Source organism: Hyphomicrobium sp. 01T421 (assembly GCF_056398805.1).
Genome location: NZ_JBFTQC010000002.1, coordinates 513,599 through 557,642, shown reverse-complemented (window position 1 = coordinate 557,642; position 44,044 = coordinate 513,599). Strand labels below are relative to the sequence as shown.

At 60.2% G+C, this 44,044-nt stretch carries 39 protein-coding genes and 1 tRNA gene (1 of these 40 only partly in view); 11 read left to right on the top strand and 29 right to left on the bottom strand.

The genetic code is table 11. From position 1 onward, the window contains the following. From AC1DK3_RS16930 to AC1DK3_RS16910, 5 genes are all read right to left on the bottom strand, one after another. A partial coding sequence (locus AC1DK3_RS16930; protein ID WP_477193412.1) for a formate--tetrahydrofolate ligase occupies nucleotides 1-309 on the bottom strand: 309 nt, incomplete at its 3' end. 525 nt (nucleotides 310-834) lie between these two features. Continuing rightward, nucleotides 835-1,002, bottom strand: a complete 168-nt coding sequence (locus AC1DK3_RS16925; protein WP_477193411.1) for a hypothetical protein — start codon at nucleotides 1,000-1,002, stop codon at nucleotides 835-837. A 225-nt stretch (nucleotides 1,003-1,227) separates the two neighbouring features. Further along, nucleotides 1,228-2,016: a PP2C family protein-serine/threonine phosphatase gene (locus AC1DK3_RS16920; RefSeq protein ID WP_477193410.1), complete on the bottom strand. Its 789-nt coding sequence runs from the start codon at nucleotides 2,014-2,016 to the stop codon at nucleotides 1,228-1,230. 7 nt (nucleotides 2,017-2,023) lie between these two features. Then, nucleotides 2,024-2,836 (bottom strand): FHA domain-containing protein, encoded by an 813-nt coding sequence (locus AC1DK3_RS16915; RefSeq protein ID WP_477193409.1) that lies wholly within the window; start codon nucleotides 2,834-2,836, stop codon nucleotides 2,024-2,026. A gap of 108 nt (nucleotides 2,837-2,944) precedes the next feature. Next, entirely contained in the window at nucleotides 2,945-3,526 is a 582-nt protein-coding gene (locus tag AC1DK3_RS16910; RefSeq protein ID WP_477193408.1) for an FHA domain-containing protein, read from the bottom strand. Between the two features lie 293 nt (nucleotides 3,527-3,819). Here AC1DK3_RS16910 and AC1DK3_RS16905 point away from each other — a divergent pair, with 293 nt between their 5' ends. From AC1DK3_RS16905 to prmB, 5 genes are all read left to right on the top strand, one after another. Next, on the top strand, nucleotides 3,820-6,159 hold the full coding sequence (locus AC1DK3_RS16905; protein ID WP_477193407.1) for a protein kinase domain-containing protein: 2,340 nt from the start codon (nucleotides 3,820-3,822) through the stop codon (nucleotides 6,157-6,159). Nucleotides 6,160-6,336: 177 nt separating this feature from the next. Further along, nucleotides 6,337-7,494: a thermonuclease family protein gene (locus tag AC1DK3_RS16900; RefSeq protein ID WP_477193406.1), complete on the top strand. Its 1,158-nt coding sequence runs from the start codon at nucleotides 6,337-6,339 to the stop codon at nucleotides 7,492-7,494. A 393-nt stretch (nucleotides 7,495-7,887) separates the two neighbouring features. Beyond that, a complete protein-coding gene (locus AC1DK3_RS16895) occupies nucleotides 7,888-9,177 on the top strand; it encodes a DUF2541 family protein (RefSeq protein WP_477193405.1) in 1,290 nt (429 codons plus the stop codon). A gap of 334 nt (nucleotides 9,178-9,511) precedes the next feature. Next, nucleotides 9,512-10,522: a fatty acid desaturase gene (locus AC1DK3_RS16890; protein ID WP_477193404.1), complete on the top strand. Its 1,011-nt coding sequence runs from the start codon at nucleotides 9,512-9,514 to the stop codon at nucleotides 10,520-10,522. Between the two features lie 22 nt (nucleotides 10,523-10,544). Then, entirely contained in the window at nucleotides 10,545-11,453 is a 909-nt protein-coding gene (gene prmB, locus AC1DK3_RS16885) for a 50S ribosomal protein L3 N(5)-glutamine methyltransferase (RefSeq protein WP_477193403.1), read from the top strand. A gap of 46 nt (nucleotides 11,454-11,499) precedes the next feature. On the opposite strand, the gene AC1DK3_RS16880 is transcribed toward prmB, so the two are convergent. The 7 genes from AC1DK3_RS16880 to AC1DK3_RS16850 form a co-directional block, all read right to left on the bottom strand. Continuing rightward, nucleotides 11,500-14,349, bottom strand: a complete 2,850-nt coding sequence (locus tag AC1DK3_RS16880) for a phosphoenolpyruvate carboxylase (protein ID WP_477193402.1) — start codon at nucleotides 14,347-14,349, stop codon at nucleotides 11,500-11,502. 107 nt (nucleotides 14,350-14,456) lie between these two features. Next, nucleotides 14,457-15,356, bottom strand: coding sequence for a succinate--CoA ligase subunit alpha (sucD, locus tag AC1DK3_RS16875; protein WP_477193401.1), 900 nt, complete (start codon nucleotides 15,354-15,356; stop codon nucleotides 14,457-14,459). An 18-nt stretch (nucleotides 15,357-15,374) separates the two neighbouring features. Beyond that, nucleotides 15,375-16,541, bottom strand: a complete 1,167-nt coding sequence (locus AC1DK3_RS16870; RefSeq protein ID WP_477193400.1) for a malate--CoA ligase subunit beta — start codon at nucleotides 16,539-16,541, stop codon at nucleotides 15,375-15,377. A 40-nt stretch (nucleotides 16,542-16,581) separates the two neighbouring features. Beyond that, nucleotides 16,582-17,538, bottom strand: a complete 957-nt coding sequence (locus AC1DK3_RS16865) for an HpcH/HpaI aldolase/citrate lyase family protein (protein WP_339086159.1) — start codon at nucleotides 17,536-17,538, stop codon at nucleotides 16,582-16,584. 100 nt (nucleotides 17,539-17,638) lie between these two features. After that, a complete protein-coding gene (locus AC1DK3_RS16860) occupies nucleotides 17,639-18,856 on the bottom strand; it encodes an aminotransferase class V-fold PLP-dependent enzyme (RefSeq protein WP_477193399.1) in 1,218 nt (405 codons plus the stop codon). Between the two features lie 238 nt (nucleotides 18,857-19,094). Further along, on the bottom strand, nucleotides 19,095-19,718 hold the full coding sequence (locus tag AC1DK3_RS16855) for a response regulator transcription factor (protein WP_477193398.1): 624 nt from the start codon (nucleotides 19,716-19,718) through the stop codon (nucleotides 19,095-19,097). Nucleotides 19,719-20,055: 337 nt separating this feature from the next. Next, nucleotides 20,056-21,063 carry a helix-turn-helix domain-containing protein gene (locus AC1DK3_RS16850; RefSeq protein ID WP_477193397.1) on the bottom strand — a complete coding sequence of 336 codons (1,008 nt, stop codon included), beginning with the start codon at nucleotides 21,061-21,063 and terminating at the stop codon, nucleotides 20,056-20,058. An 890-nt stretch (nucleotides 21,064-21,953) separates the two neighbouring features. Between AC1DK3_RS16850 and AC1DK3_RS16845 the strand changes: the two genes are divergently transcribed. Then, a complete protein-coding gene (locus AC1DK3_RS16845; RefSeq protein WP_477193396.1) occupies nucleotides 21,954-22,412 on the top strand; it encodes a hypothetical protein in 459 nt (152 codons plus the stop codon). A 31-nt stretch (nucleotides 22,413-22,443) separates the two neighbouring features. Here AC1DK3_RS16845 and AC1DK3_RS16840 read toward each other — a convergent pair whose 3' ends face one another. The 10 genes from AC1DK3_RS16840 to AC1DK3_RS16795 all read right to left on the bottom strand — a co-directional run bounded on the left by AC1DK3_RS16840 (nucleotide 22,444) and on the right by AC1DK3_RS16795 (nucleotide 30,726). Further along, nucleotides 22,444-23,034, bottom strand: coding sequence for a hypothetical protein (locus AC1DK3_RS16840; protein WP_477193395.1), 591 nt, complete (start codon nucleotides 23,032-23,034; stop codon nucleotides 22,444-22,446). A gap of 1 nt (nucleotide 23,035) precedes the next feature. Next, nucleotides 23,036-23,614 (bottom strand): type II secretion system protein GspM, encoded by a 579-nt coding sequence (gspM, locus tag AC1DK3_RS16835; RefSeq protein ID WP_477193394.1) that lies wholly within the window; start codon nucleotides 23,612-23,614, stop codon nucleotides 23,036-23,038. Then, nucleotides 23,611-24,705 carry a PilN domain-containing protein gene (locus tag AC1DK3_RS16830; protein ID WP_477193433.1) on the bottom strand — a complete coding sequence of 365 codons (1,095 nt, stop codon included), beginning with the start codon at nucleotides 24,703-24,705 and terminating at the stop codon, nucleotides 23,611-23,613. The genes gspM and AC1DK3_RS16830 overlap by 4 nt, the downstream gene beginning before the upstream one ends. A gap of 2 nt (nucleotides 24,706-24,707) precedes the next feature. Beyond that, on the bottom strand, nucleotides 24,708-25,637 hold the full coding sequence (locus AC1DK3_RS16825; protein ID WP_477193393.1) for a hypothetical protein: 930 nt from the start codon (nucleotides 25,635-25,637) through the stop codon (nucleotides 24,708-24,710). A gap of 3 nt (nucleotides 25,638-25,640) precedes the next feature. Continuing rightward, nucleotides 25,641-26,384 (bottom strand): prepilin-type N-terminal cleavage/methylation domain-containing protein, encoded by a 744-nt coding sequence (locus AC1DK3_RS16820; protein WP_477193392.1) that lies wholly within the window; start codon nucleotides 26,382-26,384, stop codon nucleotides 25,641-25,643. After that, entirely contained in the window at nucleotides 26,377-26,733 is a 357-nt protein-coding gene (locus AC1DK3_RS16815) for a type IV pilus modification PilV family protein (RefSeq protein WP_477193391.1), read from the bottom strand. Before AC1DK3_RS16815 ends, AC1DK3_RS16820 begins: the two co-directional genes overlap by 8 nt. 46 nt (nucleotides 26,734-26,779) lie before the next feature. Next, nucleotides 26,780-27,268 (bottom strand): prepilin-type N-terminal cleavage/methylation domain-containing protein, encoded by a 489-nt coding sequence (locus tag AC1DK3_RS16810; protein ID WP_477193390.1) that lies wholly within the window; start codon nucleotides 27,266-27,268, stop codon nucleotides 26,780-26,782. Further along, nucleotides 27,237-27,722: a type II secretion system major pseudopilin GspG gene (gene gspG / locus AC1DK3_RS16805; RefSeq protein ID WP_477193389.1), complete on the bottom strand. Its 486-nt coding sequence runs from the start codon at nucleotides 27,720-27,722 to the stop codon at nucleotides 27,237-27,239. Before gspG ends, AC1DK3_RS16810 begins: the two co-directional genes overlap by 32 nt. 17 nt (nucleotides 27,723-27,739) lie before the next feature. Then, entirely contained in the window at nucleotides 27,740-28,984 is a 1,245-nt protein-coding gene (locus AC1DK3_RS16800; protein WP_477193388.1) for a type II secretion system F family protein, read from the bottom strand. 77 nt (nucleotides 28,985-29,061) lie between these two features. Beyond that, entirely contained in the window at nucleotides 29,062-30,726 is a 1,665-nt protein-coding gene (locus AC1DK3_RS16795; protein WP_477193387.1) for a GspE/PulE family protein, read from the bottom strand. A gap of 521 nt (nucleotides 30,727-31,247) precedes the next feature. Here AC1DK3_RS16795 and gspD point away from each other — a divergent pair. Beyond that, on the top strand, nucleotides 31,248-33,464 hold the full coding sequence (gene gspD / locus AC1DK3_RS16790; protein WP_477193386.1) for a type II secretion system secretin GspD: 2,217 nt from the start codon (nucleotides 31,248-31,250) through the stop codon (nucleotides 33,462-33,464). Nucleotides 33,465-33,488: 24 nt separating this feature from the next. On the opposite strand, the gene AC1DK3_RS16785 is transcribed toward gspD, so the two are convergent. Further along, nucleotides 33,489-34,136: a prepilin peptidase gene (locus tag AC1DK3_RS16785; protein ID WP_477193385.1), complete on the bottom strand. Its 648-nt coding sequence runs from the start codon at nucleotides 34,134-34,136 to the stop codon at nucleotides 33,489-33,491. Nucleotides 34,137-34,406: 270 nt separating this feature from the next. On the opposite strand from AC1DK3_RS16785, the gene AC1DK3_RS16780 reads away from it, so the two are divergent. Both AC1DK3_RS16780 and AC1DK3_RS16775 read left to right on the top strand, forming a co-directional pair. Continuing rightward, nucleotides 34,407-35,390, top strand: a complete 984-nt coding sequence (locus AC1DK3_RS16780) for a helix-turn-helix domain-containing protein (RefSeq protein ID WP_477193384.1) — start codon at nucleotides 34,407-34,409, stop codon at nucleotides 35,388-35,390. Nucleotides 35,391-35,413: 23 nt separating this feature from the next. After that, nucleotides 35,414-36,406 carry an AraC family transcriptional regulator gene (locus AC1DK3_RS16775; protein ID WP_477193383.1) on the top strand — a complete coding sequence of 331 codons (993 nt, stop codon included), beginning with the start codon at nucleotides 35,414-35,416 and terminating at the stop codon, nucleotides 36,404-36,406. A gap of 67 nt (nucleotides 36,407-36,473) precedes the next feature. Here AC1DK3_RS16775 and AC1DK3_RS16770 read toward each other — a convergent pair whose 3' ends face one another. Beyond that, nucleotides 36,474-38,141 carry a carboxylesterase/lipase family protein gene (locus AC1DK3_RS16770; RefSeq protein ID WP_477193382.1) on the bottom strand — a complete coding sequence of 556 codons (1,668 nt, stop codon included), beginning with the start codon at nucleotides 38,139-38,141 and terminating at the stop codon, nucleotides 36,474-36,476. A gap of 289 nt (nucleotides 38,142-38,430) precedes the next feature. After that, a tRNA-Arg gene (locus AC1DK3_RS16765) sits at nucleotides 38,431-38,507 on the bottom strand. 566 nt (nucleotides 38,508-39,073) lie between these two features. On the opposite strand from AC1DK3_RS16765, the gene AC1DK3_RS16760 reads away from it, so the two are divergent. Then, the gene (locus AC1DK3_RS16760; protein ID WP_477193381.1) at nucleotides 39,074-39,775 is read left to right on the top strand and encodes an outer membrane protein; all 702 of its coding nucleotides are present in this window, start codon (nucleotides 39,074-39,076) and stop codon (nucleotides 39,773-39,775) included. 151 nt (nucleotides 39,776-39,926) lie between these two features. Then, nucleotides 39,927-40,766 carry a thermonuclease family protein gene (locus AC1DK3_RS16755; RefSeq protein ID WP_477193380.1) on the top strand — a complete coding sequence of 280 codons (840 nt, stop codon included), beginning with the start codon at nucleotides 39,927-39,929 and terminating at the stop codon, nucleotides 40,764-40,766. Nucleotides 40,767-40,854: 88 nt separating this feature from the next. On the opposite strand, the gene AC1DK3_RS16750 is transcribed toward AC1DK3_RS16755, so the two are convergent. From AC1DK3_RS16750 to AC1DK3_RS16735, 4 genes are all read right to left on the bottom strand, one after another. Next, nucleotides 40,855-41,868 (bottom strand): CarD family transcriptional regulator, encoded by a 1,014-nt coding sequence (locus tag AC1DK3_RS16750; protein WP_477193379.1) that lies wholly within the window; start codon nucleotides 41,866-41,868, stop codon nucleotides 40,855-40,857. A 467-nt stretch (nucleotides 41,869-42,335) separates the two neighbouring features. After that, nucleotides 42,336-42,674 carry a ferredoxin FdxA gene (fdxA, locus tag AC1DK3_RS16745; protein WP_477193378.1) on the bottom strand — a complete coding sequence of 113 codons (339 nt, stop codon included), beginning with the start codon at nucleotides 42,672-42,674 and terminating at the stop codon, nucleotides 42,336-42,338. Nucleotides 42,675-42,805: 131 nt separating this feature from the next. Further along, nucleotides 42,806-43,225 carry an RNA-binding S4 domain-containing protein gene (locus AC1DK3_RS16740; RefSeq protein WP_477193377.1) on the bottom strand — a complete coding sequence of 140 codons (420 nt, stop codon included), beginning with the start codon at nucleotides 43,223-43,225 and terminating at the stop codon, nucleotides 42,806-42,808. Between the two features lie 4 nt (nucleotides 43,226-43,229). Then, nucleotides 43,230-44,044 carry the final stretch of a helicase-related protein gene (locus tag AC1DK3_RS16735; protein WP_477193376.1) on the bottom strand. It continues 2,398 nt past the right edge of the window, so 815 of the gene's 3,213 nt are visible here — the last part of the coding sequence; its start codon lies beyond the right edge, outside the window; its stop codon occupies nucleotides 43,230-43,232.

Sequence of the window (44,044 nt, the reverse complement as noted above, 5' to 3'; positions counted from 1 at the left end):
GCACGGCCCGAGCGACGGCTCGCGCAGCGCCGCGATCGCCTTCTTGCCGATGTGGTTCAAGCCGTCGCTGAGGCCGACGGTCGTCGTCGTCTTGCCCTCGCCCGCCGGCGTCGGGCTGATGGCCGTCACCAGGATGACCTTGCCGTTCTTATTCGACTGGATCTGGTTGATGTAATCGGTGGAGACCTTCGCCTTCGTCCACCCATAAGGAATGAGCGCATTCGACGGCACGCCGATTTTGGCTGCGACTTCGGCGATCGGCTTAATCTTCGCTTCGCGCGCAATCTCTATGTCGGACTTGACAGACACGGCTTTCCTCCGAGAAATCTTTTTTTATTCGCAGTGCACAAATCTTGTGGGCGGGCCCCGATAGTGGACTGTCATGGCTGGTAAGCCAAGCACCGGCCGCCAAAATTTGCGATTTGGCGCGGTGCCCGGCGGGCGATCCGCTGATGCCTTAGTTAGCGGTATGGCGCAAGATCTCCCCGCGTCGCGGGGTACGGCGCTTCGAGGGACCGGGTGCTCGAGCGCTCGGCGAAGCCCGTGTCTTTCATTCTTGCTGGCATTCTTTCCGGCATTCTTTCCGGCCTTTCCGGCAAAAATCGAGACGCGGACCAATGACGGCGAGCGGACGTATCGCGCGGGAGACGTCTTCGCCGTTGCGGCGCTGTTTGACGAGAACACCGCGACGCGGTCACTACCTAATCGGAGTGCTTCTATCGTCTCGCATGAAGCGGCTACCTATCGTGACTGCACGTGCCGGCATGCGTAAGAAATAAAAAAGCAGCGGGTTCGAGAACCCACTGCTTTCTCTGAAAATCAAATTTTCGGAGTTTACTTCTTCACGGCGCAGGTTTTCGTCGCTTTATCCCACGTGCCCTTAGCCTTCTTGCAGTCGGCTTTGGTCTTCGGCGCTGCATCGTCAGCATAAGCGACGATCGGAGCCGAAACGGACAGCAGAAGACCTGCAAGTACGGCGCCGCTGAGAACCTTGGAAATCATTTGTCTCTCCTTCGCGTTTCTTTCGGCCATGGCGGCCGTAACGCAGCGCTCAATACGGGAGGTTCTTTGCCAGTTTCTGGCGGCCAGTATACATTTGCGTAAGGTTCGCGAGCGCGACGCGAATGCATTTCGATCAATAAGTTGCAGTCGTTCGGAAAATGGCGTCCGCGCTTCCGTGTACGCAAGAGGCGACATCGTGTTGAAATAAAAGTTCGCGACGCGCGTTCAGCCGACCGCTCTCACGACGAGCACGGTCGCGTTATCCTGATAAGGCTCGCGTAGTGCTTCGATCGCGCGGATTATGGCTTTGGCCACGGCGGACGCGCCGTCTTTCGCGTAACCCTGAATGACGCGGGCGATTTCACCGGTTTCAAGCGTCGCGATGCCATCACTCGCCAGAACGACGTAATCGCCCGGCTCCAATTTCAATGGCTGTTGCGAGACATCGAGAAGATCGATTTCTTCGCCCGTCACCGCCGATCGCAACATGTGGCGGCGTGGATCGTGGCGTGCTTCGGCGGCAGTCAATTTGCCTTCAGCCACCATCCGATCAAGCTCGGGCGCGAGAGAGTGATCCTCGTTCAAGAGGGCCATCTCGCCGCGACGGAAAAGAAAGAGCGGGCTATCGCCGACGCTAACCCATTCGACGCCGGCCGGTCCGAAGGCTGCGCCGATGAGCGTCGAACCCATTCCCGCCAGCAGAGGGTTCTCCGAGATTTTGCTCGCGACAGCGGCGTTCGCCGCGCCGAGGCCGGTGATGAGGCGCTCGCCCACGTCGCCCTTGGCGGACGCGACGTATTCCAGAAAATTCTCGCAGACGGTCTTGCTCGCGAGAGCGCCCCCGGCGTGGCCACCCATGCCGTCGGCCAGAACGGCGAAGCCGCTCCGATCAAAGCCCGGCCCTTCACTCGACATGGCTACCGGCTCGCTGCCGTCAGACATGAAGGCAGCGGTGTCTTCCTGATAGTCCCGGGCTCCGCGCGTCGCGGCGATTGCGTGCTCGAACGGCGGCATTCGATCCTTAAGCTTCGGATATCTCGGACCAGTCGAAATCACTTCCGCAGAACGGAAGAAATGCGACTTGGGTGCGTCCGAATGTTATTACGTCCATCGGCTGCAGCGGCACGGGGCCTGCCGGTCGCTTATCATTCACAGAGACGACATTCGTCTTAGCAAGGTTTGGCACGAAGAGGAAAGACCGATCGCTCGAATCGTAGCGAACGTACGCCTGCGCTTCGTTCGAGATGGCATCGTCGCCAAAGTCGAGCGGAATGCGATTCTCGGTGGACCTGCCGACCGTATTGTTGCCTTCGAAGATCGGCCGGTATGAGCCGAGGCCCGGGCCGCCGACCACGATGAAGAAGCCGACGACCGGATCGCGCTCGAAGACTCCGAGCTGGATTTTCTGCTTGCCCCGGACGAGGACAGTGCGCGCGGGCGCCTCCGGCTCGATTTTTCGGGGCTTTGCCGGGTCCGGGCGGATAACGCGGGTTGTTGGCGGCTGGTCCGGGTCACTCGGAGCGGCGGCGAGGTCCGGCACTTTGGGCACGGGTGGCGTCCTGGCTAACCGCGCGGCTTCCTCGGCGCTGAGGGTCTCGGGCGCGGCTGCGGAAACGGATGGCGCTTTTTCGGCGATCGCAGCCCCAGGCGCTGCGGGAGGGCTCGCCGGTGCAGCGGCGGCCGGATCGGGTGTTTTGGCGCGTGCGGCCCCGGCTGGCGCCGTATCATCGCGGCCTGCTGCCATCAGCGCGTCTCTCAAGGAGCCAAGAAATTTATGCTGCTTCACGGCTTTCGCCTCGTTCCCTGCGGTCGTTTCCCCGCGCTCGATGGCCATTAAAATCTCCCTCCGATTTAAACAAGCACAGACTGCCGCAGTGTCGAACACCGTTGGTCAAACGCAATGAACTGGAACCTGGACAGAACCTTGGCGACAACGTGAGTATTATCCAAGACCGGCACGAAACCGCAGCTTGCCGGGCCCCAGCTGAATAATATCGCCATCGTTCAAGCGCGCTTCGCAGCACCGCCGCCCGTTGACGATCAAACCATTGCTTTCGACACCTGTCAGGTCGGTGATGCGCCAGTCGTCCGAATCACGGTGGATGGCTGCATGATAGCGATGCACAGCCTTACTCGGGATGCGGATGTCGTTGTCGTGTTCCCGGCCAATCCGGAGCATGTCGCGCAGGATTGCGCAGCGCAGGTTGCGGCCGGTGCTTTCGATTTCAACAAAGGGCGCCCGGCGGCGGCCACCTTCGACATTCGCAACCGCCGCGTCGAATTTTTCGTCTCGCCCCCGCCGGTAGCGCGTCGTTGCATCGGGCGAGCGCCGGAGCGGCTCAGAAATTTTCACGAGCATCGTCAGAACCGGCAAAACCGCAGCGAGAACAAGGCCGAGCATCAATGCGGGAGCGGCCCGATAGCCTTCGGACAGCATCGCTTCCGTCGCGCTCGCCAAATGGAGAGACGTATCGACCACACTTTCCGCGCCGCTGACATCGGCTGGGAAAGTCAAGACTGCCATGCCTGACAGAATCGCCGTACCGGCTACGGCGCATCGAGTCGTTATTTGCTCGTGCATGATGATTCGCCCAATCACGTGAGGCGATTTAGGTTCGGAGATGGCGGCGGCAACATGGCTCAATGGCGACACCATGTGGATTTATTCATCACGGGTTCATTGCTCGTCGATACGCCACATTCTTGCGCCATTGGGACAAAACGGAGACAAGACGTAGTACTGGCTCAGAGCCTAAATCAGGACGATCGTCAGAGGCGCATCATTGCAAGCGCGCGGACGGCCCGCGCACGAGGACCATGACGCAGCTTGTCGCTTTACCGGACGGTACGGAGCTCGCGGGCGATTACAAAATCGTGCGTGTTCTCGGCGCAGGCGGTTTCGGCGTCACGTATCTCGCGGACGAACCCGAGCTCACGCGCAAAGTCAGCATCAAAGAATATTTCCCGAGCGATTTCGCCCTTCGGACTGACAGCCTCGAAGCCACGCCGCGCTCATCGGGTTGCAGGAGCGACTACAATTGGGGTCTCGATCGCTTCATCGAAGAGGCGCAGACGCTCGCGAAGTTCGATCACCACAACATCGTCAAGGTGCACCGGATCTTCCGCGCGAACAACACGGCCTACATGGTGTTGCGGTTCGAGGAAGGAAAGAATCTCAAAGCCTGGTTGAAAGACCTCGGGCGGGCGCCCCGGCAAAAAGAACTCGATCAAATCGTTGCGCCGTTGCTCGACGCGCTCGAGGTCATCCATAAGGCTGACTTCCTGCATCGCGATATCGCGCCCGACAACATCATCATCCGAAACAACGGCGATCCGGTCCTCATCGACTTCGGCGCCGCGCGGAGCGATATCGCCGCGCATTCGAAGACCAAGACGGTCTCTGCGCTCGTCAAACCCGGCTACAGCCCCTACGAGCAGTATGCCGAGACAAGCCGCCAGCAGGGCGCTTGGACCGACATCTATGCGTTCGCGGCGACGCTCTATCATGCCGTCACCGGAAAGCGGCCGGCCGACTCGCCGTCACGCATGCTCAAGGACGAGCTGGTGCCGGTCCGCGAGGCAGCCCTCGGCGGGTATCGCGCGTCGTTCCTCGACGCTATCCAGCAGGCTCTTTCGCTGACGCCGGATGGTCGGCCGCAATCGGTCGCTGCATGGCGGGGTGCGCTTCTCGCGCCGGAGCCTGAGAAGCCGGGCATATTCCAGCGCTTCAAAGAAAAGACGGAAGTCCGCCGCCGCAATGACGAGGCGCAGCGTGTTGCGGAATCCGTCACCATGACGCCCGTTCCACCGCCGCCCGATGCGCCCGGTCCCAAAGGCGTTCTTCTGGACTTCGTCGACGCATTGAAAAACCCGTCCGCCGGAAAGCGGCAGGCGGCCCAGACAGCACCGCCAGCGGCGCCCCCGGTCGCCGCGAAAAAATTATTGCGCGCCGAAAAGGCGAAGGTCGAGAAGGTCAAGGCCGAGAAGCCGAAGCCGGCGGAGAAACTGCCGCCATTGCCGCCTCCGCCGCGCGTCGTCGCCGAAAAGGTCAAGTCCAAGCCGAAGATCCGTCCGAAACCGGATGTTGGGCGGCGTCCTTTCCTGCGGCGGCTCAAAACGCGGCTCATCATTGCCGCGGCGATCGTAGGTGTCGCCTTTGCATTCCACGATCGTATTCCGCAGCTGGTTACGGCTCGCGGCAATGCCATCACGACCGGGGCGATCACGAAGCCTGCGGCAAATACCGATCCGACGCTGAAGCAGACGGCTCAGATCAAGGCCCACGACGGCGCCATCGACGAGCTTGCCCTCAGCGGCGACGGACGTTTGATCGTCACGGCGTCAGAGGAACCGACGCTCAAGATATGGTCTTACGATTCTCATTATCAGCAGGGTACGATCCCGCTTGAAGACGGCCCGGCGACCGCACTCGCGGTGCGCAACAATCGCGTCGTTACCGGACATTCGAACGGCGCGATTGGCGTGTACGATCTCGACACGCGCCGGCGTCTCTACCGGTTCAAGCGCAACGACGCGACCATATGGTCCGTCGCTTTCGCGGGCTCGGAGGATCGCATCGCGGCGGCAAGCCACGACTGGACCGTCGCGTTGTGGGAGACGGCTTCTGAGGCCGCACCCGCTGCAATTCTTCAAGGGCATGAAAATGCCGTCCAGGCTCTTGCCACCGATGCGGCGGGCCAATGGATTGCGTCCGGCGGCGCCGACCGCGCCATCCGGGTATGGAACGCCGAAACGCGCGAGACGCGGCGCATCTATCGCAACAATTCCGATTTCATCTCTCAGCTCGCGTTCACACCGGACGGGACCATGCTGGTCGCGGGTGGTCTCGACGGCTCTATCAGGCTCTTATCGATGGCCTCGTATCGCATGCAGCGAACCCTCACCGGGCACAGCGGGCGCATCACATCACTGGCATTCTCGAGTTCCGATGATTTGATGGCGTCTGCGTCCGAGGACGGCGTCGTCCGGATCAGAAGCCTGAAGCGGCTCAGAACCTACATTCCGCTGACCGGCTCCGGCTCGGGTGCGAAAGCCGTGGCCTTCTCGAACGACGGCCATACTCTACTGACGGGTGGTCAGGACGGCGTCATCAGGATGTGGTCGCTGCCTGAAGCGCAAATCGCGCAACGCAATTGAGCTTGGCCGCCGAGCGGCGCGGCCGTGTGCTTGCGAGCGGTAAGCGCCTTCGTTAAACCGCTTCGCAATTCGCGACTGGAACATTGAAGAAGCCTGTGGGGCGCACTTTGGGGCCAAAGGGCCGCCATCATTCGCACCAAACTGAATAGAGCCGAATCATGCGGGGAGGAGCGCTCGATGTTCGGGTGGCGTAGACGTAGCGAAGGCTTTGAATGGCGCGAGTATGTGCGCACGACCGTTCTGGTGCGCCGGGCCGACCGGCAGCGCCGGGTCGAGGATGTGCGCGTCGCCGCCGTCGAAAAGGTCAAGAACGTCGCCGATGCCGGCGTGGGTGCCGGCCGCGCGAGCGTTTCCGCCGCGCGCTCGCAATTTTCGCGGTTGCTCGCGTTCCTCGGTGACGCGCTCCTCGATATTGCGGTAGCGGCCTTTTCCGAACTTTCGCGTTGGGCGAAGTTCTTCTGGGGCGTTCTCAAGGATTCCCTCGGCGGCCTTCTTGCCCCGGTGCTCGGTGCTTTGCGCGTTCCCGTCGATGCGGTGCGCGGCAAGGCCAAGATGGTGCCGGATATCGCCCGCAATTTCCCGATCAAGGCCCATCATCTCATCAGCGCGGCGCTGGCTATCGGCCTGATCTACGTCGGCGGGCCCATGCTTCGCAGCGCCGACGGCGTGGGAGCAGGAGCCGCCGCCGTTGTGGACCTCGCGCCCAATGGGGCCCGGCAGGTAACGATTTCCTCCGAGATTTCGGGGCCGGCGACGGCGATCACCGGCGATGTGATGCGGGTTGATGGCGCCCTCGTGCGGATCGATGGCATTGAAGCCCCCGCATCGCAACAGCCGTGCTTGCGAGCCAATGGCCGCCGGTGGAACTGTGCGGCATCGGCGAAGACCGGCCTCAACAAGATCATCCGCGGGCGCGTGGTGACGTGCACGCGCTCGGGCCAAGACGATGCCGGGCGCACGCTCGCGCGTTGCACGGTCGACGGCAACGACGTCGCGGCCCAGCTCGTCCGAAGCGGATACGTCTTTGCCGTCAGCTCCTATTTCAGCTCGCTCGCCAGCGAGGAGACCGCCGCGCGCAACGCCAAAGCCGGCATTTGGCAGGGCGACGTCGCCCGCCCGCAGGCGTGGCGCGATCAGACCTGGGAAGCGGCCAAACGCCAGGCGCCAGACGGTTGCCCGATCAAGGGCGTCGTTAGGGCATCGTCAAAGATCTACGCCCTGCCGTGGTCGGATGCCTACGCCAACGCCAAGGTGCGGCCGGAGCGCGGCGAGCGCTGGTTCTGCAGCGAGGACGAAGCAAAGGCCGCAGGATTTTCGTCTTCAGACCGGTCCTGACCGGTTCGCGGCTACAGCACCCAAAAAAATACCCGCAGCCGGGGGAGACTGCGGGCGGGAAGTTGAGGCTTTGCGCTGCGAGGCCGGAAGGCTGCGCTAGATCTTTGCACGGACAGTACAGCCTATAGTCGTGGGAGTCGCAAGAGCACCCCTGGTGCGCTTTTCAATTTGTCTTGGGGATGTGGCTCAGATCCGTCCCAGTCGATCGCGACCGGCTGCAAACCGACCCTGACGCGCCCTCGCCGGCATCGGGGCCGGATCCTGTGTTGCAGATTCACATCATGTCGTCTTTTGAACAGCCGAACGACTGTCTGCCCGCTGCCTTTTCTAATTGCCGTCGCTAAAGTGCCCCCGCAAGGGGCACGGGCGTTAGTAATCAGAGGGATTATGTTTATGTTGCGCAGACTGGTACTGGGGCTGTGCGTCGTCTTGGCCACGGGCGCAATTACCGCCGCCGCCGAAGCCCGACACTCGCGACACCATCATCGCCATCATCATCAGCAACGTGGCGATCAGCTGATCCTGATTTCTGAAACGGACGTCGACTTGGCCCTCGATCGCTACACGATCGACGTGCGACAGGCGAAAGGTGCTTACAAAGGCATTCGCATCAAAAATGCGATGGGTAAGCTCTTCGATGTACGGCACGTGCAGATCGTCTACAGCGACGGTTCGGTTTGGAATGAAGACCGTCAGATCGACATGTACTGGGGCGAGCGCAGCCGGGTCATCAATCAGACCTACGACGGCAAATTCATCGATCAGATCGTGATCGAGCAGGCGCCCGGCTACGGCCGCGGGCGGCTCCAGATCATCGGCATTCAAGACAGAGAAGGCCGGCAAATGGATCGGAGCGGCCGTGGCAGCTCTGAGCGCTACGATGACCGGCGCGGCAATGCATCGTCCGGCGATATCGCAGTCCGGCCGACGGTCCCCGTCGCGACACCCGCTAAACCCGGACAGGCGACGGCCGGGGGCGATGTCCTGTTCGGCGCTCAATATGTCGGCTTCCTGACGGATCGCGACGTCATTCGCGTTGGCAACGAAGTCGGCAAATTTGCGAAAATCCGGCTGCGCGTGCTCGATAACGACATTCACATCAACGAGATGAAAGTCGTTTACGCGAACGGCGAAAGCGACAGCCTTGCCGTCAACGCCGATATTCCGAAAAACTCGCGTACCAACTGGATCGATCTCAGAGGCGATCGGTTCATCAAGGAAATTCAGCTGGTCTACCGCTCGCGGCCGAGCTTCAACGGTCAGGCCCGGATAGAAGTGTTCGGACAATATGCTCCCGGTTGGCTCGGGCCGAAGGGAGAAGGGCGCAAATATAACCAGGGCTGGGTGCTTCTCGGCGCGCAAACCGCAGGCTTCATCGGGTTTGACAAAGACATCATCCCGGTCGGCTCCAATGAAGGCGGATTCCGGCGCATCAGGGTTACCGTTCGGGACAGAGCGATTACCCTTAACGAGGTGAAGGTCGTCTATACCGATGGCGAAGAAGAGATCGTTCCGGTCCGGACGCGTGTGGATGCCGGCGGCACCTACGGGCCCATCGATCTCAGGGGCAAGCGCCGCCAGTCCATCGATCACATCGAGGCAAAGTACCGTTCACGGTTCTTCGACTCCTCCGCGAAAGGTAAAGGCTCGGCAATCGTCGAAATCTGGGGCCAGCACTTCTAGAGAATTGCGCGAATGGACGCTGCGATAACGAATCAGGAGGGCCGAGCACAATCCGGCCCTCTTTTTTTCGCACCTATGAAACCCCGGCCCGAAATCATGAGCGTTTTGCGCCAGAAATGCGTCACTGCGCACGCATTCCTCAGGCAAATGGCGTCAACAGCGTTTCGCGAAGCACGTCGAATATGCTACGCGACGCCGTCGGGCGGACGGTTGTCGATTCCACTCCTAGGGGACCAGACCTTTGAACTTAAGCCTTAAGCAGCCTTTGCGAGCGGAGAGCCGTGCCGACATTTTGATCGGCGACGCGCGACCAACTGCCGCCCCGCAGGCTCCCATGCCCGAAACGCAGAAGCAGCGTGTTCGCAGGCTCGCAGCTCACTGCCAGAAATACCGTGGGTCGATCCCGCGGGTGGYGGTCCAGCAGTTGCTGACAACGTTCATCCCGCTCGTCCTTATCGTCGGCGTCATGTTCGCGACGGTCGAACACGCTTACTGGGCGACGCTGCTCCTTGCCATCCCGGCCGCGGGCCTCGTCGTCCGCGCCTTCATCATCCAACACGATTGCGGCCACGGCTCGTTCTTCGCCTCACGGGCCCTCAATGATTTCGTCGGACGCTGCATGAGCTTGTTCACGCTTGCGCCTTATGGGCTCTGGCGGCGGGAACATGCGCACCATCATGCGTCATCGGGAAATCTCGATCGGCGCGGTGCGGGCGATATCGACACCATGACGGTCAGGGAATATGGGCAGCTCTCGACGCTCGGGAAGCTGCACTACAGGCTCTATCGCAATCCGCTGTTCCTGTTCGGTTTCGGCGTGCCGGCCTACTTCCTCATTCTGCAGCGGTTGCCGTGGTTTCACGCGCTGCCGCCGCGCGATACCTGGAAGAGCGTGATGGCGCTCAACGCGGGCTTGGTCGCGCTCTACGCTCCCCTTTGCTACTTCTTCGGCTTCGCCAACGTGTTGTGGGTCGGACTGCCGGTTTTGCATCTCGCGTCGGCGACGGGCGGCTGGCTGTTCTTCATTCAGCATCAGTTCGAAGAGACGACGTGGGACAAGGCTGAAGGCTGGGATTTCCAGGTCGCGGCTTTGCTCGGGTCTTCCTATTACAAATTGCCGAAGATCCTGAACTGGTTCACCGGGAATATCGGTCTGCACCATATTCATCACCTCAACAGCACGATCCCGAACTATCGGCTTTCGGCTTGTCTCGAGGCGAGCCCGGAGTTGAAGTCGATCAACCGGCTGACGCTCACCGACAGCATCCGGTGTGCGCGTCTCAAGCTTTGGGACGAGGATCAGCGCCGTTTGATCAGGTTCGACGAGCTTCCGGCGACAGCTTGAGACGATTTGCTATTCTATCGTCATGACAGCGAAAGCCGGCCAGACGCCCGTCGATGAACTTGTTCGCGTTCGCGATTGGCTGCGATACGCCGTAACCTCGATGAACCGCGCCGGCCTTGCCTACGGGCATGGCACGACGAATGYGGTCGACGAGGCAGCTTATCTCATACTTGCGACGCTCGATCTGCCGATCGAAGACATCAACCCTTGGCTCGATTGCCGGCTGACCTTGGCCGAGCGCGAGGCCGTCAATGCGGTCATTTCAAAACGCATCGAGACGCGGAAGCCCGCCGCCTACATAACGAACGCCGCTTACATCCAGGGACACAAGTTCTACGTGGATGAGCGGGTGATCGTGCCCCGCTCGTTCATCGGGGAACTCCTCGTCCAAGATCATCTCGGGACAATCGTGCCCGCCCCGCTCGCGGTCAGGCGGGTGCTCGATCTCTGCACCGGCTCCGGCTGCCTCGCCATTCTCGCGGCGCTCGCATTTCCGAATGCCGAGATCGACGCGAGCGATATTTCCGAGGATGCGCTGGCTGTCGCTCGACGCAACATTGCCGAATATGGCTTGGAGACGCGTATCCGCACTTTCAAGGCGGATTTGTTCGAGGGGCTTCCGCCTGCGGACTACGATCTCATTATCTCAAACCCGCCCTACGTTACGGCGGAGGCGGTCGCGGCGTTTCCGCCTGAATATCAGGCTGAGCCGACGCTTGCGCATATTGGTGGCGTCGACGGGATGGACCTCGTGAGGCGCATTTTGGACGGCGCACCGGACCGGCTTTCGGCGGAAGGAAGTCTCGTCGTCGAGATCGGCATGGGCCAAGAGGCTCTTGAAGCCTCGCGGCCCGACTTGCCGTTTCTGTGGCTGGACAGCGAGACGAGCGAGGGCGAAGTTTTCGCGCTTCAAGCGGTCGATCTGAAGTAGCAGCGGCCGGCGAGAAACCGCGCGGCCGCACAGCGTCTGAGGTCCCTCAGCCGAACGCGCCGAAGTGGTGCGAAATGCCAGTGCCGATTTCGCGCACGAACTCGTACGAAATCTCCATCGGCGTCAGGATTTCCGTTTCCAGACGGGCATAGTCGTCGATGCCGCGCGGGCGATAGCTGGCGGGTTCGTCGAAGGTTTTGCCGGCGAGATTTTTCGCATCGTGCGGGAAGGCTCTGCGCAGAATGCTCAAGACCTCGGGGATCTCGAGGCTCAGCGCCATTTCCAGAACCTGCGCATGAGACAGTCCATCCTGCGGAGCAAAGCGTGGCAGCTGTGCCGCAAGAATGAAGATGCGCATGATCAGCGCGAGCCTGATGGCCTGCAGCAGATCGAGCTCGAGCCGGTTCTCGTCGGGCACGAGACCATCCTCGATGTTCTGATCGGACAGGATCGCGTGGAGATCGATTGCGTCGAGGCGCAGGAGATGAACGAGCTCGGAGATATCGCCGTGCCGGTCGTCCGGCAGCAGGTGCGTTGCAAGCGTCCGGAAGGCGCTGCTCAGCGCTTCTTCGCGGCCCCACGAAGCTCGGGCTGCCCATAGCCCCGCATTGAAGACCTGAGAATTGGCATCCATCGCGTTGAGGCTGGAAATCGTCTTGCCGTGCCCGATCATCGCGAGCAGAGACTGCAGCCGCTTCGACGATTTCACGAGCTTGTTGAAACGCTCGCGGTCCGTGCCGACCGCGGTGCCAAGACCCGCGACGACGTTTGCGATGTAACCAAACTGCTGAAGGATCGCGTTGTTCGGAATGGCGCGCATGCGGGCGGGATTGCCGCGATCAGACGCGTGATCGCCTTGGCGCTTCACCGGTCGCGAGCCCGTCTTGAACAGCAGATTGGGACCGAACGCTCCGAGCACTGCGCGATAGCCATCGTGCGAGAAAAGATTCTGCTGGAAGGCGCGGAGGCGAAGGAAGAAGTCGAGGCTGAAATTCTGCTCCGAATAGAACGGATCGGTCTCGGCGGGCGGAATATCGCCATCCATCACGATCGTCGCCAGCGCGCGCGTCGTCAGCCCGCGATTGCCGAAGAACATATAGCCGTCGCCGCCCTGGAAGCTCGTCTCGTGCTTGACGGGGAGGTTCGCGGCGCCGAAGCGGCGGCGTGCCTCGTTCGTCATGACGTAATGGAGGCGGCGGTAGAGGTTGCCCGGATGGGCGCCCCGGCCCATCGACTCGCCGTGGGTCGAGAACACGAGCGTCTCGACGTTTTCGAGCTTTGCCTTGTCGATCAGCGCAGCCAGGCCGTGGTAATAGCGCTCGACCGCGAGCGTCGCCGGGATCTGCCCGATGAAACGGCCAGCGTCCGAAAAGCCCGTCTGGATGCTCAGGCGTTTCCGCCCCTCGACATACTTGCGATAAGCCTCCTCCTCGACGAGGCGCTCCATGATGCGAGAGCCGTTCTCCAAGCCCAAGGGTGTTTCGAACAGCGGCGAGATATCGGTGATGTCGTCGACGCCGAAGAGCTTCGCGAAGAAGACCGCGATCAGAACGGTCGCGGGCGATTCGCATTCGGCGATGAGGAAGCGGATCGGCGTTTCCTTATCGACGTGTTTCTTGATCTGAGCCGTGAGCGCGAACTGGCGGATTGCCGTCGCGGTCTCGAGATCGAGCGTCGCGAAGTTCACCGTCTCCGGCGTGCAGTTCTTGATCATCTCCACGATGCGGGCCAGCGACTGGCTTTCGGTCAGGTCGCGGGTCCAGGGCTCGTGCACGTAGGCGCGGAACGCGTTGTGAAGCTGCAGCGCGTTGATGCGCAAATGAATGTGGGACATGCCGAGGCCGGTGGCCTCGACGAGGCCGGCGAGCGCAGCCGTCGCGCGCTTCATCTGCGGCGCTTCCACGGCGTCGATCAGATTTTCGAACAACGCCTGCAGCGGCTCGACGGTCAGAAGGTTGTAGCCGTCCGTCTTGGTGATGACGTTCGCCGCTTTCGCGAGACCATCGGCATCGTTCGCAAAGCTCTCGAGCGCCTTGATCTGCTCGTCGACGGCCGCAATACCGAGATCGAGCTTGCCGACGATCTGGCGGGCGATGCGCTGAGCTGCATCGCCGCCCTCGAGCTTGTGTTTCAGCACGACGAAGCGCTCGCGAACGTCGGCGAGCGCGGCGCGCTTCTCGCGGAGGCGGACTTCGAAGGAAAATGTCCATGCGATGTCGGTTCGGCCGTCGAGATCGTAGCCGACCCAGGACGCGAACGTCGTCATCTTCGGGCGCACCTTGAAAGCCGCGTCGCCGAATTTCTGGGATGCAACGCTATAGAAGCCGTGCAGAAGCTCCTCATACGCGTTGCGCAGGTTGCGGATCGCGTCTTGCGCGCACTTGTGCTCGTGCCTCAGCGTCAGCGCCTGTTCGGGACGGTGCGGCAGGCCAAGCGAGACGTCAGCAGCCGGATCGGAGACCGCAATCTCGACCATACGGCGATAAAGCGCGTCGGAAAGGCCGAAGGTCGGATGCGCGGTGAGAACGATGCCGGTGCGAGCGCGAGACCACCGCTCGGCGAAGGCTTCAATCGAGCCGCCGGATTCGTTCGCCGTTCTTTCGACGTAGGACGTGAAATCCTTGAGCGTCGTCGCCTGATCGACGTAGCCGATCTTTTCGCGAAGCCTGCGGGCCCGGCGAACGCAGGCGCGGTCCATCAATCGTCCCGCTAGACCCTGGATCTCTTCAAACGACACCAAATTCGATTCAAGCCGGCGCGACAGGTCGAACGCGACGTTCAAAATCGGATTGAGCGAAGGATTGTCGGGGATCTGAGTTCTGAGACGCTTCAGCTCGTTGATCAGCTCGGTTTCATCGAGTTTGGTCGAGCCAACCGACGGCGTCGTATCCTGCATCACCAAGGCTCCACGTCCCGAAGAGGGGACAGTATTCGGGCATAGTTCATTAGATTACCGGAGAGGGCGGCCGGAGGCAAAAAACTTCGCTCCGGCCGGCACCAATCTTAGGCGACTTTTTTCATCCGGCCGAGGACTTGCGCGACGGTCGAGCCCATCTCCGAAGGCGTCGGGGCGATCGTTACGCCGCAGCCCTTGAGGATCTCGACCTTCTCGGCAGCCGATTCACCGAACGCCGAAACGATGGCGCCCGCGTGGCCCATACGGCGGCCCTTGGGAGCGGAAAGACCTGCGATGTAAGCGATCACAGGCTTTTTCATGTGCTCCTGAGCGAAGACGCCGGCTTCGGCTTCCTGCGGTCCACCGATTTCGCCGATCATCAGAACGGCATCCGTATCGGGATCATTCTCGAAGGCTTCGAGAACGTCGCGATGCGAAGATCCGTTGATCGGGTCGCCGCCGATGCCGACAGAGGTCGAAACGCCGATGCCGAGGGACATCATCTGGGAAGCAGCCTCGTAGCCGAGCGTGCCCGACCGGCCGACGATGCCGACGCGGCCCGGAAGATAGATGTGGCCGGGCATGATGCCGAGCATTGCTTTGCCAGGCGAAATCGTACCGGCACAGTTTGGTCCGGTGAGGACCATCCGGCTTTCCTTCTTGTAGCGCCGCATGTAGCGCTTCACCCGGATCATGTCCTGGGTGGGAATGCCGTCGGTGATGCAGACGCAGTATCTGATGCCGGCGTCGGCAGCTTCCATGATGGCGTCGGCCGCGAACGGGGGCGGTACGAACACGATCGAGGCTTCGGCGCCGGTTTCGTCGACTGCGCCTTTGACGGTGTTGAACACCGGCCGGCCGAGGTGGGACGTGCCACCTTTGCCGGGCGTCACGCCGCCGACGACGTTGGAACCGTAGTCGATCATTTCCTGGGCGTGAAACGTGCCGATACGTCCGGTGAAGCCCTGGATCAGGATCGGCGTCTTTTCATTGATGAAGATTGCCATTGGTGCGTTTCTCCTGACTTAGGCCGCTTTTTTTGCTGCTTCGACCGCTTTTTTTGCCGCTTCTGCGAGAGTATCGGCGCTAATCACGGTGAGGCCGCTGGTGTCGATGATCTTGCGACCTTCCTCGACGTTCGTGCCGGCGAGGCGAACGACGATCGGCATGGTGATCTCAAGTTCCTTGACCGCGTCCACCACGCCCTTGGCAACCCAGTCGCAGCGATTGATGCCAGCGAATACGTTGACCAGGATCGCGCGAACGTTCTTGTCGCGAAGCACGGCCTTGAACGATTTCGTCACGCGTTCGGGAGAAGCGCCGCCGCCGATGTCGAGGAAGTTTGCCGGTTCGCCACCTGCAAGCTTGATCATATCGAGCGTCGCCATCGCGAGGCCCGCGCCGTTCACGATGCAGCCGATGTCGCCATCAAGACCGACATAGGACAGACCACGATCCGACGCGTAGGTCTCGCGCGTGTCTTCCTGGCTCTTGTCACGGAGCTCGGCGATGTGGGGACGGCGGAACAGCGCGTTCTCGTCGAACGACATTTTAGCGTCGAGTGCGAGGACCTGCTTTTCCTTCGTGATGACGAGCGGATTGATCTCCACCATTATCGCGTCGAGATCGCGAAACGCGCGGTAGCAGCCCATGATCGCGGGTACGATCTTGTTGACGATGTCGGGATCAACGCCCAGGCCGAACGCGAGTTCGCGCGCCTGGAACTGCTGCATGCCGACGGCCGGGTCGACCGTTACGCGAATGATGGTGTCGGGCTGGGTCGCCGAGATTTCCTCGATGTCCATGCCGCCTGCGGCAGAGGCAACCACCACGATGCGCTCGGACGCGCGATCCATCACGAAACCGAGATAGATTTCGCGATCGATGTTCGTCGCTTCCTCGATGTAGAGGCGAGAAACGAGCTTGCCCGACGGACCGGTCTGGTGCGTTACGAGCTTGCGACCGAGCATGAACTCGGCCGCTTCTTCGATTTCCCGCTCGTTGCGGCAGAGCTTGACGCCACCGGCTTTGCCGCGGGCGCCAGAGTGAATCTGCGCTTTCACAACAACCGCGCCGCCGAGTTCGCTGGCGCGATAGGTTGCCTGCTCAGGGCTGTAGGCGAGACCGCCGCGAGGGATCGGCACGCCGAACTTCGCAAGAAGTTCTTTCGCCTGGTATTCATGAATGTCCATGTTGGACTCCTTGGAATTCTTGACTTTTCCGGGCTTGTTCTTATTTGGCGCGAGCGGCTTCGGCCGACTTGATGGCGGCTGCCGTGACCAGCAGGTTCTTTGCCATTTTCTCGGACGCTGCGTCGATCATCTTGCCGTCGAGGGAGGCTGCGCCCTTACCCTGGGCTTCGGCTTCCTTCAGCGCGACGAGGATGCGCTCTGCGCGTTCGACTTCCTTGGCGGTCGGCGAATACACTTCGTTGGCGAGTTCGATCTGCGAGGGATGGATGGCCCACTTGCCTTCCATGCCGAGCGCTGCGCCGCGACGGGCAGCGGCCTTGTAGCCTTCCGGATCGTCGATGCCGCCGAACGGACCGTCAATCGGACGCAAGCCGAAGGCGCGGCATGCAACCGTCATGCGCGACAGCGGGAAGTGCCACTGGTCGCCCGGATAGTCGGGGTTCAAGCCACCGATGACGACGGTGCGAGCCTTGTTGAAGGCCGAGTAGTCGGCGACGCCGAAGTGCATCGACTCGAGACGGCTGTTGGCGGATGCAATGGCTTCGACGTTGGCCATGCCGAGCGGCGTTTCGATGAGCGCTTCAGTGCCGATCTGGTGCGGAAGGCCCTTGGCGACTTCGATCTGGCTGACGATGGTCTCGACCGTGTAGACGTCGGCGGGAACGCCAACCTTCGGGATCAGGATCGTGTCGAGCTTGTGACCGGCCTGCTCAACGATGTCGACGACGTCGCGGTACATGTAGTGCGTGTCGAGGCCGTTGATACGGACGCTGACGCTTTTGCCAGCTGCTTTCCAGTCAAGATCGTTCAGCGCCTGAATGATGTTCTTACGCGCCTGCTCCTTTTCGGGCGGGGCGACGGCGTCTTCGCAATCGAGGAAGACGTAATCGGCGGCGCTCTTCAGCGCGCGATCGATCATGGTCGGATTGGAACCCGGAACCGCGAGGTACGAGCGCTGCAATCTCTGTTTGCGGAGCGGGTAAAGCGTGAAGCTCATGGGGGCGTGCCTTCCTAGGATTTCGCGTTTGTTATTTGGGGATGAGGGTAATCATAAGATGCAGAACGCCCGACCTCGTTAGAAGCCGGGCGTGATTATCTTAGGCAGCTTTCGCTTGCTTCGGCGTCGGGGCGGTTGCCGACTTCGTTGCGGTCTTGCTGAAGTATTCCGCAGCCGCGCCGGTGCCGGAACCGAGCTTGACGTTGACGCCGGAATCCTTGAGCGCCATTTCGACAGCGAAGAGAACGCCACCGATCATGAACTCATCGAGCGCACCAAGGTGGCCGATGCGGAAGACCTTGCCGGCGACCTTGTTGAGGCCAACTCCGAGCGACGTGTTGTAGCGGTAGTACGCGGTCTTCACGACGGCGTTGCTGTCAAAGCCTTCCGGAACGAGGATCGCCGAGACGGTGTCCGAGTGCCACTTCGGCTCCTTCGCGCAAAGCTTCAGGCCCCACGCATCGACGGCGTGACGAACGCCCGTTGCCAAGCGGTGATGGCGAGCGAGGACGTTGTCGAGACCCTCGGCAAAAATGAGATCGAGCGACGCGCGAAGGCCGCGGATCAGCTGTGTTGCCGGCGTATAGGGGAAGTAGCCCTGATCGTTCGTCTTGATCATGTCTTCCCAGGAGAAGAAGCAGCGGTTCATACGTCCGTTCTGCGTCTTGTTGGCGTCGAGCGCCTTCTGGCTCACGGCGAGAATGCCGAGACCCGTCGGGAGCATGAAGCCCTTCTGCGAACCCGAAACGCAGCAGTCGACGCCCCATTCGCCCATACGCATGTCGAGCGAGCCGACAGACGAGACGCCATCGACGAAGAGGAGGGCCGGATGCTTAGCAGCATCGAGTGCTTTCCTGACGCCTGCGATATCGGAGCTGACGCCCGTCGCGGTTTCGTTGTGCGTGGCGAAGACAGCCTTGATCTCGTGATTCTTGTCCTTCGCGAGAATGTCGGCGTATTTCTCGAGCGGCACGCCCGTGCCCCACTCTTCGTCGCAAAGCTCGACCTTGAGGCCCATCCGCTCGGCCATATCGACCCAGAGCAGCGAGAACTGGCCAAAACGGCTCATCAGAACCTTATCGCCGACGGCGAGCGTGTTCTCGATTGCCGATTCCCAAGCGCCGGTGCCCGACGACGGGAAAATGAAAACGCGGCCATCCTTCATTTTGAAAACCTTCTTCAGGTCTTCAAATACCGGCAGCGTGAATTTCGGAAATTCCGGCGAACGCATGTCCTCCATCGGGACGTTCATTGCCATGCGAACGGCATCGGGAACATTCGTCGGGCCGGGTATGAAAAGATGAGGCGTAACAGTCATAGAAGCGTTCCTCCGCGCTGCGTTGTGCCAAGCCGACGGCCCCCGACGCAGCAGGGGAGACGTTCCGGCATTCTTTTGCTGATCCTTCCGCCCGATCGCAGATGCGGGCGTCGGTCTTAACTAGCAGGGGGACAGTGATGGTGTGAATGAAAAACTATCAACACCCGGTTGGGCAGCCGCTGCTACCCACCTCAACAGGCCGCAGTGGAACACTTTGCTGCAGGTGCGCCGCCCCTCCTTAGTGCTGTCCATCACGGTTAACAGAAACGTGCAGTGCAACAGCCATGGCACGGTTCGACACGCCGAGCTTGTCGTACAAATTTTTGAGATGGTATTTCACCGTATTACGCGAGATTCCCGTTCGCGCCGCGATCTGCAGATTGGTCCAGCCATTCGCAAGTGCAGCAAGCAATTCTCGCTCGCGCGCAGTCAGGCCTTCGAGAGGATCGTGATTTAAAAGGTCGATGTCGACGTAGGGCAGCGACAAGCGGCCACGCGCGACGGAAACAACCGCTTCAAGCAAGACTTGCGGATCTTCCGTCTTCGAAACGAAGCCCCAAGCGCCTCCCTTAATAGAATTGCGCAGGACATCGTGCGACCGCTCGCCCGTGTAAATGATGATCCGCGTCTGCCACTTTTCCTGTTTGATGCGGGCGAGCACGGCGCCGCCGGTCATGTCAGGCAGTGCCCAACCGACGACGGCGATCTCCACGGGCTTGGTCTTCAGGGCGTTGATCAGCCCCTCGCCCGTTGAGTGAATTCCGCAGACAGTGAAGCGTCCATCCCGTGCGATCAGTGCGTCGAGACCTGCACGTACGACCGGATTTTGATCGGCGATCGTGACCTCGATCTTGGCGGTCATCCGGGCAGTGGTCTCCTAGACGAGGATGATGGTTCGAACGCGCGCAACTCAGCGGTGCCCGCGGGGCATTGCTTTCCGGAGGGATACCTACCGAACTCTTCCAGGTCCGCCAAGCACGCAAATTAGCGCGACAAATCAATATCTTATATCGGGCGTCAGGAGCTTAGAGCGCTCGCACACGATTAATGACCAGAAAAGTCGCGTGTTGCAGGTAACGTGTTGCAGGTAAAATGACGACTCTCGGCCTCGATAAAAATTGGGGTCGTCGTACGCGTCAGAGCGCCCGCACACGGACAGCCGCTTCAGCGGGCGAACGCCGGTTGGACTTCAATCGCGTTCATAAAAATGTCAGCCGGTACTCCCGGGGCGAGCATCCAAACTTTTTCTTGAAGGCTCTTATAAACGTCGACAGGTCGTTGAAGCCCCATCGGTATGCCACTGCGAAGATCGGGTGATGGCGACAGGCTTCGCAAATCAGATCCTGACGCACGAGCTCGAGACGCTTGTCCGTAACGTATGTGCCGAAGGTCGTGCCCTTCGCGGCGAACTGCTTATGCACATATCTCACCGAAATGCCGAGATGCTGCGCTGCGATCCGCGGCGACAGCATCGCGTCGCCAATGTTGGCATCGATGAACCTCGCAAGCTCCCGCGTGTAATAGTTGGGCTTCGCCGACACCTCGTCCGCGTGATCGCTTCCGGTGTACGATCGCAATGCCGCGACGGGCAGAAGCGCCGCGCAAGTAGCCTGAAGAGCGTGAAGTTCTTGTGCTGTCGTGACCGCCATATTTTGCGCCAGAAACGAAAGGGCGCTGGATAAGGGAGCTATCATCTGCTCGGCCGAAATGACGACGTTCCCAAAAACGGCATCCTGATTTTGAACCGGGGCTAATTTTTCCTTGGGGATTCGGATTGACATATCCTCATATAGGCTGGCGCTCACCACTATGAGTTTCACAGGCAAAGTGCTGTCAAACAGAACGAGATCGCCTCTTCTGGCGATCGTGGTCCGTCCCCGCTGCTCTACGACCAATTCTCCAGAAATAACGTAACTGCCGTAGACGCATTCGCTAGCCGATTTCGCAATTTCCAAGCTTTTGCGAGTTGAAACTGCAGGCGACATCGCCAAACGAGCAATTGCTCCGTACTCCGACGAGCCGCAAACCATGCGCGCTTCGAATTCAGATTCCTCACTATATTCTATTTGCCATGGCAAAAAGGCACTCGATATTGCATCGCGAAATGCAGAGAGTCCGCCGCTTTGAGCGCAATATTGGGTATCGCAGATATCCCATTCGGAATTGACAACTAACGATGAGCGCCAGTCGCCACCAACCGCCCTCATTAACATCTCCTCCCCGCAGGTTACATTCGCGATCCCAGCCCAGCCCGAATTTCTCACCCGCCTCTTAAAAAAAAACTTAGACGAAAGCCCTCGGCAGTCAAAGGATTCCTTGAGTCGAATGCTCAATCTTACGGACCGTTCTGACGGTCCAGGAACAGCATATTTTGCGCGGAACACGATCTGCAGCGGAGCAAATGAAAACGCACATCGAGTTACTATCGCCAGAATTCCTATGCGTCGCTTGGACATATGATTTACGACTTACACGCATCATCTTTATTCGGATTATTTGTCCGAGAGAGATATCTCTCTGCTGAAGTAATCATGCTGATAAAAAGCGGAATCGTGGTAATCGGGCGACTTCAGGGTAAATCCATTATAACGTTCGAGCATGTAACGCCAATTTGCCGTCGGATGCTGTAATGCTCATGGGAGACAGAGTGCTGTACTGCGCTCACGGGGAGGATGATTTGCAAAAGCAGAGTGGACGACAGCGGATCCGGATCCTCATTTGTGCAATTTTCACCGGGACCCTAGCCTCGGCGGCGCTCGCCGGACCGCTGGCGCTCGATCCAAGGTCTCCCGGTGCTACGGGGGATTCGCCCGTGCAATTGGCGCATGGTTTTCATTGCCGTCCGATGGCCGGGTGGGACCCTCGTTTTGGTGTTTATCGCCTGCATCGCCATCCAGGCATCTGCCGCGATCAACAACGGTGTCTTCGCGTCATGTATCGCTGTAATCTGGTCATGGGCCGGGGCTGGGAGGCTTGGTCGTATGAGCGTTGGGGTTTCGACAACTGGCGCTTCGATAAGTGCATGCTCGATGAAGGCTGCTACTGAACGAAGCGCGGGGGAGAGCGCGCAGCTCTCCAGTCAACTTGGACACTCACGATGAACCGGCTATCCAGATCTACGCGTCACCTCTCTGCGCTGCGAATGCTTCGGGGTTTGCCGTTGGCCGCCGCCGTCACATGTCTGTTTGGGCCATGTCTGTTTGGGGCATCGGCGGTGCTGGCGGAGGGCGTGACGATCGCGGGTGAACGTCCGGCGCAGAGCCTCGATATCAGTATCGACAAGGCGCCGATCAGCGCGGTGCTTCAGGCTCTGCACGAGAAATACGGCGTCGAAGTCATCGACAACAGCACGGACCTTGCTAGCGATCAGGTGTCGCTAACGCTGACCGGCAGTCTGCCGAGTATTCTCGAAAGATTGCTCCGCAATCAGAACTACATGATCGTGCGATCGCTAAAGAACGCCACCGGCGTGGAGCGAATTCTCATCTCTGCCGCAAGCCCGCCAGGGGCGCCTAAAGGCGCTCCGGCCAAGGAAGAGCCGACGCCGATGCCCTGAGGACATCGCGTTTTGTTGCTGTGAGCCAGTCTCACGGACAGGCGATGCCTGGCACGTTGGCGCAGTCTTTTTTGAAACGCACGACCTGCGACGTGTCCTCGTCGCGCCGAAGCGTTACGGCTTCCCGCTCGACAGAGGCAACGTGCCATCCGCCGATCGTGTCGCCGACCTGAACGCGAACGTCGACGGTTGTCCCCTCCCGGCGCAACAGCGCGATTGTACGATGCGGATTGAGCACGACCCCGAGCAGCCGGTAGTCGGGCGGGGGCTGCGGCTTCGGTCCGGCGGCCCCAACAGCTTGTGGCGGCGGGCGCTTGCGACTTGGCGCAAACAGCGGTCGCTCCACCCAATTTTCCAACGACGCCTTATCGAACGAGGCGAGAGGATTCCCGCTCGTCGGGGGCTCCTCTAATGCGACGTCCTCTTCCGGCTCGGCGCTATCCTCCGGCTCGGCCGTCGCTTCAGGCGTTTGCTCGGTATTCTCAGCCGTGACGGCTGGCTCAGCAGTGACAGCCGGCGCCGTCTTTTCCGGGACCAGCGCGGCGCGGTTATCGAGCCAAGTCAGGGCCCCGAGCACAAGAGAGACCAAAATCAGCAGAGCCGGGCGATACTTTTCCATCATATCAGGACGCTCCATTCTGGACGGCGAAGCCGCTCACTTGCAGCGTAACTTCGAGCGGGCCGAGATAGTGCGGCTCGGTCGGGCGGAAGTCCTCGTGGATCCCGCGGACAACGATGTCGTCGATGAATATCAGTGGGGTGCCCGTCTCCAGACTATGCACGATATCACGTAACCCGTCGGTGCCGACGTTGATCGACAAGCTCACCGAAATCCGCATGAGATTGCCATCCTCTTTCGGCGGCAAAATCTGGATGCTCGAGGCCGTGCCGCCGTTCGCGGTAACGAGCCCGTTGACCAGACTCTGCAAGTTTGCGCCGGCAACGCCCGTCTTGTCGCCTTCAAGCAGCAGGCTCTTGTCCTGCCCGAGCGCGGCGAGATCGGCATGCTCTTTCTTCAACTCGCTTTCGTGAGCGATCTGGGCACGCAATTCGGGGAGACGCCGATGCTTTTCAGCAATCGCCGTCTCGAGCTTTCTGATCTGAAAAAATGGCGCGGCGGCGAGCGCTCCGAGCGCCGACAGCACGATTGCCAGAACGGCGAGCGCTAGAGATATACGCGAAAGACCCGATGGCATCGTCATTGGCTGCTCTCCGAATGCGCCACACCCCGGAGCTTTGCGACAATCGAAAATGTCCCCAGTGTTTGGCCGTCCTCGCGCGTCGTCGGCGCGGCAAAGCGTACGTCTTCGAATTCAGGCGTGCTTTCGAGCAGGCCGATCAATCCCGTTGGATCGGCGGATTTTCCGACGATGCGGGCTTCGTTGTCGTGGATCTCAAATTCGTCGAGATAGGCCGTGTCGGGAAGCGAGCGACTCAACGCTTCGATCAAAGCCATGACCGGAGGAAAATCGATTTTCTGCTTTGCGAGACGCTCGCGCTGGTCTTTCAATTTGGCATTTTCGTCGTTGAGGCGTTTGACTTCGTCAACCCGGGACGTCACCCCGGCTATTTTCGATTCCATGTCGCTATATTGATCGTTGAGGTCCGAGAGCTGATAGATGCCGATCATGCAAATCGCCACGCTGCTGAGGGCGAGCGCGCCGAGCCCGACATGAAGCTTGCCCGCCATCTTGCTGACCGGGTCCGCCTCGAGGTGCGCCAGTTCGACGATCGATGCTGCGTCAGGCGCTGGAGCGAAGTCGACAGCGCCGGGAGACAGCCCCACCGTCCGGGCGGCATCAAGCGCTGTGTCGACAATCTTCTTCGTCGTCGCGACGATTTCGGTATTTATCTGCGTCGGAGACGCCGGATCCGCGCCGATGACACGGTAGCTGTAGCGCGTATCTTCCTGCGGCCACGCAACGATCGTTTCGATCTTGTTCTCGACGACCGAATCCATCAAATCGGCGGCGGCCTTCGGCACCTGAATGGTTCTTCGGACGACATCGGTTGGCGACAAGCGAAGCAGGATCTGCTTTGATTCTTGTGCCGACCTTTGCAACAGTGATCGCCTGATCGCTGCAATTTCTTCGGCGGTGGCATCGCTCCTGAGAACGCCGAGATTGGTTATCTGGCCACCGGCCTTCGTCAAAATCTCCAAACCCGCCGGCGTATGGAACAGCATCGTGCGCCACGGCCGCTCGCTCATCCGCTTGGGCGTCAGAAGCTTGCTCAGCTCGCGGAGCCACCAGGAATAAGCCTCGCGAATTCGGCCTTTCTTGACCGCTTCCATTTTCACCGGGTTTTCTCCGTAGCCATGCTCGTCGTCGGCAACTTTGCCAACAGCCTGTAGGGAGCTCGTGGATCGAGCCCTGTCGCAATCACGAAAGTCCTGACGGCGCTATACGTATCGTCCGGCCGATGCGCGCGAACGGTGACGACGTAGGCCGGGCCGCTCTCTTCAGTCACATATGACTGGCTCTTCTGCATCAAATCGGCAAAGGCGGATTTGTCCGCATACTTGATCTTCTCGATGTCGGCCCGGCTGATATCGGGGATCGCTTCAAGAACCGTCATCGGCGCCGACAGCGGATAGATCATGCCGTCTCGGCTGAAAACAGTCAGGAATGGCGCGGCTTGCTCGAAGACGTCGCGGGGGATGCCTTCGGTACGGCCCAGCTGACCGACGTCTATGAAGGCGATGTGCGTCGAGACTGAATGCTCGCTATCATCGTCTGCCTGGTCGCGCTGCGTCTTCTTCTCGCCAGAGGCCGCGTCGCGCGCGTCCAGAATGACTTTGGTATAATGCGCTGCCTTCTCGGTGGAATTCGTCAGTTTGGCGAAGAAGGACCGCAAGAGCTTCTCATCGCTCTTGTTGAGATCGATCAGGCTGCTGGCGTCCCGAACCGTGATTTCCAGTTCAGCACCGGCGAACGCCATCGAATGGCTCGTGCCGTTCCCCGGCCAACGGTGGTTTTCGTCCTCGTCGATCAAATGCGCTGCTGCAATCTCCAACCCGGCATCGAGCAGGGCTTCCGATTTCGTCAACCCGATTTCGGAAATCGCGGAGGATGCGCCACTGCGCGCGGCAGCGTTGAAGGATGCGACAAGAATAACCGCCGAAGTCAAAACCCAGAGGACGACGAGCAGCACAAAGCCCGCTTCGCGGCCGCCGTCCATGGCGGCGTCGCGAGCAGGCGAATTCTGTTCGTCACCGCGCTCCACGGCCTATCTCCCTGCTGTTCCAAGGGCGGCATTCTGCTCGCCGATCCGGGTCAACTCGCCGTCGGTCTTCGGGCTGCACTCATTGGAACCTTCCCCTAAGCAGCTGATCTCCGCGTCGGTTCGAAGTGCGGCCACAAATGGTTGCGACGCATACCCGCCATTCGCGAGATCAATGATTTCCAGCCGGATGATTCCGGGCAATTTATTCTGCTGCCGCCAGGTCGGGGTCCACACCGCATCCGGCTTTTCCTTTTGGGCATACGAGAACTGGTATTTGAACGGTCCCTGCAGCAGCGACACGCGATTTGCGGGGCTCGCCCCTGGAAAGGCTTGCATGTTCGTCACGTACGGAGCGCGGGCCCTAACGAGATCGACCGACGGCCCACTGGGGTCGATCGAGTAGTCGATGAAATAAGGGCCGGCCACGGTCGGGTAGGGCGGCTCGATCGTTACGAACGAAAGGCGGTTTGGCGTTCCCGTGAAAAGGAACCRCTGCTTGTCGTTGGACGTCACGATGAGGCGCTGAAGACCGGAAACGTCGCGTTGAAAAATATCGAACGCGCGCGCAACCATCTCGATCCGCTCGAGCCTGTTCGCATTGGCATTCCAATTTTGCGACAGCGTTCTCAGCGTGGAACTCAGAATCGCCAGAACGGCGGTCAGAATCGTCAAGCTCACGAGCAATTCGATGAGCGTGAAACCGCTGTCCCGACGCGGAGATGCCGTCGCTGTCGCGTTGCTAACCATTGGTCCGCCCGAGTTTCAGTGTATCGAGTTCGAATTGGCGGCCGCCGGCCCAGCTGACGACCACGCGCACGCGACGAAGTTTCCAATTGTCGTGCATGGCGACGTTGGCCCAGGAAGCGCCTTCCGGCGCGACGTCGATGGTCCAGGCAAATCCGTCGTCGTTTCCGGATTTTGAAAGGATTCGGCCGTTCCAGCCTGCGACCGTATCGGCGAGCAACCCTTGCGCGAAAATTCTTGCGCGCGCGTAGTCGGCCGCGACGCCCGCCGTTCGTAAAGCGCGCGAATGAGCTTCGAACAGGCTGACGAGCCCGATCGACATCACCAACATTGCCGTCAGCGTCTCAAACAACGTGAAGCCCGCCTCCGGCGCGGCCTCAGGCGCGGTCTGAGGCGCGTTAGTTGAGCGCGCCTGTCGATACGCGGCCGGTGAGCCAGTTGACGCGGATTTCATAACCCCGCCCTTCCATTTCCAGATTTATCGTTGCGCCGGTCGAGCTGCCGTTCGGGTAGAAACGCACACCGGTTACCGTCGGAGAGCGGATCTCGCCGTCGGCGGCCGTCACGTCCATTTTCATCGCGCGCGAAAATGAGATCGGCGCGCTGCCGTCGCTGAATTCCATCGCGCGCGCATCGACGTGGATCGTTGCGACCCTCTCATTCCCTGACGTCATCGCGTTGGCGCGCAGATCGCGAAGGCGCGAGGCCGCCAGCAGCGCAGCGGTCTTGATCTGCGCGCTGCCGGACGGCGAACGATACAAGGTCGCTATCGCAGCAGCGGTCATGGCGATGATCAGCATCACCGCCAGCACCTCCATCAGCGTAAAGCCGGCGCTGCCGTTGACGCTTCTTTGACTATTGCCAGCTCGCAACGTCCTGGTCCTCACCTTGTCCGCCTTCTTTCTTGTCGGCGCCGAGCGTCTGAATATCGAATGGCCCGTGTTTTCCGGGATAGCGGTAGATGTACGGCTGGCCCCATGGATCGGGCGGCACCTTGTCTTTCTTCAGATACGGGCCGTTCCAGCCCTGCACATCGCCCGGCCGCTGGACGAGCGCGTTCAATCCCTCGCGCCCGTCGGGATACCTACCCGTGTCGAGCTTGTAGAGTTCGAGCGACGTGCTCAGGCTTTCGATCTGCACTTTGGCGGATTTCGTCCGCGAGCTGCCGAGATAGCCAATGACGCGGGGCGCGACGAGGCTCGCCAGCAGAACGAGGATCACCATCACGACCAGAAGCTCGATCAGCGTGAAGCCGGCTTCGCCGGGACGCGTTCCGTCGGGCGACGCCTTGCGGCGGCTTTTCAGGTTGCGCAGGTTGCGTATGATTTGTTCGACACCCATCGGTCGTCCGCTTTCTATTACATTGCCAAGTCGTTGATGCTGATAACCGCGCTCAAGATTGAGACGATGATGAATGCGATGACGCCGCTGACAACCAAAATGATCAGCGGCTCGAAAATCGTGAACGTACGCTCGACCGTGCGCTCCAACTTCTCTTCGAAGACCTCGGACATGTGCAGTAGCGACGACGCCAAGTTTCCCGTCTCTTCACCGACGCGGAGCATGTTGATCAGAACCGGCGGAAACAGCCCCGATTGCGATAGCGGTTCGAGGAAGCTACGGCCTTTGCGCAGCGCGTCGTAGGATTGATCGAGCGCCTCGGCGGCGAGCTTATTGCCGATAACCGCACTCACGAGCTTCATCGCCGCGGGAAGATCGACGCCGTTTTCCAGCAGCATGCCGAGCGTGCGGCAGAAGCGGATCGTCAAATTCATTTGCAGAACGGTGCCGATGAGCGGGAGACGCATCAACAGCATCTGGACGTTGCCGCGGATCTTCGGCCACGCAACGATCGCAGCGATCACCACGCCGCCGATGCCCGCAAGCAAATATTCCCAGTTCGCGAGGAGCCAGTCGGAGGCGCCGATCACGAAGCGCGCCTGCTCGGGAATTTCGGTGCCGGCGTTGGCAATCATGTCCTTGAAGCGCGGGACGACGAACGTCAGCATGATGGTCACGGCGGAGATGGCCATGACGATCAGCATGGACGGATAGAGCACTTCAGAGATGGCCATGCTTTTGAGCTTTTGAGCCTTCTCACGGCCATGCGCGATGCGCTCGAGAACCGTCTCTAGCGTGCCGCTCGCCTCAGCAACGCGCACCATTCGGGAGTAAATCGGCGGGAATGCCTCGCCTTGCATCTCCAAAGCTTCGCACAGACTTTTGCCGCTGCTGACGGCGTCGCCGACGCGGCCGACAAGTCGCGACAGCGCTTTCGAGCCGGCGTCGCGTTCGAGGAATCCCAACGCCTGATCGAGCGGCAATCCCGCCTTGAGGAGCATTGCCAGCTCGCGCGTAAAGAGCGTGATCTGACGGGACGATGGCAGCCCGGAGAAGAACGACGAAGCCGCGCGCGCATTGCCGCCCGCCGCCTGAGCGAGCTCTTTGACCTCGATCGGAAAATGGCCGAGCTGATGCAGGTCCTCGAGCACTGTCGCTCGACTGACAGCTTCCATCTCACCCGACAAGCTGACGCCCGTGCGGCTGAGCGCTTTATAGCGGTAGAGCATCGTCAGGTGATCCGAATAGGATCGCCGGGCCAATGCGCGCTCGTGTGCGCCTTCATGATACTTCCTCCCAGTCTTCTTTTTTTGTGTGACGGCGCTTTTTCTAAGTGCCGTTAAATGTCGAGCGCGACGCGGCGGACCTCCTCTTGCGTGGTGATGCCCGCGCGGCATTTCGCAAGGCCGTCCATGATCATCGTGGTCATGCCGTTGCGACGGGCGGCCGCTTCGATGTCGGCCGTTCTGGCGTTCGGCTGTATCAGCTGACGAATTTCGTCATCGACGGTCATGGCTTCCGCAATCACGATGCGTCCGCTGTAGCCGGTGCCAAAGCAGCGTTCGCATCCGACTGCGCGCCAATGGCCTTCGCCTCCGATCAAACGCCGTTGCTCGATGCTGCCGAGTGTCAGCTCTTCGTCCGAGGGTTGCTTGCAATGCTGGCAGAGCACGCGAACCAGCCGTTGGCCGACGACGCACCTCAGAGAGGACGCGAGGAGAAACGCGTCGATCCCCATGTCGAGCAGCCGCGGAACGGCGCCGGCGGCGGTGTTGGTGTGCAGCGTCGACAGGACAAGATGGCCCGTCAGAGCCGCGTGAATGGAGATGCTGGCCGTTTCGCCGTCGCGCATTTCGCCGACCATCAGAACGTCAGGATCGTGCCGGAGGAACGAGCGCAACGCGTCGGCGAAGGTGAGGCCGATTGACGGTTTGGCTTGGGTCTGGTTGACGCCGTCGAGCTCATACTCGATCGGATCTTCGATCGTCAGAATTTTCCGGTGCGTCTGATTGAGCAGCGAAAGCGCTGTCGCGAGCGTCGTCGTCTTGCCCGAACCGGTCGGACCCGTCACCAGCATCAAGCCGTAGGGCGCCGAGAGATGGCTGCGGATTTCCCGCTCGTCGCGCGCGCCAAAGCCGAGCGGGGCAAAGTCGAGCATCCGCCTGACGTTATCGAGCAGACGAATGGCGACCGCCTCGCCGTGGATCGTCGGAATGGTGGCGATGCGCAGATCGAGGCGATGCTCGTTGATCCGGATTCGTGAGCGGCCATCCTGCGGCAGGCGGCGTTCGGCGATATTCAGCCCCGACAGAATCTTGACGCGCGAAACGACGGCCTTGGCCATTTGCGCGGGCGGTGGAGCGACGTCGCGGAGCATGCCATCGACGCGCATGCGGATCGCCACGCGTCCGTCGAACGGCTCGATGTGGATGTCAGTCGCCCGGGCATGCACGGCGTGCTGAATCATCTGGTTGACGAAGCGCACGACCGGTGCGCCGAGCGCCATATCGCGGAGGTGCTCGACGTCGTCGGCGCCCGGCGCGGCCTTCGCCGTGTCCTGCCACATCGCGGAACTGCCGCGTTCGCGCGCTGCGCGCTCGATCGCCGACATGATGTCTTCGGACGAGGCAACGCGCGGCAGGATTTCGCGCTGAAGCGCGATGCGGACGGCGTTTATCGACTGAACATCCGACGGATCTTCCATCGCGAGAAGCACGCCGTCGTCGACTTCGCCGAACGGAAACACCTTGTTTTCGCGCAGAAATGCGTAGGAGATGCTCGCTTGCGGCGGCTGAAATTTCTGCCAGTCGGTCTCTTCGACTTTCGGGACCTTATGAAAATCCGCCACGGCGCGCACGAGCGCTTGCGACTGAACACCCGACGCCTTTCGCAATGCGGAGAATATGGAAGCGCCCGTCTCCTGGCGAAACTTCCCGACGCTATCGAGATCGCTTTGCGAAACGATGCGCTCGCTCAGCAGGTACTCTTCGAAACTGCCACTCATAACACTGTCCCACCCCCCCGGGACGTATACGCATGCTGCCACCCGGGGAACTTCAAAGCGTAGCAACAAAGCGAGGCTCTATAAATCCCAATTTTTCCGCAGGCGCCGGAGCCGCATCCGTATTTTTTGTGAAGAGGCTAACCAGCAAGGTGAATGACGGCACGAGAGTGCACTGTCGTCCAATTCAGTTCACTCACGGCAGGTTTCTACCTGGGATGGCGTGGAGCATAAGTTACGCCATGGCCACAGACGTAGATCCAACGATGTGGTCGGTGTCGAAATTTTCTTGCGGATTACGTCTGCAGACTATTGCGTGGGCGTACAGCGGGAATGGAAGCGGCAGCACAGTGGCTCTGTTGGGAGTGCGTGTCGCGAAGTCCAAATAAAATATTGTGGCGTAGGACTTCTAGAGGAAGCCGTTTATGAGTCGCTGGTTGAGTCTGGCCGTAAGTTTTTTTGCGTCGGTTAGTTTCTCGGGGTGTTCTTCGCTCGAAAAGCCCCTCATTGAGCCGCCCGATGAGATGGCAAAGCTGTCAAATGCGAGCCTTGCCGCCGCGAGGCCCGTAAACCGGCCGCAATATAGCGCGATCGGCAGTCCGCAGGCGCTGTCCGAGAAATTCCCCGGCGATAATCGCGTCGCATCCTCAGCGACGCGGCAAATGAATGCGGGCGTGAGCGAAAGCAGTTCGGGATATGAGCTGAATTTCAACGATACGGAGCTATCCGAGTTCGTAAAAGTCGTTCTGAAAGACACGCTCGGTCTTACGTACGTCTTCGATTCACACGTCGAAGGTCGCGTCACGCTGTCGACCGGCGGACCGGTGTCGCGGGCCCAGCTCATCTCAATCCTGGAGAGCGTGCTCGCGACTTATAAAGCGGCCCTCCTCATTGAAAACAATGTCTACCGCGTGGTTCCGGAAGCCGACGCGCGCCAGCAGGGCATCTCTGCGTTCGACTACGTCAAGGAAAGTCGCGAGGTCGGCGCCGGTTACGGCGTTTCGATCTTCCCGCTGCGGTACGTCTCGACGGATGCGATCATGCGCATGCTCGATGGACTGTTGGTCAAGCAGGATGATTTGCGCGCAAGCGTTTACAACAACCTTCTCTTCGCCCGCGGTTCCAGCCAAGCGCGGCAGGCTGTCGTCGAAATCATTTCGATGTTCGATGTCGATTGGATGAAGGGGCAGTCGGCGGGGCTCTTCAAGCTCAACAACGCAGCACCCGACGACGTCATCCGGGAACTGGCGCAAGTTTTCCAGACGGAGCGGCAGGGCCGGGGTCTCGTCAAGTTTCAGCCGATCGCGCGTCTGAACGCCATCCTGGTGCTCGCGCCCAAATCGCAATCGATCGATAAGGCAGCGGAATGGATTTCGCGGCTCGACCACGGCGGCGCCGACGACAACAACTTCTATGTTTACCGGGTTGAAAACGGACGCGCGAAAGATCTGGCGCAGCTCTTGATGGCGGCATTCTCGGGATCGAGCGGCGGCTCGCTTCGCGGCGCGGAAGAGAAAGAAGTTGCACCGACTTCCGGAGCTTCCCGGATGAGTTCCGGCGGGGGCACCGGAAGCAGTTTTGGAAGCAGCTTTGGCAGCAGCGGCGGCAGCAACAGCTCTGCCGGCACAGGGTCGGGTTTCGCTAGCAGCGATACGCCGGGCAGTTCCGGCAGCAGCAGCGGTCCGTTGAAGAGCGCGCCTCCAGCCGCAGTCGCGGACGACACCTCCGCAGATGACAGCTCGGCGTCATCGGGGGGCTCTTCATCGTCGTCCGATCAAGTGCGGATCACTCCGGATGAGCGTAACAACAAGCTGCTGATCAAGGCATCTGAACGAAACTACCGGAAGATCCTCCAGATCCTCCGGCGCATCGATCAACCGCCGTTGCAGGTGCTCATCAATGCGACGCTCGCTGAAGTGACGCTCAACGACAATCTGGCTTACGGCGTACAATTCTATCTGCAGAAAAACCACGGCAAGGCCGGCGCAATCGGGTTCAGCACCGCCGATGCTCTTGCCATCGCGCCAGTGGCGCCCGGCCTCAATCTTATTGCGGGGGCCGTTGGATCAGATCCCCGCGTGATCCTCGACGCGCTGGCGCAGGAGACTGCTGTCCGGGTCGTTTCATCGCCATCCGTCGTCGTGCTGCACAACCAGCCGGCGACTTTGGAAGTCGGCGACGAAGTTCCGATCATCACACGCCAGGCGCAGAGCGTGATCAATCCGGACTCGCCCACCGTCAACGAGATCGAGTTCAAGAATACGGGCGTCATCCTGAACGTAACGCCGCGCATCAACAGCAACGGTCTCGTGACGATGGAGATCCAGCAGGAAGTGAGCGCGGTTCAGGACCCTGGAGGCCAGAGCTCATCTTCATCGGCGTCGCTAACGCCAACGATATCGCAACGGCGCGTGACGAGCACGATTGCTGTCCAGAGCGGCCAGATGGTGGTTCTCGGCGGGCTCATTCGCGAGGAAGTGAATCGCTCGAAATCCAGCATCCCCGTGCTCAACAAAATCCCTTACATCGGCGACGTTCTCGGTGGAAATACCAACAACACCAAGGTGAGAACGGAGCTCATCGTCTTTATCCGGCCGACGGTCATTCACGATCCGGAAGATGCGAGCAATGCCGCCGAAGCGCTGCGTGCCGGCATGCAATCGCTCGCGCCAAGGCCAACGGCCTGGGACGTCGACGTTCAAGAACGGGGAACGGGAGGTAGGGCGTCGGTGATAAAGTGAGGGTCGGTTTCCCTCGAGACGCGATTACCAAGCCGCAAGTTGGGAGAGTTCCGTTCGCGCGGCTAACGCGTTGACGCACCAGATCACCCAGATTGCCGGTCCGAAGAAGACGCCGAATGGCACCGCAGATGTAGCCGTGACCGAAGATTTGCCCTGAAAGCGCACAAGCGCCACGCAGAAAATCGCCGTCACACAGGCCAGCAGCAAGGCATTGCTCATGCCTTGAAGTCCGGTCCACGCTCCCGCGACCGCTGCGAGCTTGACGTCTCCGAGCCCAAGCCCTTCGCGCCCGCGCCAAACATAGTAACCGTACCGAACGGCATATAAGAGAATGCCGCCGGCGATTGCCGCCAGGAAGTGTTCGAGCACTAGGGCCCGGCCGGCATCGCCGTCGTCCAAGAGCCAGACGATGATGAGACCGGCTGGAATCATCGGTAACGACAGAACGTCGGGAATGATGAAGTTCTCGGCATCGTAAGCGGCGATGGCGACCATCACCCAGCCGAGGATGCAGGAGACGATTGCGCGCTGCGGCTCGAAAAGAGCGAATGACATCAATGCGACGCCCACGGCCGCGGCGATGGCGATTAAGTTTGTGTTAGGCGATTTCATTTCATCCGGATCGGCAACTGCTTTCCCTACCGACCCTGATGGATCGATATTTTTTGCCATTTGAGAATGCGAACTCAGTTCTCATACCCATCCGAACTCGCAAAAGCGAGAGATGAACTTTGTGCACTGGCTCGTAAGAAATGTTCGCTCACCGCCAAGCGCGCGCCCCATGCGCGTTCTATACAGCGCTGCAGAAACGGTCGTACAAACCATATTCTTCACGACTTTCAGTACTCTAGAAGCAAACAAATTACACCCGGCGCGCGTTCGATGAACTGTGAAGCGGGCACTCATCGAAGCGGCGTAGAACCGTAGGTGGGAGGAAACGAAATGTCGATTATGGAGGGCGCGCCCGCAAGCGCTGCTCGACTTTCCGTTTGGGATAGCCGGTCAGGACCGCACGCTGAAGCCTTCAGCAACTTTCGCGAAACGATCTGCAACGAGTTCATGCCATGGACGCCTGAACTGATAGACGACGATTTCCATGGGCGTGTTGAAAGCCTCGGCTTCGAGAGCGGAACCGTCGGCCGAGTGCGGATGACTTCGATCTCCGCCACGAAGACGAAATCGAATATCGCCAGATCGGCCGTCGACTGCATTCACGGCAACCTGATCCTCTCTGGCGAGCTCAAGGTCGAGCAAGGCGGACGAACGAATTTTGCGAAGCCGGGTGAGCTCGTTCTTTATCAAAGCTACGAGCCCGTCGTATTGACGGAGAGATCCGGCCATCCGTTCGACAATCTTGCGTTCATTATCCGGAGGTCCGTATTTCCTCCCGCAATCCACGCCGACGACATTTTTCGCAACGTGGTTGTCGGGGCCGACAGATTGGCCGGTCCTCTCGGAGGATGCTTGAACCTTCTGGTCAAGGAACTCACGATGGCATCGGAGGCCGAACTTTCCGGCCTCTTCGAAGCGTGCGTTACGTTGCTGCCTTTGGTGATGGCCGCTGACTCCGGCGAGGGGAGTATCAGCTTCGCCAAGAGTGGGCGGACACTGCGCGAGGTGTTGCGTTATATCGATCGCAATCTCTCCAATCCGGATTTGTCACCTCACCTCGTCGCAAATCAGCTCGGCGTATCGGTTCGATATATTCATAAGCTTTTTGCAAACACTACCGAGACGTTTGGTTCGTACGTTACCGAGCGGCGGCTCGAAAGGGTCAAGTGGGACTTGCTTGCATCGAGTAAGCGACCGCCTATTGCGGCCATGGCATACCGGTGGGGCTTCGGCGATCTCTCGACGTTCAACCGTGCTTTCAAATCGAAGTACGCTTGCACGCCCAGCAGGTTCAGGACGCGCAGCGACCCTTAACGCGGCGTACAGGGGGGCATACGTTGAACTACTTCGTCAACGAGCACACCACATCGAAGACCTGCCTGTGGGACAGCCACTATGGGCCCTCGACGGCTGCATTCAGCTCTTTTCGCAAATTCGTCTGTGGCGCATTTCTTCCGTGGTCAATAGAGCGGCAACTGGACGACCCATTTCATGGCAGAGCCGAAGGCCTGCTGCTGCCGATGGGTGCCGTCGCCAAAATGAAGACATCTCCGATCATCGCAGCACGTCACAAGACTGAACTCGACAGTTCGCCGTTCGAGTGCATTTACGCGAATTACGTGCTTTCGGGCGAGCTGCACGTTCAACAGGGCCAGCATGACTTTACAGCCGTGCGCGGAGACCTCGTCATTCACGAGAGCCGCTATCCTGTCGTGATGACGGAAAAGTGCGACGGGCCGTTCGAGTGCCTGGCGTTTCGCTTCGATCGGAACCAATTCGCGCCGTTCGAAACCGCGAACGGGGATCTCGGCTGCGCGTTGATTTCCGCGGACAGCATGATTGCGCCACTGACCGCCTGTCTCGGCTATCTCTCCGAGTACTTTCTCGTCATTCCGGATTTTGAAGCCGTCTCGCTTTTCAATGTTTTTGGTTCGCTGTTGCCTGTTGCGGCATTGGCAGTTCCGAAGGAGCATGAGAGACCGGCGCGAAGCATTGTTGCCCAGCGATCGTTGATGAGCGATCTCTTGGACTACATCAATGCAAACCTGGATGCTCCTGATCTCTCACCCAGATCGGCTGCGGCAAAGCTCGGAATCTCTCTCCGCTATGTCCACAAGCTTTGCGCCGACAAGGGAATGACCTTTTGCGGTTACGTGACATCGCAGAGACTCGACCATGTGCGGAAAGATCTTTGCCTTCCAGCGTTTCGCCATGAACCGATTTATGCCGTCGCGGCACGCCGGGGTTTCGGCGATCCATCGGCGTTCAATCGCATCTTCAAGGAGCGATTCGGGATCACGCCTGGACGCGCTCGCGCTCTCTGTCCTTAGGGCCAATTAAAGAGCGGCTGCACCTTCGAAGATGCACCCGCCCGAATAAGTCAGTCCGCGCGAGTGACTACATCACCGGATAGACGATCTGCGTATCCCAGAAATCGCACTTGTATGCGGCTCTGTAGTCAGCTTCCGCTTCCGTCGACAGCGGCGTGTTCTCATTCAAGAATTGCACCGACGAACCGTTGACCTTCGGCCAAGGCGAGTTCCCGTTACCGTTCGGATTGCCCGTTGCCGCGAAGTTCGTCCACGCTGCAACAAGCTGATCGGACAGCACGACTTCGGCGCCTTGAATTTCACGCGGAACGCCGGTCGTCTGGTCGAGATTCACGCCCAACGGACCGCCATGCCAGTTCGCGAACAGAAACTGGATGTCGATGGTGTGTGCGGCCAGGGGTTGGAAGCCTAGCATCTTGGGGAAGTAATAGGGCGCGTTCTGATAGGTAAAATCGTAGCCATACGTCGCCATCTGCGGTCCCCACAATTTGAGAACATGCAGACCGCTGCATTTGCCGCGATCGGTGCTGACGCGATCAAATGCCAGCTGCGTGTTGCCGCCGTAGTTGCTGAGCGGGTACTGCGCCGCAACGGCACCTGTTACGCGAGCATTATATTGGTCGACCGTCATCGGCACCTGTGGCGGCCCCGAGAAGTATTCGGTGATGCCAATACCGAAGTTTCCTTCATCTTTCACGGCGCCGCCCATCGTCGGCATCTTGTTGAAGTTGCCGGATGTCCAGGCCGCTTCCGGCTGCCGTGGGATGATGGTCCCATCGACGAACGGGCCGGTGATGTAGGGGCCGTTCGCGTTTGGCGTCCCTTGCAGCTGCAGGATGCGCGACGCCGATAGGCTACGCAGGCATTGGGAAACGTTGGAACCGGTGCATCCCGCGGCCGTCGCAAAGTTGTTGCCGTTCGTCAGCGCGGTCGTGGCGTTCGCCAAGGCCGACAATGGTGAGCTTTCGTAGATCGCCCGATTGAACAGTCCGGTCGCTAGAGGCGAAAGCTGGTTCGCGCCTGTGTCTTGGGCACCGGCGGATTGGCCTCCGAGAGCGACTTTCGTCGGGTCACCGCCGAACGCAGCGGCGTTTCTCTGAACCCAGCGGAGCACCGCCTGGATGTCGAGGATGCCGTAGTTGCCCCACAGATGACCTTCGTTGTTGATCGCCGCCTGCGAGAAGTAACCAAACAAGCCCAGGCGGTAGTTGATCACGACAACGACGGTATCTTTGCCATAGGGACCGCCCGTTGCGAGCTTGCTTGCATCATAGTCGTTGGATTCGCCGTCGACGTTACCGCCGCCGTGGATCCAGACCAGAACCGGTTTCTTTCCGTTGCTTTTGTTCGATGTGAAGACGCTGAGATACAGGCAGTCTTCATTCACGCTTGAAGGTCCTGCGAAGGCGCCGAGTTCGGTCACCTGCGGGCAGGTGCTCTTGTACTCAGTCGCGTCGTAGGTATCCTTCCACTTCTTCACCGGCTGCGGCGTCTGCCAACGCAAATTGCCGACGGGTGGCGCGGCATACGGAATTCCGAGAAAGACGCTGACGCCATATTTTGTAAATCCGCGAACGGGGCCTTCCGCCGTCTTGACCGTCGGTCCGCTCTCATCATCGTGATCATGCGCAAGCGCGGGCATCGATGCGAATGCGCCCGCCGCTAACAGAGCTGTCGCAAGCAGCCCGGCGCGAAGCGACTTCGGTCGCGGTTTCATGCTTCGAAACGTTTCCATACGAATCTCCTTGAGCCCTAATTTTTAAAATTTTCAAATACGTGCGGTGCCACCGCGCATCGCATGCGGATGGGAGACCGGCGTTCCCTTGCGCAATGATGCAGGCGGAGCGCCAAGCGTGTTTTCACGCGAACTGAAAATTGGCTCTACGGTGAGAAGGAACGTTTCTGGCGACGGCGTGCACAGCGTTAAAAAATTTGAATCGGCGTCGACGTACCTCGGCGATTCCGAAGTGGTGGCTCCGAACGATGCCCGCATGTGCGGATGACATCTGCGTCACGCTTGAGCGTGGTGACCCCGACAGGATTTGAACCTGTGACCTACGGTTTAGGAAACCGTCGCTCTATCCAACTGAGCTACGGGGCCGGTCCGCGCTTTCCGGCAGAGAACTGCCGGGAGCTGACCGCTTTCGCGGTGCGCCGGAAAGCTATGCGGTGAGCATCGGCGCAGGTCAAGCGCGGGGGTCATGACGATTTTGCGGCAGGCAAATCTTGGGCACGGCCGCGGCTCGAGGCCGCTTTAGGCGCCTTCCGCAGGACCCGCGCTCGGCAGGCCGCAAAAGCGGGCCTGTTGCCGTTTCATGCCTTGGCGAAGGCGGCCGGAAGGCGAATACGCGATCTGGGATGAGGGCTGCCCGCGGCTACATTGTTGGTGCTCGCGCCTCAACTGCTGGCCCAGAGCCCGCCGCGAGCAAGACCATGCTGGCCGCGGTGAAGGCTCTTCGGACACGCTCGCGACGAAGATATGAAATGCTCAAATTGCCTCCTTTTCAAAATACTTAACGTAGCCGAGAGTATGATCCTGCTGCAGAAAACTCCGCTGGCTGGTGGGGATAGACGGTGGGCCAGGCTGTGTCTCAACAGGACAGGGCCTTCAAATTTGCCCCGCTTTGCGGCGTTGCTCGGCGGCTGAGACGTGAGGGGAATACTCTGATGAGAAAGATTTTGTCTGCGTTGGCCGTGGCGCCGTTATTGTTACCGGCAGACGTTGCAATGGCGCAGAGCCTTCCGGATGAAGTGAAGCCTATCGGCAATCTGAGCAGCCCCTATAACCTCATCGTCCCGAACTATGTCGAAAAGCCGCTCCCGTCGTCCTGGGAAGGCTTCTACTGGAAACCGTCGCTCGGCTATAACACCCTGTCATTCAGCACCAGTGGCGGCCGGCTGAGGGACGCTGACGGCATCACGCTCGGAGCCTCGGGCGGATACGATTTCCGCTACAATGACTTCATTTTCGGACCTACTGCCGATTTGAGCTACGATTTTCTGTATGGCGACAGCTCCCGCATAGACGGCACCTCCGGATACAAAGGCCACGTCGATTTCGACGGCTCGGTCGGTGGCAGGGTGGGATATTTGTTGTGGGATCGCACCCTGATCTACGCGACCGGTGGCTACGCCTTCGCCAATTTGGAAGTCAGGAATGGCTCTCTCGGCGCCAGCGATTCCAATATGCTGTCCGGATGGACTTCCGGCGGCGGCATTGAGTATCTTTGGAACGACAACAACAGCCTGCGCTTCGAATATCGGCGCGTCGAGTTCTCCAGCGAGAGTTTCGATTCACTGCCAGCTGGCCGCGACGAGGTCGAGGCCTCGATGAATAAGTTCAGCTTCGGCTTCGTCCACCGCTTCTGAGCGCTCAAAAGCGCGATCAAAACTGAAGTTGTCCGCCAATTCGATCGTCGTTCTTGGCGGCCGGCCCCGCTTATGATTTCTATTCAGGATGGCGAGGCGATGGGCGGCATATGTGTTCGGCGCGGTGGGACTACTTGTTCCGCCTTGCCTTATGGCACAGCCCTCTGCGTCTCCTACACCATGCACCCTAGAGCCTGGCCCCATTCGGACGGTCACGCGGATCGTCGATGGCGAAACAATCATTCTCGATGATGGTAAAGTCGTCCGTCTGATCGGCGCACTCGCGCCCAGGGCACGCGACGCCAACGCCGCTCAAGGGGCATGGCCTCCGGAAACCGACACCATCAAGGCGCTATCGGATCTCGTCCTCGCGAAGAAGATCAAACTCGCGTTCGCGGGCCGACGTACCGACCGCTACGGGCGGACGCTCGCGCACGTTTTCGTGGATGATCACGGACGGCAAAGCTGGGTGCAGGGAGCGCTGCTCGCCAAAGGCTTTGCCCGCGCCTACGGGTTTCCCGAAAGCTTTGCGTGCTCGGCTGAGCTTCTCGCGCATGAAGCGGAAGCGCGGGAGAAGCGGTTAGGGCTTTGGAATAACGGCGTCTATCGCACTTTGCCCGCCGACCGCGCAGGCGAAGTGATGAAGCTGCGCGGCAAGTACGTTCGCGTGACGGGCACTGTCGTTTCCATCGGGCGCACGAAAAGCGCGACGTACATCAACTTCAGCAACGACTGGCAAACGGATTTCTCCGCGCGCGTCGACAAGAAAGTTCTTGCTGCAAATCCCGAGTTCGACCGCGCGCTCGATGGCCTGACAGCCAAGACCGTCGTGGTGCGCGGATGGATCGAGCGGCGGAATGGCCCGATGATCGACATTACCGATCCTTCGCAGCTTGAAATACCGCAGCCGCCCGGGGCTCCCGCCACTGTCAGCAATCAAAGTCCGTTGAACCCGCTCCTTTCGGTGCGAGCGCCGGGCGATCCGATCTGATGATGATGGCGCCAAAAAGAGTTGCGCCCGGCCCCGCCGGAAGGTGCGGAACCGAGCGCTATAATTTGTAAGTGTCTGCGTTTCGGTCTTAGGCGGCTTCGCCGACCGACTCGCCTTCAGCCAAGCGACGTCCCTTGGCGCTCTTCGAAAGGATCTCGGTGATCCTCTGAACCGCGCCACGATCGTCAAGCTTCTCGACAGCCGCGAGTTCGCGCGCCATGCGGTCGAGTGCGTCCTCGTAGAGCTGACGTTCGGAATACGACTGCTCGGGCTGAGCTTCGGAGCGATAGAGATCGCGTACGACTTCGGCGATCGCAATCAAATCACCAGAGTTGATCTTCGCGACGTACTCCTGCGCCCTACGGCTCCACATCGTGCGTTTGATGCGCGCGCGGCCCTTCAACGTTTCCATCGCCTTCTTGACGAGAGCTTCGTCCGCGAGCTTGCGCATTCCGACGCTTGCAAGCTTGCCGGTCGGCACGCGCAGCGTCAGCTTCTCCTTGTCGAACGTGATGACAAAGAGTTCGAGCGACATGCCCGCGATTTCCTGCTCCTCGATGCCGACGATGCGGCCGACGCCGTGGGCCGGATAGACGACGAATTCGTTGGCCTTGAAACCGTGACGCTGGCTAACCGGCTTCTTCTGCACGGCCAGGATCTGGCGGGCAGCTGCAGCCTTTTCAGCAATTGCCTTCGGCGTGACGGGCTGCTGGGCGGGAGCGACCGGCGCCGTGAGCTTCTGGCTCGCCGCTTTGTGCGCGTTAGCCGGAACGGCAACAGTGCGCTGCGGCGCGGGAGCAGCCTTGGCAGCGAGATGGGCAGTTGCAGGCGTATGCGGGAGCGGTTTTTTCAAAACGGAAGTGGCCTCGATCTTAGGCGCCGCCTTCGCAGGCGCCGCGGTTACTGGAACTGATTTCTTGACCGGCTTAGCAGCGGCCGGCTGAGCTACCTTCGCCTTGACGGGAGCTTCAATTTTCGGTTTAGCAGGATGCTTCGCGGCGACCTTCGTGGCGCTCGCGGTGGACTTCAGAGGAACGGTTTTTCGCGCGGCGGTTTTCGCTGCGGACTTGGGGACGACCGGAGCTTTTTTCTTCTGAGCCATATCGATCTCTCACTCTCGCATACTGGGCCTCGCCGGACGGGTCGGCTCGGCCGTCAGTCCACCCTGTGGGGGCGGAGCATCAGTGTTGCGGATCCTTGTTGCATCCGAACAACATGCGCGCATTGATCCGAGCCTCCTTTGACGGGAAGCCGTTCCCCTGCGCGCTCTTTTGTGGCCTAGCTTTGCAAATCCTGTCCGACTCTGAAGTGGCCCAGCGACGCCCCATAACGCCTTATAAGAAGCTGCCCATTTGAGCGAGGCAGCCCCTGTTTGTTCGCGGCCGTTCCGGATTTGTGCAGACTTAACGCCATCACGACTGACCCTAACACAGTTTTGGGGGTAAATGAAGGGCGGCGTTCTGAGACAATCTGGTCGAGATTAAGACCTTCTTTAAAATACTGCGCAATTCCAATGCCTTAGCCATGAATTGCTCCGGACGGGTTTAATCCGTCGCGGGAAAGCAAATTTTAGTCGCCAGAGCCCGGATTTGGAGAAAAATATTTCTCGAACTTTCCGGTCTCGTCCTTGACGGCCTCGGCTTCGGGAAGGGCTGCCTTCTTGGCCGTGATGTTCGGCCAAACTTCCGAGTACTGGCGGTTGAGCTCCATCCATTTTTCCAAGTTCGGCTCGGTGTCCGGCTTGATGGCGTCGACCGGGCACTCGGGTTCGCAGACGCCGCAGTCGATACACTCGTCAGGATGGATGACGAGCATGTTCTCGCCTTCATAGAAGCAGTCTACGGGACAGACCTCGACGCAATCGGTGTACTTGCATTTAATGCACTTTTCATTGACGACGTAGGTCATTCGGAATCCTGGTCCATCGAAGACGATCGATTGACGATTGGGGCACGACGCTCCCAACCCGGCGGCTCGATCTAGCGGCGCCTTTATTAGCATAGGCATTACGGCTGCCTAGGTGGACGGGGCGTCACAGTTCACCTTCTGCCCCGCAGCTTGTCCAACTGCCGTCGCTCGAGCTTCGTCGGCCTGCCGGTTCCTTCGGAGCGCAAAGCCTGCTGCGGATCCGCTTTGGTCCGCTCGTTTTCCCCTTCAGTCGTCGACGTGGTGCGCTGCGGCGCAGGTGCAAGATCACGGTAGAGCGTCACTGCTTCGGAGGATGGCCCACGCCGCGTCCCAATACCGAGGATTTCGATGCTGAGAACGCGTGGCCCGAGTGAAAGCGTGAGGACATCGCCCGGCCGAACGATCGTAGCTGTCTTATATACCTTTTCGCGATTGATGCGGACTTTCCCACGCTCAATTAACGCCTGCGCCAATGTCCGGGACTTGGCGATCCGTGCAAACCAAAGCCATTGATCGATGCGCTGAACGGACCCTGGAGCCGCGTCAGGCATGAGGTCAGGTCGAGCCGGAGCCTTCGCTCCGCTTCTCCATCTGAGCTTTCAGCGCGGCGAGCGCGGCGAACGGCGACGATGAATCGGTTGCTGCTGATTTCGGCGGCGCCGCAGTGATCACTTGCGGCGACCGGCGTTCTTCGCGGCGGCCATTTTGATTGTCGTCACGGCGCGGACGGTTCGCATTATCTTTCCTGCCGCCCTGGTCGGGTCGCCGATCCCCACCACCTTTGCGGCCTTCGAAGCGCGGGCGTTCGCCGCGATTTTCCTGGCGCTCCGGACGACGGTGACGCTGATGCTCGGCGCGATCGTTGCCGGCCGGCGTCTCCGAGGCCGGAGTTTCGGAATTCGCCGTTGTGGACGATGCCGCGTGCGGCACGCCTGCGGCGGGCCTATTCGAATGCGGGCGCTGGTGGCGGTTCTGGCCACCCTCGCGGCGCGGCCCGTCCCGGCGCTCAGGCCGCTGGTGCCGGCGCGGCCGCCAGATCTCTTCGAATTTCTCCGCCTCGGGAGCCGGAGCCTCGGCCGGAGCGGCTTCTGCTTCTGCTGCCGGCGTTTCCGCTACGGACTGCTCATTCACGAGGGCCACGAGGGCTTCGGCTGACGGCTGCACAGCTGCATCCTCAGCGGTGGTCGCGGGCGCGTCCGAAGACGCTTCAGCTACGACGGCTTCGACTGCTGGTTCGGCTTCGCCCTCTGCGGGTTTCGCTTCGCCATCGGCCGTTGCTTCGGGCGATGCGCTTGTTTCCGTTGCGGGCGCAGGTGCAGCGGCTGCGATCGGGCGCTTCTCGAGCCGGAAGCCCAACGCCTTCAAAACTT

Coding starts and splice junctions, on each gene's coding strand:
- gspD (WP_477193386.1), top strand. CDS start 31,248: ATGGCAAAGCTGTCAAATGCGAGCCTTGCCGCCGCGAGGCCCGTAAAC.
- AC1DK3_RS16865 (WP_339086159.1), bottom strand. CDS start 17,538: ATGAGCTTCACGCTTTACCCGCTCCGCAAACAGAGATTGCAGCGCTCG.
- AC1DK3_RS16840 (WP_477193395.1), bottom strand. CDS start 23,034: ATGATGGAAAAGTATCGCCCGGCTCTGCTGATTTTGGTCTCTCTTGTG.
- AC1DK3_RS16755 (WP_477193380.1), top strand. CDS start 39,927: ATGGCACAGCCCTCTGCGTCTCCTACACCATGCACCCTAGAGCCTGGC.
- AC1DK3_RS16870 (WP_477193400.1), bottom strand. CDS start 16,541: ATGGACATTCATGAATACCAGGCGAAAGAACTTCTTGCGAAGTTCGGC.
- AC1DK3_RS16895 (WP_477193405.1), top strand. CDS start 7,888: ATGTTGCGCAGACTGGTACTGGGGCTGTGCGTCGTCTTGGCCACGGGC.
- gspM (WP_477193394.1), bottom strand. CDS start 23,614: ATGACGATGCCATCGGGTCTTTCGCGTATATCTCTAGCGCTCGCCGTT.
- AC1DK3_RS16905 (WP_477193407.1), top strand. CDS start 3,820: ATGACGCAGCTTGTCGCTTTACCGGACGGTACGGAGCTCGCGGGCGAT.
- AC1DK3_RS16925 (WP_477193411.1), bottom strand. CDS start 1,002: ATGATTTCCAAGGTTCTCAGCGGCGCCGTACTTGCAGGTCTTCTGCTG.
- AC1DK3_RS16910 (WP_477193408.1), bottom strand. CDS start 3,526: ATGGCAGTCTTGACTTTCCCAGCCGATGTCAGCGGCGCGGAAAGTGTG.
- AC1DK3_RS16740 (WP_477193377.1), bottom strand. CDS start 43,225: ATGCCTGACGCGGCTCCAGGGTCCGTTCAGCGCATCGATCAATGGCTT.
- AC1DK3_RS16915 (WP_477193409.1), bottom strand. CDS start 2,836: ATGGCCATCGAGCGCGGGGAAACGACCGCAGGGAACGAGGCGAAAGCC.
- AC1DK3_RS16900 (WP_477193406.1), top strand. CDS start 6,337: ATGTTCGGGTGGCGTAGACGTAGCGAAGGCTTTGAATGGCGCGAGTAT.
- AC1DK3_RS16860 (WP_477193399.1), bottom strand. CDS start 18,856: ATGACTGTTACGCCTCATCTTTTCATACCCGGCCCGACGAATGTTCCC.
- AC1DK3_RS16750 (WP_477193379.1), bottom strand. CDS start 41,868: ATGGCTCAGAAGAAAAAAGCTCCGGTCGTCCCCAAGTCCGCAGCGAAA.
- AC1DK3_RS16780 (WP_477193384.1), top strand. CDS start 34,407: ATGTCGATTATGGAGGGCGCGCCCGCAAGCGCTGCTCGACTTTCCGTT.
- AC1DK3_RS16770 (WP_477193382.1), bottom strand. CDS start 38,141: ATGGAAACGTTTCGAAGCATGAAACCGCGACCGAAGTCGCTTCGCGCC.
- AC1DK3_RS16785 (WP_477193385.1), bottom strand. CDS start 34,136: ATGGCAAAAAATATCGATCCATCAGGGTCGGTAGGGAAAGCAGTTGCC.
- AC1DK3_RS16850 (WP_477193397.1), bottom strand. CDS start 21,063: ATGAGGGCGGTTGGTGGCGACTGGCGCTCATCGTTAGTTGTCAATTCC.
- AC1DK3_RS16760 (WP_477193381.1), top strand. CDS start 39,074: ATGAGAAAGATTTTGTCTGCGTTGGCCGTGGCGCCGTTATTGTTACCG.
- AC1DK3_RS16855 (WP_477193398.1), bottom strand. CDS start 19,718: ATGACCGCCAAGATCGAGGTCACGATCGCCGATCAAAATCCGGTCGTA.
- AC1DK3_RS16920 (WP_477193410.1), bottom strand. CDS start 2,016: ATGCCGCCGTTCGAGCACGCAATCGCCGCGACGCGCGGAGCCCGGGAC.
- sucD (WP_477193401.1), bottom strand. CDS start 15,356: ATGGCAATCTTCATCAATGAAAAGACGCCGATCCTGATCCAGGGCTTC.
- AC1DK3_RS16795 (WP_477193387.1), bottom strand. CDS start 30,726: ATGAGTGGCAGTTTCGAAGAGTACCTGCTGAGCGAGCGCATCGTTTCG.
- fdxA (WP_477193378.1), bottom strand. CDS start 42,674: ATGACCTACGTCGTCAATGAAAAGTGCATTAAATGCAAGTACACCGAT.
- gspG (WP_477193389.1), bottom strand. CDS start 27,722: ATGGGTGTCGAACAAATCATACGCAACCTGCGCAACCTGAAAAGCCGC.
- AC1DK3_RS16845 (WP_477193396.1), top strand. CDS start 21,954: ATGAACCGGCTATCCAGATCTACGCGTCACCTCTCTGCGCTGCGAATG.
- AC1DK3_RS16830 (WP_477193433.1), bottom strand. CDS start 24,705: ATGGAAGCGGTCAAGAAAGGCCGAATTCGCGAGGCTTATTCCTGGTGG.
- AC1DK3_RS16880 (WP_477193402.1), bottom strand. CDS start 14,349: ATGCAGGATACGACGCCGTCGGTTGGCTCGACCAAACTCGATGAAACC.